65 protein-coding genes (1 of these 65 running past the window's edge) are annotated in these 54,605 nt (G+C 54.2%); 33 read left to right on the forward strand and 32 right to left on the reverse strand.

Features of this window, described 5'->3' with window-relative positions; all coding sequences use genetic code 11:
• The first annotated feature begins 383 nt into the window (after positions 1–383).
• The 16 genes from AKJ29_RS10705 to AKJ29_RS10775 all read left to right on the forward strand — a co-directional run bounded on the left by AKJ29_RS10705 (position 384) and on the right by AKJ29_RS10775 (position 7,804).
• Positions 384–626, forward strand: coding sequence for a hypothetical protein (locus tag AKJ29_RS10705; protein ID WP_055190759.1), 243 nt, complete (start codon positions 384–386; stop codon positions 624–626).
• Entirely contained in the window at positions 623–1,414 is a 792-nt protein-coding gene (locus tag AKJ29_RS10710) for a phosphoadenosine phosphosulfate reductase domain-containing protein (protein ID WP_200909152.1), read from the forward strand. The genes AKJ29_RS10705 and AKJ29_RS10710 overlap by 4 nt, the downstream gene beginning before the upstream one ends.
• Positions 1,415–1,425: 11 nt before the next feature.
• Entirely contained in the window at positions 1,426–1,899 is a 474-nt protein-coding gene (locus AKJ29_RS10715; protein ID WP_055190761.1) for a hypothetical protein, read from the forward strand.
• An 11-nt stretch (positions 1,900–1,910) separates the two neighbouring features.
• Positions 1,911–2,336, forward strand: a complete 426-nt coding sequence (locus tag AKJ29_RS10720) for a DUF4314 domain-containing protein (RefSeq protein ID WP_139231535.1) — start codon at positions 1,911–1,913, stop codon at positions 2,334–2,336.
• 11 nt (positions 2,337–2,347) lie between these two features.
• The gene (locus AKJ29_RS10725) at positions 2,348–2,740 is read left to right on the forward strand and encodes a hypothetical protein (protein WP_055190764.1); all 393 of its coding nucleotides are present in this window, start codon (positions 2,348–2,350) and stop codon (positions 2,738–2,740) included.
• Positions 2,741–2,768: 28 nt separating this feature from the next.
• A complete protein-coding gene (locus AKJ29_RS10730) occupies positions 2,769–3,086 on the forward strand; it encodes a hypothetical protein (protein ID WP_055190765.1) in 318 nt (105 codons plus the stop codon).
• A gap of 1 nt (position 3,087) precedes the next feature.
• Entirely contained in the window at positions 3,088–3,420 is a 333-nt protein-coding gene (locus tag AKJ29_RS10735) for a hypothetical protein (protein ID WP_055190766.1), read from the forward strand.
• A 68-nt stretch (positions 3,421–3,488) separates the two neighbouring features.
• Entirely contained in the window at positions 3,489–3,698 is a 210-nt protein-coding gene (locus tag AKJ29_RS10740) for a hypothetical protein (protein WP_055190767.1), read from the forward strand.
• Between the two features lie 39 nt (positions 3,699–3,737).
• A complete protein-coding gene (locus tag AKJ29_RS10745; protein WP_055190769.1) occupies positions 3,738–4,382 on the forward strand; it encodes a DUF6927 domain-containing protein in 645 nt (214 codons plus the stop codon).
• On the forward strand, positions 4,375–4,962 hold the full coding sequence (locus tag AKJ29_RS10750) for a DUF6878 family protein (protein ID WP_055190770.1): 588 nt from the start codon (positions 4,375–4,377) through the stop codon (positions 4,960–4,962). The genes AKJ29_RS10745 and AKJ29_RS10750 overlap by 8 nt, the downstream gene beginning before the upstream one ends.
• The gene (locus AKJ29_RS10755; protein ID WP_055190772.1) at positions 4,963–5,418 is read left to right on the forward strand and encodes a DUF6915 family protein; all 456 of its coding nucleotides are present in this window, start codon (positions 4,963–4,965) and stop codon (positions 5,416–5,418) included.
• Positions 5,415–5,735 carry a hypothetical protein gene (locus tag AKJ29_RS10760; RefSeq protein WP_055190774.1) on the forward strand — a complete coding sequence of 107 codons (321 nt, stop codon included), beginning with the start codon at positions 5,415–5,417 and terminating at the stop codon, positions 5,733–5,735. The genes AKJ29_RS10755 and AKJ29_RS10760 overlap by 4 nt, the downstream gene beginning before the upstream one ends.
• Entirely contained in the window at positions 5,728–6,033 is a 306-nt protein-coding gene (locus tag AKJ29_RS10765) for a DUF5983 family protein (RefSeq protein ID WP_055190775.1), read from the forward strand. Before AKJ29_RS10760 ends, AKJ29_RS10765 begins: the two co-directional genes overlap by 8 nt.
• Positions 6,023–6,277, forward strand: coding sequence for a zinc finger domain-containing protein (locus AKJ29_RS20670; RefSeq protein ID WP_074963836.1), 255 nt, complete (start codon positions 6,023–6,025; stop codon positions 6,275–6,277). The genes AKJ29_RS10765 and AKJ29_RS20670 overlap by 11 nt, the downstream gene beginning before the upstream one ends.
• 427 nt (positions 6,278–6,704) lie before the next feature.
• The gene (locus AKJ29_RS10770; protein WP_055190777.1) at positions 6,705–6,995 is read left to right on the forward strand and encodes a hypothetical protein; all 291 of its coding nucleotides are present in this window, start codon (positions 6,705–6,707) and stop codon (positions 6,993–6,995) included.
• Positions 6,996–7,240: 245 nt separating this feature from the next.
• Positions 7,241–7,804 carry a DUF3299 domain-containing protein gene (locus AKJ29_RS10775; protein ID WP_082392576.1) on the forward strand — a complete coding sequence of 188 codons (564 nt, stop codon included), beginning with the start codon at positions 7,241–7,243 and terminating at the stop codon, positions 7,802–7,804.
• Positions 7,805–7,808: 4 nt separating this feature from the next.
• Here the strand turns inward: AKJ29_RS10775 and AKJ29_RS10780 are convergent, their stop codons facing one another.
• The 5 genes from AKJ29_RS10780 to AKJ29_RS10800 all read right to left on the reverse strand — a co-directional run bounded on the left by AKJ29_RS10780 (position 7,809) and on the right by AKJ29_RS10800 (position 11,799).
• Positions 7,809–8,771 carry an alpha/beta hydrolase gene (locus AKJ29_RS10780; protein ID WP_055190781.1) on the reverse strand — a complete coding sequence of 321 codons (963 nt, stop codon included), beginning with the start codon at positions 8,769–8,771 and terminating at the stop codon, positions 7,809–7,811.
• Between the two features lie 3 nt (positions 8,772–8,774).
• Complete coding sequence (locus tag AKJ29_RS10785; RefSeq protein WP_152972444.1) at positions 8,775–10,409, reverse strand: RcgA family putative transporter; 1,635 nt, start codon at positions 10,407–10,409, stop codon at positions 8,775–8,777.
• Between the two features lie 93 nt (positions 10,410–10,502).
• The gene (locus AKJ29_RS10790) at positions 10,503–11,039 is read right to left on the reverse strand and encodes a hypothetical protein (RefSeq protein WP_055190785.1); all 537 of its coding nucleotides are present in this window, start codon (positions 11,037–11,039) and stop codon (positions 10,503–10,505) included.
• Positions 11,036–11,536: a DUF2726 domain-containing protein gene (locus AKJ29_RS10795; protein ID WP_055190787.1), complete on the reverse strand. Its 501-nt coding sequence runs from the start codon at positions 11,534–11,536 to the stop codon at positions 11,036–11,038. The genes AKJ29_RS10790 and AKJ29_RS10795 overlap by 4 nt, the downstream gene beginning before the upstream one ends.
• Positions 11,524–11,799 (reverse strand): hypothetical protein, encoded by a 276-nt coding sequence (locus AKJ29_RS10800; protein WP_052463939.1) that lies wholly within the window; start codon positions 11,797–11,799, stop codon positions 11,524–11,526. The genes AKJ29_RS10795 and AKJ29_RS10800 overlap by 13 nt, the downstream gene beginning before the upstream one ends.
• A 442-nt stretch (positions 11,800–12,241) precedes the next feature.
• Between AKJ29_RS10800 and AKJ29_RS10805 the strand changes: the two genes are divergently transcribed.
• Complete coding sequence (locus tag AKJ29_RS10805) at positions 12,242–12,487, forward strand: hypothetical protein (protein ID WP_161805403.1); 246 nt, start codon at positions 12,242–12,244, stop codon at positions 12,485–12,487.
• Between the two features lie 25 nt (positions 12,488–12,512).
• Here AKJ29_RS10805 and AKJ29_RS10810 read toward each other — a convergent pair whose 3' ends face one another.
• Both AKJ29_RS10810 and AKJ29_RS10820 read right to left on the reverse strand, forming a co-directional pair.
• Complete coding sequence (locus AKJ29_RS10810) at positions 12,513–13,073, reverse strand: class I SAM-dependent methyltransferase (protein WP_055190791.1); 561 nt, start codon at positions 13,071–13,073, stop codon at positions 12,513–12,515.
• A gap of 460 nt (positions 13,074–13,533) precedes the next feature.
• Positions 13,534–13,896, reverse strand: a complete 363-nt coding sequence (locus AKJ29_RS10820) for a hypothetical protein (RefSeq protein WP_139231531.1) — start codon at positions 13,894–13,896, stop codon at positions 13,534–13,536.
• Between the two features lie 167 nt (positions 13,897–14,063).
• On the opposite strand from AKJ29_RS10820, the gene AKJ29_RS18790 reads away from it, so the two are divergent.
• The 3 genes from AKJ29_RS18790 to AKJ29_RS10835 all read left to right on the forward strand — a co-directional run bounded on the left by AKJ29_RS18790 (position 14,064) and on the right by AKJ29_RS10835 (position 16,309).
• Complete coding sequence (locus AKJ29_RS18790) at positions 14,064–14,432, forward strand: helix-turn-helix domain-containing protein (protein WP_071196556.1); 369 nt, start codon at positions 14,064–14,066, stop codon at positions 14,430–14,432.
• On the forward strand, positions 14,429–15,715 hold the full coding sequence (locus AKJ29_RS10830) for a type II toxin-antitoxin system HipA family toxin (RefSeq protein WP_055190797.1): 1,287 nt from the start codon (positions 14,429–14,431) through the stop codon (positions 15,713–15,715). The genes AKJ29_RS18790 and AKJ29_RS10830 overlap by 4 nt, the downstream gene beginning before the upstream one ends.
• A 177-nt stretch (positions 15,716–15,892) precedes the next feature.
• Positions 15,893–16,309, forward strand: a complete 417-nt coding sequence (locus AKJ29_RS10835; RefSeq protein WP_055190799.1) for a PH domain-containing protein — start codon at positions 15,893–15,895, stop codon at positions 16,307–16,309.
• Here AKJ29_RS10835 and AKJ29_RS10840 read toward each other — a convergent pair.
• Both AKJ29_RS10840 and AKJ29_RS10845 read right to left on the reverse strand, forming a co-directional pair.
• Complete coding sequence (locus tag AKJ29_RS10840) at positions 16,306–16,824, reverse strand: lysophospholipid acyltransferase family protein (protein WP_055190801.1); 519 nt, start codon at positions 16,822–16,824, stop codon at positions 16,306–16,308. The genes AKJ29_RS10835 and AKJ29_RS10840 overlap by 4 nt on opposite strands.
• Positions 16,825–16,828: 4 nt before the next feature.
• Complete coding sequence (locus AKJ29_RS10845) at positions 16,829–17,398, reverse strand: LabA-like NYN domain-containing protein (RefSeq protein WP_055190803.1); 570 nt, start codon at positions 17,396–17,398, stop codon at positions 16,829–16,831.
• A gap of 235 nt (positions 17,399–17,633) precedes the next feature.
• On the opposite strand from AKJ29_RS10845, the gene AKJ29_RS10850 reads away from it, so the two are divergent.
• Positions 17,634–18,743 carry an OmpP1/FadL family transporter gene (locus tag AKJ29_RS10850; protein ID WP_152972445.1) on the forward strand — a complete coding sequence of 370 codons (1,110 nt, stop codon included), beginning with the start codon at positions 17,634–17,636 and terminating at the stop codon, positions 18,741–18,743.
• Positions 18,744–18,765: 22 nt separating this feature from the next.
• On the opposite strand, the gene AKJ29_RS10855 is transcribed toward AKJ29_RS10850, so the two are convergent.
• On the reverse strand, positions 18,766–19,752 hold the full coding sequence (locus AKJ29_RS10855; RefSeq protein WP_235477451.1) for an alpha/beta hydrolase family protein: 987 nt from the start codon (positions 19,750–19,752) through the stop codon (positions 18,766–18,768).
• Positions 19,753–19,756: 4 nt separating this feature from the next.
• Entirely contained in the window at positions 19,757–21,361 is a 1,605-nt protein-coding gene (locus tag AKJ29_RS10860; protein ID WP_055190807.1) for an RcgA family putative transporter, read from the reverse strand.
• A gap of 214 nt (positions 21,362–21,575) precedes the next feature.
• Between AKJ29_RS10860 and AKJ29_RS10865 the strand changes: the two genes are divergently transcribed.
• Positions 21,576–22,073, forward strand: coding sequence for a hypothetical protein (locus AKJ29_RS10865; RefSeq protein WP_152972446.1), 498 nt, complete (start codon positions 21,576–21,578; stop codon positions 22,071–22,073).
• A gap of 2 nt (positions 22,074–22,075) precedes the next feature.
• Here AKJ29_RS10865 and AKJ29_RS10870 read toward each other — a convergent pair whose 3' ends face one another.
• The 6 genes from AKJ29_RS10870 to AKJ29_RS10895 all read right to left on the reverse strand — a co-directional run bounded on the left by AKJ29_RS10870 (position 22,076) and on the right by AKJ29_RS10895 (position 27,278).
• Positions 22,076–24,343, reverse strand: a complete 2,268-nt coding sequence (locus tag AKJ29_RS10870; RefSeq protein WP_055190811.1) for a type IA DNA topoisomerase — start codon at positions 24,341–24,343, stop codon at positions 22,076–22,078.
• Between the two features lie 72 nt (positions 24,344–24,415).
• Positions 24,416–24,994, reverse strand: coding sequence for an ABC transporter substrate-binding protein (locus AKJ29_RS10875; RefSeq protein ID WP_055190813.1), 579 nt, complete (start codon positions 24,992–24,994; stop codon positions 24,416–24,418).
• A gap of 2 nt (positions 24,995–24,996) precedes the next feature.
• Positions 24,997–25,563 (reverse strand): hypothetical protein, encoded by a 567-nt coding sequence (locus tag AKJ29_RS10880; protein WP_040175332.1) that lies wholly within the window; start codon positions 25,561–25,563, stop codon positions 24,997–24,999.
• Entirely contained in the window at positions 25,563–25,892 is a 330-nt protein-coding gene (locus AKJ29_RS10885; protein WP_055190815.1) for a hypothetical protein, read from the reverse strand. The genes AKJ29_RS10880 and AKJ29_RS10885 overlap by 1 nt, the downstream gene beginning before the upstream one ends.
• Entirely contained in the window at positions 25,873–26,334 is a 462-nt protein-coding gene (locus AKJ29_RS10890) for a hypothetical protein (protein ID WP_040175329.1), read from the reverse strand. The genes AKJ29_RS10885 and AKJ29_RS10890 overlap by 20 nt, the downstream gene beginning before the upstream one ends.
• Positions 26,331–27,278, reverse strand: a complete 948-nt coding sequence (locus AKJ29_RS10895; RefSeq protein WP_082392577.1) for a M23 family metallopeptidase — start codon at positions 27,276–27,278, stop codon at positions 26,331–26,333. Before AKJ29_RS10895 ends, AKJ29_RS10890 begins: the two co-directional genes overlap by 4 nt.
• Positions 27,279–27,355: 77 nt before the next feature.
• On the opposite strand from AKJ29_RS10895, the gene AKJ29_RS10900 reads away from it, so the two are divergent.
• From AKJ29_RS10900 to AKJ29_RS10935, 8 genes are all read left to right on the forward strand, one after another.
• A complete protein-coding gene (locus AKJ29_RS10900; RefSeq protein WP_040175327.1) occupies positions 27,356–27,709 on the forward strand; it encodes a hypothetical protein in 354 nt (117 codons plus the stop codon).
• Positions 27,706–28,239 (forward strand): hypothetical protein, encoded by a 534-nt coding sequence (locus tag AKJ29_RS10905; RefSeq protein ID WP_055190819.1) that lies wholly within the window; start codon positions 27,706–27,708, stop codon positions 28,237–28,239. Before AKJ29_RS10900 ends, AKJ29_RS10905 begins: the two co-directional genes overlap by 4 nt.
• Positions 28,229–28,630 carry a hypothetical protein gene (locus tag AKJ29_RS10910; RefSeq protein WP_055190820.1) on the forward strand — a complete coding sequence of 134 codons (402 nt, stop codon included), beginning with the start codon at positions 28,229–28,231 and terminating at the stop codon, positions 28,628–28,630. Before AKJ29_RS10905 ends, AKJ29_RS10910 begins: the two co-directional genes overlap by 11 nt.
• Before the next feature lie 130 nt (positions 28,631–28,760).
• Complete coding sequence (locus tag AKJ29_RS10915; RefSeq protein WP_055190822.1) at positions 28,761–29,081, forward strand: hypothetical protein; 321 nt, start codon at positions 28,761–28,763, stop codon at positions 29,079–29,081.
• Between the two features lie 152 nt (positions 29,082–29,233).
• Positions 29,234–29,458 carry a hypothetical protein gene (locus AKJ29_RS10920; RefSeq protein ID WP_139231524.1) on the forward strand — a complete coding sequence of 75 codons (225 nt, stop codon included), beginning with the start codon at positions 29,234–29,236 and terminating at the stop codon, positions 29,456–29,458.
• 18 nt (positions 29,459–29,476) lie between these two features.
• Positions 29,477–29,836 (forward strand): hypothetical protein, encoded by a 360-nt coding sequence (locus tag AKJ29_RS10925; protein ID WP_055190826.1) that lies wholly within the window; start codon positions 29,477–29,479, stop codon positions 29,834–29,836.
• 28 nt (positions 29,837–29,864) lie between these two features.
• Positions 29,865–30,671: a hypothetical protein gene (locus tag AKJ29_RS10930; protein ID WP_074963843.1), complete on the forward strand. Its 807-nt coding sequence runs from the start codon at positions 29,865–29,867 to the stop codon at positions 30,669–30,671.
• A gap of 221 nt (positions 30,672–30,892) precedes the next feature.
• On the forward strand, positions 30,893–31,507 hold the full coding sequence (locus tag AKJ29_RS10935; RefSeq protein WP_235477455.1) for a hypothetical protein: 615 nt from the start codon (positions 30,893–30,895) through the stop codon (positions 31,505–31,507).
• A 27-nt stretch (positions 31,508–31,534) separates the two neighbouring features.
• Here AKJ29_RS10935 and AKJ29_RS10940 read toward each other — a convergent pair whose 3' ends face one another.
• Positions 31,535–32,545 carry a type VI secretion system-associated protein TagO gene (locus AKJ29_RS10940; RefSeq protein ID WP_082035114.1) on the reverse strand — a complete coding sequence of 337 codons (1,011 nt, stop codon included), beginning with the start codon at positions 32,543–32,545 and terminating at the stop codon, positions 31,535–31,537.
• A gap of 190 nt (positions 32,546–32,735) precedes the next feature.
• Here AKJ29_RS10940 and AKJ29_RS10945 point away from each other — a divergent pair, with 190 nt between their 5' ends.
• Positions 32,736–33,113 carry a hypothetical protein gene (locus AKJ29_RS10945; RefSeq protein WP_040175962.1) on the forward strand — a complete coding sequence of 126 codons (378 nt, stop codon included), beginning with the start codon at positions 32,736–32,738 and terminating at the stop codon, positions 33,111–33,113.
• Between the two features lie 58 nt (positions 33,114–33,171).
• On the opposite strand, the gene AKJ29_RS10950 is transcribed toward AKJ29_RS10945, so the two are convergent.
• The 14 genes from AKJ29_RS10950 to AKJ29_RS11015 all read right to left on the reverse strand — a co-directional run bounded on the left by AKJ29_RS10950 (position 33,172) and on the right by AKJ29_RS11015 (position 52,879).
• On the reverse strand, positions 33,172–33,567 hold the full coding sequence (locus AKJ29_RS10950; RefSeq protein WP_040175961.1) for a hypothetical protein: 396 nt from the start codon (positions 33,565–33,567) through the stop codon (positions 33,172–33,174).
• Positions 33,568–33,645: 78 nt separating this feature from the next.
• Entirely contained in the window at positions 33,646–36,039 is a 2,394-nt protein-coding gene (locus tag AKJ29_RS10955; RefSeq protein ID WP_040175960.1) for a TraM recognition domain-containing protein, read from the reverse strand.
• A gap of 3 nt (positions 36,040–36,042) precedes the next feature.
• Entirely contained in the window at positions 36,043–38,250 is a 2,208-nt protein-coding gene (locus AKJ29_RS10960; RefSeq protein ID WP_055190830.1) for a DotA/TraY family protein, read from the reverse strand.
• Positions 38,251–38,265: 15 nt separating this feature from the next.
• On the reverse strand, positions 38,266–39,798 hold the full coding sequence (locus AKJ29_RS10965) for a hypothetical protein (protein ID WP_040175958.1): 1,533 nt from the start codon (positions 39,796–39,798) through the stop codon (positions 38,266–38,268).
• Between the two features lies 1 nt (position 39,799).
• Positions 39,800–40,336 (reverse strand): hypothetical protein, encoded by a 537-nt coding sequence (locus AKJ29_RS10970; protein WP_055190832.1) that lies wholly within the window; start codon positions 40,334–40,336, stop codon positions 39,800–39,802.
• On the reverse strand, positions 40,336–40,557 hold the full coding sequence (locus tag AKJ29_RS10975; RefSeq protein WP_040175956.1) for a hypothetical protein: 222 nt from the start codon (positions 40,555–40,557) through the stop codon (positions 40,336–40,338). The genes AKJ29_RS10970 and AKJ29_RS10975 overlap by 1 nt, the downstream gene beginning before the upstream one ends.
• Positions 40,554–41,573 carry a hypothetical protein gene (locus AKJ29_RS10980; protein WP_040175955.1) on the reverse strand — a complete coding sequence of 340 codons (1,020 nt, stop codon included), beginning with the start codon at positions 41,571–41,573 and terminating at the stop codon, positions 40,554–40,556. Before AKJ29_RS10980 ends, AKJ29_RS10975 begins: the two co-directional genes overlap by 4 nt.
• Positions 41,570–42,547 (reverse strand): hypothetical protein, encoded by a 978-nt coding sequence (locus tag AKJ29_RS10985; RefSeq protein WP_055190835.1) that lies wholly within the window; start codon positions 42,545–42,547, stop codon positions 41,570–41,572. The genes AKJ29_RS10980 and AKJ29_RS10985 overlap by 4 nt, the downstream gene beginning before the upstream one ends.
• Positions 42,547–43,167, reverse strand: a complete 621-nt coding sequence (locus AKJ29_RS10990; protein ID WP_131551054.1) for a hypothetical protein — start codon at positions 43,165–43,167, stop codon at positions 42,547–42,549. The genes AKJ29_RS10985 and AKJ29_RS10990 overlap by 1 nt, the downstream gene beginning before the upstream one ends.
• A 152-nt stretch (positions 43,168–43,319) precedes the next feature.
• Positions 43,320–43,751 carry a hypothetical protein gene (locus tag AKJ29_RS10995; protein WP_040175949.1) on the reverse strand — a complete coding sequence of 144 codons (432 nt, stop codon included), beginning with the start codon at positions 43,749–43,751 and terminating at the stop codon, positions 43,320–43,322.
• Complete coding sequence (locus AKJ29_RS11000; protein ID WP_055190839.1) at positions 43,736–43,954, reverse strand: hypothetical protein; 219 nt, start codon at positions 43,952–43,954, stop codon at positions 43,736–43,738. Before AKJ29_RS11000 ends, AKJ29_RS10995 begins: the two co-directional genes overlap by 16 nt.
• 86 nt (positions 43,955–44,040) lie before the next feature.
• Entirely contained in the window at positions 44,041–45,063 is a 1,023-nt protein-coding gene (locus AKJ29_RS11005; RefSeq protein ID WP_055190841.1) for a hypothetical protein, read from the reverse strand.
• 292 nt (positions 45,064–45,355) lie between these two features.
• Complete coding sequence (locus tag AKJ29_RS11010) at positions 45,356–51,544, reverse strand: strawberry notch-like NTP hydrolase domain-containing protein (RefSeq protein ID WP_055190843.1); 6,189 nt, start codon at positions 51,542–51,544, stop codon at positions 45,356–45,358.
• 93 nt (positions 51,545–51,637) lie between these two features.
• A complete protein-coding gene (locus AKJ29_RS11015; RefSeq protein ID WP_055190845.1) occupies positions 51,638–52,879 on the reverse strand; it encodes a hypothetical protein in 1,242 nt (413 codons plus the stop codon).
• A 501-nt stretch (positions 52,880–53,380) separates the two neighbouring features.
• On the opposite strand from AKJ29_RS11015, the gene AKJ29_RS11020 reads away from it, so the two are divergent.
• Together AKJ29_RS11020 and AKJ29_RS11025 are read left to right on the forward strand one after the other, a co-directional pair.
• On the forward strand, positions 53,381–54,199 hold the full coding sequence (locus AKJ29_RS11020; protein WP_074963792.1) for a ParA family protein: 819 nt from the start codon (positions 53,381–53,383) through the stop codon (positions 54,197–54,199).
• A protein-coding gene (locus tag AKJ29_RS11025; protein WP_055190849.1) for a hypothetical protein crosses the window boundary here: on the forward strand, positions 54,199–54,605 show its 5' portion. 151 nt of this gene lie beyond the right edge of the window; 407 of the gene's 558 nt are visible here — the first part of the coding sequence; its start codon is at positions 54,199–54,201; its stop codon lies off the right edge, out of view. Before AKJ29_RS11020 ends, AKJ29_RS11025 begins: the two co-directional genes overlap by 1 nt.

The raw sequence follows: 54,605 nt of genomic DNA on the forward strand, positions 1-54,605 counted from the left end.
AAGCCCCATAGTGCTGATGGTCTGTGCGGACCCATTAGAGGCATAGGTGGTGGTGGAGGAGCTGCCACCGGCCCGGGGTTGAACCGCTTCAAAGGTTTGTTGGCCTTTCAACCCTCCCCCTTGGCATCACACCCCTGCACTTTTTGCCAGTTTTGGGACAAGTTATTGTTTTTATTACCATTTTTCGCCCTCCTTTCTGACTTTTTCGCGTTTTAGTGGCTAATTTCTGGTGTCTACATGTATATGTATACCTGATCCCGCACCCTGGGTCAACCCCCTATTTTCATTATTACATATACTTTATTTCTGGTGTATATGTTTATTCCCCTTGTGTTAGTCGTGGTGTATATGTATAACCGTATGTAGAGAGACGGAGCAAGCACATGACCGGATACAGAGCCACAATCGCCCAACTTGTCGAAATCGACGCCGCCGAAATTCAGGCGACAAAAGACGTGAGCGGTTCCCGCGTTAACATCATTCTCCGCAAAATCCGTCGCTATAACCAAGCGCAGGACGCGGCCCCAAAATTCGGCCTCCTCGGCGTTGGGATCATCAGCTTTGCGGACAGCCGTCTCGCCAAATTCTCACAGCGCATCGAGCCAATCGTGGGAACCAAACAATGACCCCTGAAACCGAAAACCTGATCGCCGAAGGCATGACAAACATGCCTGCCGAAATCCGCGAGATGGCCGACCTCGGCGCTCTGTTTGTAGTGAATCATAGTGCAGGCAAGGACAGCCAATCCATGATGATCTACCTGAAAGAAATCGGCATATCACCAGAGCAAATGCTCGTAATTCACGCCGATCTGGGCGAAGTCGAATGGGCCGGAAACTTGGACCACATTCGCAACACAGTAGGCAACGTCGAAATCATCACCGCCGAAGCGAAAACCAGCTTCTTCGAGATGGTTGAGCGCCGCCAGATGTTCCCAAGCCCATCGCAACGCCAATGCACCTCAGATTTGAAAAGGGGGCCGATAGAGCGCGAAATCCGTCGCTATCTGAAGGCACACCCTGAGTTTCGCGGCCTCGTGGTCAACTGCATGGGAATGCGGGCGCAGGAAAGCGCGTCTCGCGCGAAAAAAAGCGCGGTGCAGTTTTCCAATCGCAACAGCAAAGCCGGACGCCATTGGTTTGACTGGCTCCCGATCCACCACCTCACCACAGCGGAAGTGTTTCGCATGATCGAAGATGCTGGCCAGCAACCCCATTACGCCTACCAGATGGGCATGACGCGCCTGTCCTGCTGCTTCTGCATCATGGCCTCAGTGAACGACCTTACCGTTGCTGCAAAGGCCAATCCCGAACTCTACGCCCGTTACGTCGCCACTGAAAAGCGCCTTGGACACACCTTGAGCATGTCCAGAAAGCCGCTCGAAGAAATCACCGGCATCAAAGCCGCTGCATAAGGACCGTCACCATGAAAATCGAACTGAAATCCGTCAAACACGCCGCCTTCGCCAGCGAAGAAACGCAGTGCTACAGCGCAAGCCTCTGGGTTGACGGCAAGAAGATTGGCACCGTGTCCAATGAAGGGCGTGGGGGCTGCGATAGCTTCAACGGCGATAGGGGCGCATACAGCAAGGCCGATGAATGGTGCAAAGCCAACCTTCCTAAGTGGGAAGGATTTGACGGCAAGATGATCGAAACCGACCTCGAAATGCAATGCGGCAACCTCTTGGACGAATGGCTCACCACCCGCGACCTCAAACGGGCAATGGGCAAGAAAATCCTGTTCCGGAAGCCTGACGGCAACGTCTACGAAATCGCTCACAAGGGGCAGAAAGACGCTGCAATCGCGATGATCCAGCGGGATCACCCGAAGGCTGAAATCCTCAACACAATGCCTCTGGAAGACGCTCTTGCGATCTACCGCACCATTGGCGCGGCATAAGGAAAACCACCGTGAAAAATCAACCACCAGCACCATGCAAAGAGGGTGATCGGATCGAACTAATCCAGATGGCGTCTGACGATCCATGCCCAATCCCAGCGGGAACACGCGGCACCGTTATCTCGGTCTGCTTCTTTCAGAACAGCCACCAGATCACGGTTGATTGGGATGCACCCCGCTCTTTGTCCTTGGTCTGCCCACCGGATCAATTCCGCATTCTACCGCCTGAGCGCGAATACACGATGGATGTGAAGCTGTTCACCTCAATCCGCGTCAAAGCAACCAGCCAGGAAGAGGCCGAACGCATGATCCAAAGCGCCCTCGACGGCGCAGAGGCCAACTTCGGAGCATGGGAGACAAGCGGCGACCCAATCCTTTCAACCGTGTCCACTGATGGAACACCCGATCTGATTGAAATCGACGGCGAAGCCGTCTGAAGGAGCAACACATGGCAAACTATTCACCAGTGCTGCGCAGCAACCCTTTCCGCGTCAAAGACCGTGAGGCCTTCGCTGCGTGGCTCGAAGACGGCATCGAAGGCGAGTTGGATGTGGATTTCATCCGTGATGAACCAGATCAGCTTGTAATGTACGGCTATTCCGATGTTCCCAGCCACGACCAGAATGGCGAGGAAATCGACTTCTTTGCCGTGCTGGCCAGCCACCTGAAACCCGATGATGTGGCCCTTGTCTTCGGCATTGGCTCCGAAAAGCTGCGCTATCTTGTCGGCTTTGCCTACGCCGTCCACTCATCCGGCGACGTGATCGAGGTGAACCTCAACCAAATCTACCGAGAAGCGGCAGAGAACTTTCCCGGCTGCACCATCACTGAGGCGTGGTGAAACCACGCCGCAATAGAGGGTATCTATTATGACCAAGACGCTATCCACCTATGCCTACGGCGACATAGTAAATGCTCACCTGGGCAAGCTGATCGCATTCACACCTGTTGTATGCGAACACGGGATCGCGCTGGGCATCGCGACTGCCAACGAGCCTGGCTACCACCCCGTTTCTCCAACCCATTACTGCGTTCCTGATTGGGACGTGGCATCCGCCGAAGCAGAACGGCTCAACACCCTTTACGGCCACACCGTCGAAGCCGCTGAGCGCATCGTCGCCTCAAGTATGGCCGCGAGCAATCGCAGGAAATCCGAAGCCGCTGTTGGCGGCAAAGAGGACGCATAAGATGGCCTTTGAAAACCAAACCAATGCCGACCGCGTTCAAAAGATGATCGACCTCTTTGGACACATCCTGAAGTCAGCGCGGTCCAATGGGTCCGACAATCAGGCCATGCGGGCCATGATGCTGCCCTTGCTTGAAGTTTTGGCCGCGAACGGATTGCCCGATGCGCTGGGCGAAGGTTCAGCACCCCAAGGGGCTAATATGCCTCTACTCACAGCCGGAGAGCGGGCCGCTCTGCACTTGGCCGACAAATCATCACTCCGGGATCTGATAGCGGCCCTGCTGGGCCGTCTGGAAGCGCATGACGCACGTCTTGCGGCACAGGACACCACGTAGACCCCGCGAAGCCCCTTCAAAGCCCCCACGAGGCCCCTCCGAGGCCCCTACAACCGAAAGGAACCACCATGAGCCTGAACGACAACAAAACCACCGTCACCCTCGACACCCGGCAACTTGCCGCTGTGTTGGCCGGTTTGCGCCTGATCCAGGCCGAACTGCCCCGCAGCGAGTTTCTGCCGCATGGGGTTTCAGAAATCTACGACGATGGCGGAACCATTGACCCGCTGTCAGCCGAAGAACTCGACAACCTCTGCGAGACCATCAACTGCGCCTGAAAAAGGCTTTGAGAACAAAATAGCAACAGGAGCAAAGACATGGGCTGGACAAGCTATTGCACCCCACCTTCTGACCCAAAAGCGGAACTGATCCGCATTATCGAAGCCAGCACGCAAGACGGGCCAACCTTTGAGGTGGTCCAGACCTCAAAGCGCGGCGCGATCTTCTACTTCGCGGTGAAAATCACCCCTGTTGGCACAGACCCCAGCAGCTATGCGCCCTATACGCTCGATGCAGATGGCACCTACACCATTGGGGCGGTAGCCCAAACCAACCGATACCGTGGTGAATGGGGCTACAAGCTGACCGAAGAGACACAAGGGCCGGTTCTGTCGGATGCTCCCATTTCCCTGATCGAACGGCTGTCTGATCTCCCAATGTTCCCCGACCAGGACACGGGCGCAGATTGGGCGACCAAATGGCGAGCGCGTTGCATCAACAACACCAAACAGCGGTCCAGCGGAAAGCTGTCACATGGCGACGTGATCGAGTTTCACGAGGATCTGAACTTTCAACGCGAAGGCGTTGGAGAAAGTAGGAAATTCCTCATCGTCAAAGAACCCACATGGAACGGTCGCAAGCGCACTGTTTTCAAGTGCATATCCACCAATACCCGCTGCCGCATCTATGGCGCACTGAAACGCCCTCATACGCTCCACAAGGGAGGCGCTGGGCATGGATAAGCGCATCTACCACGGCTGGCGCATGTACCGCTGTAGGGTCATGTGCGACGGCGAAATTGGCGTCAACCATCTTCGACGCCCGAAGTGGTTTCCCGCCAACTCCCCCATCAACAGCACATGGATCACCCGCGAGGAAGCAGCCAGGACGCTGCGCCTAGAGCGTAACTTTGAACCCCAAGAGGCCAACATGAACGACGTAATGATCCCCGCACCGACCGACCTTGCCGGCCATATTGAAACACTCGAATCCGAAGATGAAACCCGCGCGAAGCTGCGCAAGGCGCTGGTTGCGCTGGGCGTCACCAAAGCCGAACTCTGCTACAATGGCAGTGGTGATGAAGGGAATATTGAGGAAGCGACCCTTTCCACCGAGCAGAAGGCCGAACTCTCAATTCCATACGATCTGCACATTCGCCTTACCGATTGGGCATGGGACTTCGTGTGCGGTTACCACTCAGGCTTCCAGGACAACGATGGTGGTTTTGGCACGCTGACATGGGACATGGCGACCGGCGCGATAACCCTCGATCACAACGACAATGTGATCGACTCGGTTCAAACGCTCCGCGAGGGCGTGTAAATGGCCCACCCGCTGCACCATGCACAATCTTCAGCTCGACGCTTTGGCGGCGAGCCTGAAGACTATCAGGCTATCCATGACTGGTTTGATGCAACCAAGGAACACATGGCGTTCTTTACCCATCGCGCGGTGCGCCACAACACGATGGGCATTTTTGAAGCCGAGCGGTTGTTTGGCACTGCGATCATAAACAGCGCTGGGCGCACCGTTCCGGTTCGCTTCATCGGAGAACAGCACGTCAAAGAGGATTGCCGTGGCCGCATACCATCGCTGGCCGATTGGCTTAGCCGCATTCAACCTGCGCCGTGGATGGCCAACGGTCATATCGACAACCACCCCAACCCGATCATCGGCGACCCAGCCGCCGCGTGGCGTGACGCCGTTGCGAAGCAAGAAACCAACATGGGTCTGGCCGACTGGCTGGCCATGAAATCAATGGAGCAAGAAGCAGCATGACGCCTTTACCGATTGAACTCGACTTGACGCTGGATGATTGGCAGGCCGAGGACGGCTCCGTCCCGCCAAACCCTATCCAGGCGAAGCTCAAGATCCAGAACAACCGGATCGACCTGGAGTTTCACGACGGTCGATCTGTCTGGATCGAACAACAGGACGGCAAGATCCGCATTCACGGATACCTGTCTGAAGAAACAGGCCACCATGAACCTATGAACCTCGACATTGAAGACACCCAATTCGTCGTCAGCACCGACGCTCCGGGCGATCTCCAGTTTGAGCGGGTCATCAAAATCGAAAGCGACAAAGATGGGTAACACTGATGCTAACACCACTGCTAACACTATTCCTTCTCAGCATGGCAACATCCGGCCATTTCTTGATCTCAGCACGGCGCACCTGCGCTACCCAACCACACAATGGCTTTCCAGCCAGCCAGGCACGTTCGAGAGCGAGACTGGCTATGTGGTTTGGGTGCCAACCGAATTTTCACAGGAAACCACCTATCCAGACGAGCTGATGACCATTTTCAAGGCGGCGCTGGGCGTTGCTGATTACATCATGTTCGATCGGGATGGCCCGATGGATGAAAGGTTCCCCGTATATGACTGGTAAACCTACTGATTTCACAATTCACAGACACCCGGTACTTGCTGTTTATTGTCCGGACTGCCGCAAAGGGCCTGGCGCTTGGTGCGCCCGCCCAAGCGGGCATAAGGCCAGCGATTTCCACAAGTCACGGAAGATCGAGGCCGATAGGCTGTTCGTTGAAATTCACGGTGAAGACGCAAGCATTGAACGCGAAGGGTCTGGCTGGCGGATAGACCCAACTGGACGGGCTGACCAAAAGCCAGAATAGTTGTCATGATTGCGCTAGGCTTGCAGCAGCACCACAGGTAGAATCCTCGAAGCTATTGAAAGGCCCACAATGCGAGCATGGGACTATCCATTTCCTGTAGTCGTAATCAGATGTGACGCCTGCGGTCGCGCCGGGCGATATTCAAAGGCTCGGTTCGTTGAACTTGTTGGACGCGACACACAACTTCCCACCGCGCTGGGCATCATTGCCAAATCCTGCCCCAAGGCCAACAAACCCGCTGACGTTTTGCACGATAGATGCCGCGCGCACTATCCGGAGCTTGGCGAGCGCAAATCGCGCTGACTATAAATTCAAGAGTGATCCTTTGTGACATCGGAAAAGTAGCGTAAACTTTTACTCTGGAGTTTTACCTTAGCGAAGCTGCAAAACTTGCCGTAGGCTGCCCCAGAACGCACGGAGGCCTACCATGAGCCAGCAAAACAACCCGCTGTACAGCGACAGGACCAAGATCCAACGCGGCCTAATGTCTGTTGCAACTAGGGTCGATAGCCCAGACGATCAGTCTTTACTCGTGGATGCCGCGAACTGGATGTCCAAGTATGGCCTGGGCCACGCGGCCATAGATGCCGTCATGGCCGAAGCAAAGCGACTTTGCGACGATGCTACGTTGACGGCGCTTGAAGATGCAAAAGAGAGGGCAGTGCGCAGCGCGATAGAAGGCCGATCTCAAAAATCACCCCACACAAACTCTGAATAGTCACCAATTTATCAAACATGCCGGCATAGCCGCACACCACCGGGAGTTTACCACAGGGCGATCTCTCCGATATTTGAGGTCTCCGATATCGCCATGCTTCGGTCGATCCATTTTCTCCCAAGGTCGAACAATGAACCGACTGGAAAACTCCCGGTGGTGGCCCGTGCCATGACACCCTCGACTAAACCGCGTATTAGAGTTATCTTTTGTTTTGATAGTTAACTTTATCATGCTGAGGATATGCCATGTCGCCCAAACACCCTTTCCTATCCCGTCGATCCACGCTGCTCATGGGTATGAGCGGTGCGCTGCTGCCCACTGTCGCGAGTGCAGACAAGCCCGCCGCATTGACCATCCCTAAAGATGAGGTGAAGCCCGACGGGCCTCCTGCCTTGTCCTGGGAAGATCTCATTCCTCCGGGCACCCCTTATTCGGAGATCATTGCAGAAGGCGAAATCGACCGCGTGAATGATCGCTGGAAGCCAGTATTCGACGAACATGGCACCAAGCTGAACCACAAGTTTGACGGGCAGACCGTGCAGATCTCGGGCTTCATCGTCCCCTTTGGGGTTACCAAGGGTGGCGTCCGCGAATTTCTCCTGGCACCGCGCCAGTCAGTCTGTTCTCATGTCGCCCCGCCCCCGCCTAACCAGATCGTCCTGGCATCGTCTGAAGAGCCGATTCCGAGCAACCTTCTCTGGGCAGCCGTTCGTATGACGGGAACGCTCAAGGCCGAACCCCTGTCCACCTCGATCGCAGAAGTCGGCTACCAGCTATCAGTTGACCAGGCCGAAATGTTCTTCGGGTAAAACGCTATCCCGCCGCTTGGTGGGTCTCCACGTCTGACATTGAAAACAACTCGCCTATTCTTGCCACCACTCCATTCCGGATCTCCGGAACTTCAGAAAATACATCGTGCCTGGCGTTTGGTATCATCTCCAACCTTCCGCCAGGCCACCGCGACATACGATCTCGAACTGCCGAGATCTCGACCACCTCATCTTGCTCACCGCAGAAAGTGATGCACGGTATCTCTGGAGATGCCACTTTCGACAGTGCCTTGGTCTCTTTGAGCGTTTGAAACAGCCATCCCAGACTAGGACCACCGATCTGATGATCGGTCAGTGTCGTCGCCTGCCTAATGTAGTATTCATACATCTCCGCGTCGTTTGTCAGGCGGTTTGCCTCGTAGGGCGTGCTGAGAACGTAGCTGGTGCCATCGGTGCCCGGAGCATAGATATGCCCCTTCCCAAGCGTCTGAGCTGCCCATGACAACGGCCATGCCGCCGCTCGCTTCACAGCAGGCAGCTTGATGTTCCACATCGGGCCGGTGAAAGCACAAGCCGACATTGGGAAGCCGTCAATCAATGCACGCAGACCGATACAAGCGCCAAGCGAATGCCCAATCAGATACCACGGCTTCGGCAGGCTCAGCTCCTCTGCGGCTTCGATCATCGCCGCGACATCCTTGTGATAGTCAGAAAACCGATCCACATGACCTGTCATAGCGTCCGTTGTGGATCTATCGGCGAGGCCCTGGCCGCGCCAATCAATCAAGAACGTGCCGAAGCCTAACTTGCTCAGCTCTGTGATAGTGCGGCCGTATTTTTCGATGTATTCCGAGCGACCCGGAAATACGAAAACTGTGCCCTTTTGCGGGCTGTCAGGTTTCCACAAACCCACCCGAAGACGAACCCGGTCTTTGGCGTAAACCCAATAGGCCGACCCGCCTTCAGGGGCCTCTGCAATTTCAGGGTAAAGTGGTGCTTGGTCCATTATTCAATTCCCGCCGGTTTCCAGCTCTCGAAGTGGTGCCTGTTCAAACATAGGGTCGTACAGGCTGTACACGGCAACCAAGACACAAATGCCTAGTAAAATGGAAAAGCCAGAAATCTGCCCTATTAGCAAGAAGTTCACGCCAAGCAACATTATGACGGCGAGCATTTTCCACCACGGAATGCCACCCCTTACAACTTCGCCAATATTGGGAGCATGTTGAGTTCCGGAACCGCGCTGAACAACAGCGTGGATCTGGACAAAGCAAAAAAGAAAAACGCAACAGGTTGTAAACAGGAGAAGGAAACTGGTGAAGTTTGCCAACGCTCTTTGATCGAGCCAACCGTTTTCGATATCTGTCAGCCCCAATACCGACAGGGTATCGTTCCGCAACCAGTTCAGAATATTATCGCCATCCGAAAGCAAGTAAGTCGCCTGAAGTTTGATGCTGGTGGCAATGAAAATTCCCAAAATAGAACACCGAAAAGCAGCGCTCATAACCCTGGCACCGACGGCTCCAATCCGGCTCAACTGGTCATCCGTCACATACGACTTTGACGCGCGGCAGATGGCATTAAAGTCATGCACAATCATATACAGCAGCACCAAGCCAACCAAAAAAACCCAGCAGATCGCCGCTGTGTAGAGAAATGCCAACATGGAAAGAACAATGGCCTCTGGCGCCGTTATGACATCAGGACGGACAATCGCCATGATGTTCCAATCCACCATGATGTTGCCGGTTTCGCCTTGCAACAGGGCGCGCAAATGAACGCCCGACCATTGGACAACAAAGACGATCACAAAGCAGACGAATGTGACCGTCCAAAACGAGACTGCAAACGCCTCTACCTTGTCCTCCCAACTCTCCTCATTGTCAGCACCACCACACGCCGCGACGAGCGCTGAACGTCCCTCGTCTTTCCAAAAGGTGAGCAGATTTATCAATATGACCAGGAAAAGGGGCAGTATCACCAGCTCCAAAACTGTCCAGTTCGGTGCCCAGAGGAATCCGACCTGCTTATGCAGCCCGACAGATGGGCTGTATGTGACGCTATGAACGCCCATGATGTACGAAAGAACGCCAAGAGTGACGCAACCAGCCCATACTGAAGCTGGTAGATTCAATGGGGACTTTCCGCTGAAGAGTGACTCCGAAGCCCTTGCTAAGCTGAAGCGCCGACGTTCGGCCTGGTCATTGTTTACCACGGCCTCGGCGGGTCGCTCAGCAGGCTGATCGTCTACTTCAGGTGTTGCCGAAGCACCCGCCGCCTTCTTCCGTTTCCATCTCTTTGCGGCAAGACGCGCTTGAGCTTCGCCCAATGCTACCTGCCAATCACTCGTGGCTTCAGGATCATCGCAGCCGAAGACCCTGGCCAGCCAGCGGATGTTGTCGGGGCGAACCCCCCTATCGTTATCCTGAAACCATGTCTGGACAGTTCGCAGATCCACCCCGGCATGATTGCTTTCTATTTCCGAGATTGCCTCGGCAAGACTATATGGGGTCCAAGGTCCGTCGGGAAAGCCGTGTTTATCTAATGGCCGACCTGCACCAACCGAAGTCAGGTGCTTGAGCAATTCCTTAATATCACTCTCACCTGTCGGTGGTGGGACGTAGTATTTGTTTGGATTAATCACATGACTATCCGCGTACTCGTATTGAAATAATTTCGAAACCTATAATGTATGTATCGGAAAACACTTTTGAAACCTCGCGCTGGGCGTAGTGCTTTATCGCTTCACAGAGTCGTTCTTTGGCCTTGATAAAACGCCCTCAGGTGTGATGGACGAAATCCGCTCCGGGGTCGAACTGGACAGTTCCTCACCATCAGCAGACATCATCGCACGCGAGTATGGCGTCTCCTTCAGGACAAACCCGTCCGCCTCGATGTAGGTAGTATCGATCTCCGTTTGCCGCTTCACTCCCCCATCGTGACCAACCCTGATCCAGGTGCCCCCGACCTGGACATGAACATCGAACTCACTGACCACGATGCCTTTCCAGTAATCATCAGCGTCCCGCCGCAGGACAATTTTGTCCGGATGCAGCTTTATCTGAACGTCTTGGCTCCGATCACCAGCAGCGCTGGACACAACGCAAAAGACCTCCGTGTCCTTCGGATCATCTTTGATCGTTGCGCTTGCGTTCTTGGGAGACCACATTTTCGGCTCAGCTCTCAAGATGCCCTCCGGATCTCGGTGAAAGCCAATAAACAGCCGCACACGCCCCCAGGTGCGCTGAATACGCTTCGCCACCGAATTGCTCATGCCTTCATCCTTTGCTTGGCGTCACTACGGGAAGCGATCACTGACGCAAGGAGCTCCCCCACAGTGTCATTGTTGAACTCAGGAGGAACCTCGATCATGGGAACATCAGCTTCCATCAGAGCACGCCGCTTTTGACGATCTCTGCGCTGGGCATCGGTGCGAGATCTACGGGAATTTCCGTAGTGGCCTCCCCCTTGGTATTCGATTACCGCGACCGGTACGAAGCTTGCATCACACAAAACGAAGTCCGCTCGTTTAGCGTTGATACTGAAAAACTTGCGGCTGCTCTTGCATCTCAAAAATTCGCCATAGGATACCTGGCTCATGACGTGCCAACCGCGAGGTGCGAGTTTCACCAAGATCCAGAACAATCGGCGCTCGCTGCGATTCAACAGAGCTCTCGACGAAAATCTGGGTTGGCTCAGCTTTCCCGCGACGACGACAAGAACCGCGACGACGGCCACAAACACGGCCGCTATGGGAGCTAGATTTTGCATTGGCTGATATCCTTTGGCCCTCGTAGTGATCCCCAAAAGAACAACGGTGCGTCTTTCTGTGTCAGTGGCCGGTTGTCATGCCGCGACAGGTATTCGCGCTGGGCGGTGAGCCACGCCTGATATCGCCACCCTTTTCGCTCCCCGAAAGGATAGCCGGCACGAAGTGCGGCGCGGCGCTCCTCATAGGAAGCATCTGGGCCGAGTTCCGCATCGAGCTGGGCAATGTGCTTAAAGGCACGATCTGTCCATGTTTCTTTCGCCATTACCCCTTTTTGTCGCATTGCTTAAGTTAATTTGCAATTTGATTTTTAACGCTGAGAAGGGTAGTAGTGGGTCATGCTGGATGAACCTCTAACGCCACCAAAGCCTAAGAGCTTTCGATGTCCTTGTGACTTCGCCGCGAAAACTGGCAAAGATCCACGGGCGATGCGCCTTGTGGGTTTGGCCGACACCGTTCTCTATAATACAGTTCTGGTGACCATTGATCCTACCGAAGCTCCAATAAACCGCTTCGGAGACCAACAGCATTATGAGTTTCAACCTTGCAAACAAAACTGCAATCCACCGCCTCCTGGTGAGCTGCCCAAACCACCCTCTGATTAACGGATAAATCCTATGCCTTCGCACACAGTCGAACTTGAGTACGGTGGAACGATCCACACCACCTTCACTGCAATGGATGTCGCCGCTGGTACGGCCCAACCCATGAAAACGATCGACGACGCTGAATATTGGTTTGGCGAGCAATTCACAGACGAAAAAGGAGCGCTGGGCACCGCAACAGATCTTCAGTCCGGCCAAAAGACCTACTTCGCATGTTGCGCAACGTCATGGGACCGCTCGGGCAGTGCCGATGAATGGGAAAGCTTCACGACACAAAATCGCGCCGAAGCTGACCGCTTCATTGCCCGATACGCAATTCTTAATGGCTTAACTGAGCAAAGCGCGTGACACGCCACGCGCGGCCAGATGAGGTTCAGTTCACCCGGCGACGATAGAACGTGTAAGATGTTGCCGGAGGCATATTGCCCCAGATCTTCTGAGATCGCGTCCAGCCGAGCTGTAGCTCTTCTCGGACCACCTTCCGGATCGGCGGAAGCGGCCCATAGGTGAACTGGATGTATAGTCCACCAGGGCGAAGATTCTCGAATGCTGCGCCAACAATCTTCATCTGTGTTTCTTGATCCATCGACAACAGCGGAAGGCCACTCACAACAGCCTTAATGTTCGAAATTCCATGACGGCCAAGATGTTCGGCGCGATCACGATAGACGCGCAGGCCGGGAATTTCCGCCTCAAGGTGATCGCAAAAGACCGGATTGATCTCAAAGCTATGAATGTCATCCAGCGACACACCTGCCCCCAAGAGCGCGGATGTGATCTTACCGGTCCCCGCCCCAAGCTCGATAACGCTTCCTTCTCCTTCGGGCACCGCCTCTGCCATGCGCTGGGCCAGTGCTCGTGACGATGGCGCGACCGCGACCACTTCACCTGGCTTGGTAACAACTTGCTTCAGAAAGAGTCCTAGATCCGACATTCACCAATCCTCAATTAGTTATATATCGTTTCTATAATTAACTTTGTAATCCGTCTAGTGGGCACAAAAAAGCCCGGCAGGACTAACCAGCCGGGTCACAATGCAAACCAAAGAGGATAACTTCGGTTAAATCATTATTCCGTACCTACGAAAATGCTGTCCTTGGCCCACGTTGCCCCACACAAGTCTTTCACGGCTACCATACCATCCAATGCGATATGCGCCCCGTGCGAAGCACGACCTCGCCGTGAAGATCCGCTTACTGCCGCTACCCTTTCCAGAACCGCTTGTCGGTCGGTCTGGTCCGCCTCGTTGTAAACTGCAGTCAATAGATCAATAGCGGCAACGAGTTTGGCACAATGATCAGCGTTGATTTCGTCCGCTACCTCCGCTGTCGCGGGCGATCCAAACGACAACGCCAGTGCGACGACGCATAGACGTGGGTTCATATCGGAAACTCCTATTCTTTGATTTCGTTGACCATCCAACCCAAGTCGCCTTGGTACACCCGCGCTTTGACATCCGGAATCTCGTCCAGCATCACGTTGGCCCCATTGATGGGCGTCATATTATAGAGGCATACGAACCCGGTATCGTCGTCCTCTTTCTCACAACCCGTGAGCTCGACCTTTGCTGTGGTCTCGATCATACCCACCAAAATTGGGGGCATGTTGTCGCGAGTTCCATAGTCCGCCAGTGCGCGCTCCATGTTGACTTTGACCAGGTTGCGATATCCTTCTTCGATATCCGCCGCTGTCGGTTCTTCGTCGTTGCAACCAGCCAATAAAGCCGCCGCCATTACCATCATCAATGCTGTTCTCATAATTCACCTGTCCAAGGCCTGCCTAATCATCACTGTAGCAAAGACCGCTGCAAATCGTAACGTAAATCTTCAAATCACCTACTAACTCGCCGTAAGATTGCCGACGATTCGTTTAATGGTCAAAATTTTACTTGCTATGTTTTATAACGGTCATTATTTAGACCATTATGAAACAACAAACCTACACACCTGCTGTTCGTTCCACCTTAAAGACCTTGGGACGCAACATCCACATCGCTCGGCGCAAGAGACGACAGTCTCAACAAGATTTCGCCGACCGCATGGGTGTTTCTTTAGGTACGCTGAAACGGTTGGAGAAAGGCGAACCGGGCATCAGCATTGGGACGTTATCAATGGCCTTCCTTGCGCTGGGCGAACTGGAACGCCTGTCAGATGTGCTCGATGTCGCAGCTGATGACGCAGGCCTTCTGATGGACCAGGACACACTGCCCAAACGGATTAGAAAACCGAAAAAGACGAGTAAGTCTGGGTCTGAAAAACCAAACACCATTGACCCCAAAGGTATGACCCTATGAGCACCGAGAAATCAAAGATACGAGTAGCCATCGGCGCAAGCCTCATGCCAGTAGGAGAGCTGATTTTCGAAACCGACGGCCGTCGCCAAACCAGCGTGTTTACCTATGCCGACGAATGGCTAGAAAACCCTAACAGTTTCGAACTGGCCCCATCTCTGCCACTCAACGAATACCCTCAGATCTCGACGGGAAATCGGGAGAACCGCCGCACCGCTTTGCCAGGCGCAATCTCGGATACGCTTCCTGATAGCTGGGGGCGCGGGATCATTGCTAAGGTTCTCGGAGGAACACCAACGGAACTCGACTTTCTGGTCAGCGTCAACGACGCCACCAGGATCGGAGCGCTGAGGTTTCTTGACGATGACGGTATTCCCATGGCGCAGTGGACTGATCCCGTACCAAGGTTGAACCAACTTCCGGATCTCCGCAGGCTGGGTGCAGCCTACGAGTCTCAGGCCAAAAACATCAAAGAGGTTGCTTGGGAAATACTCGGCTCATCTGGCGGTCTGGGCGGCGCACGCCCCAAATCCGACTTTGACGACGACGGCACGTTGTCGATCGCAAAATTCACTTCTGTCCGCGACAACCTCCCTGTTGAACGAGCGGAGGTAGCAACGCTGAACATGGCCCGTCTGTGCGGTATCAACGCGGCCGAAGCTCGTCTTGAATTGCTCGACACCGATCACCCCGTAGCGATCATCAAGCGCTTTGATCGGGAAGGTGAAGGACGTAGGCACTATATCTCCGCACAAACCTTCCTGCAGGCTGGCCACCGCGACCTTAAACACTACACTGATCTGGCCGACTTGATGCGCGAATATGCCGCCGAGCCTTTGGATCAACTGAAGGAGCTGCATTCGCGGATCATGTTTGATTGCCTAATCAAGAACCAGGACAATCATCTTCGCAACCATGGCTTCCTGTATGCAGGCGGGAAGAACCAATGGGTGCTCTCCCCTGCCTTCGATATCAACCCCGTCCCTTCAAAGGGTCACGAGCTGGAAACAGGTATCAGTGAACTCAGCGGCAACGAAGGATCTGTAGAAGCCGCGATCGAGGCCGCGCCGTTCTTCGAGATCGATCAGGACGCCGCCGCCGTCCGCGCAAAGGAGATGGCACAAACCATCTCGGAGAGCTGGAAGCGCCTTTTCCGTCAGCAAGGAATGACCTCTGCGGCAGTAGCAGCGTACAGCCCTGCGTTCGAGCATAAAGAAATGAAGTATGCGCTGGGCATCGGCAACTCCGCTACAGCAACCAAGTCATCAGAGATAGATGGGCCATAAGCGAAACCCGCCAACTACTGGAGGTACGTTGACGGGCTTCATCTGCCGTGAGTGGTGTTTCGGTTCACTAAGATAAGCATAGGTTGTGGCTCCCGGTCAATAAGTTAATATTCATTTTGACATTTAACACATTTTATTGGATTTTCCGTTACCGAACCCAAAGGTGATGGATCTGCAATGTCTGCTGAAAAGAATGCTTCCGAAGTTCTCTATGTGAGCCGTCCAGTGATGTTTCGGGACAAGCCGTTCCGCTTTGCTTTCTACCTGATTACGACACCAATTCTCATAGGGTTAATTGGCTTCGGAGTCTGGTATCTCGCCTGCCTGGCCAACCGGCTCACCGTTACCAAACACCAGATGACACGCGAAGTGGGTATCTTGAGCAAGGAACGAACCGAAGTGGCCTTGGAAAGCATCAGGTCGGTCAACGTAAAACAATCGCTGATGAACCGGATTTTTGACACCGGGCAAGTATCAATCTCGACCATTGGCGACAATCCGGAAATCGTTCTTTCCGGATTGCCCCGACCAAATGAAATCCGAACGATTGTGAATGACAGCCGCGATAACCACGCTGTTGCTGGAACCGCTTAAAACTCAAGCCGTATTTTCGGCCACAAGCGATCCCCTTCCGGAGCAAAGAGCTTGCTCTGGTCCGCCCCACTGATGGAAATAGACACAATACTCGCCTCTGAACGAGAGGCGAGCCATTGATATCCGGGCATCCACTCTTGCGTCTCTGATGGTCCCACTATCCTGCCCTGAGGAAAAATTGCCACCGAGTCGCCATCCTCCAACTTCTTGGCCAGCGCCCTGATACCGAACGGATGGTTGCCGTTCATTGCCACTTGTTCGCCGAGCCCAACAAGGCCCAGAACAATCAGACCATAGCGGGTGAAACGGATTTCTCTGCTTTGTCTGTTCGAGATCGGGAAACACAGTCGCTCTGGTGACGCAAGCGCGACGATGATCCCATCCAGAAAGGATTGGTGATTGCATACCAGCAACGCTCGACCCTCCCTAAGCTTTGCCAACGTCGCGGGTCGATAGACAACCTCAACACGAAGCACAGACAGCGCCCATCGCCGCCACAACGCAATCCGCGTCATCGATTTACGTCCTCTCGCGCTCGATCTGATCCCTCAAATCGTCCAACTCTACGAAGAAGTCAGCCTGGCGGCGCAAACCATCAGACACATTGTCGCCTTTCATAGTTCCCACGACGGTAACTCGGGCCCCAATCCGCTGCGCCTCTTCCACAGCTGGGGCCAGTGATCCATCGCCAGTGAACAGTAAGATGTGATCAATTCGCGGCGAGTCAGATACCAGCTTTAGTGCAATACTGACTGCCATGCTTCCGCGCAGCCTGGTGCGGCCGGAACCATCGTCATACGGTCGAACAAAGCGTGTATCGACCACAAACCCATTGTAAGCAAGAAAGTCCAAAAGTCCTTTCAGGGCGCGCTCTGCCCCATCTTCACCATCTTCGATTTTCGATGCTGCGAGTGAAAAGTATCGCGCTCGAACGAGATGCGTTTGCTCTTGCACCACCTTCCGCAGCTTTTTGAAGTCAAGGGTCCAACCGACTGCGCGGCTTGCGGCGGCTGTAGAAGCGCCATCGATCATCAGAACAGTCCGATCTGCTACTCGAAGTCCAAAGCCTTTTTGGGATGCCTTATTCATTGGGTCGCGCCTCCTTTTCCGTTGGTTAAACAGATAGGCGTTACCCCTTCTTAAGTCAATTATTGTTTTGACTATTAACTTTAGGATAGCCGCGAGACGCGCGGAAATATTGATCTTGGCAAAGATGCCGCCCACCCGGCTAGATTGATAGCCACATAGGGTTCAGGCCTTCTACTCACCCGAGAAATCGTGTTAACACCTGATTTACAAATTAACGTGGTGAAAGTGAACAAGTATGACCCAGACAAGAAAGAGGTGTATCCAGCAGACAACTACAGCAACCACGGCGCTGCTGCTCACCGCAACAATAACTTTTGCAGGCGGAATTGAACGCCAAGGCGACCCTTCACAGATCCTGTTTGAAGAAGGCAGGAACTACCTCGAATTTTCGGCGATCACCGTGAACCCCACCATTTCAGGGAACCCGCTTCCCGGCATTCCCGCTGGCCCTACGGGCAATATCGCCAATAGCTATCAGACCTATGCCCTCGGATATAAGCACCAGCTGAACGATCGGATCGCGCTGGCCCTCGTCATTGACGAGCCCGTTGGAGCGTCCTTGGCATACACCAGCCCGCTCGCGTTCTTCGGTGGATCAAGCGCAGAGGTATCGTCCATCGCCTATACCGGCATGGCCAAGTACCGAGTGAACGAACGGTTCAGCGTCTATGGTGGCTTGCGCCTCGTGGGCGTTGACGGGGATATTACTGTCAATTCACCCGTCACTATATCCAGCCCTTATAATCTGAGCGTAAGCAAAGACTACCAGGTCGGCTATCTTGCCGGTGTTGCCTATGAGATCCCGGATATTGCGCTGCGTATCGCTGCAACTTACGAATCCAAGACGACTCATGATTTTCGCGACAACACGGGCGCTCCGTTCGAAGTTGAGATCCCGCAGTCTTTCACGCTGCACGCACAAACCGGGATTGCCCCCAAGACCTTACTCTTCGGTTCGGCACGGTGGCGTGAATGGTCGAAATTTAATGTGCAACCGCCAGACTTCCTTACATTCGTTCCTGGTGTTGGCCCCAAGAACAGGCCTGTTGCCAGTGGCACCAGCAATATCTGGACCTATGAGCTGGGCGCCGGGCACAAATTCACCGACAATTGGAGCGGTGCCGCAGCCATTGGCTATGAAAAGGATCTCGGAGACACCGTAGGCAATTTCTCAGGCACTGACGGCTACATCAGCTATGGGTTGGCCGTATCCTATGAAACCGACGACTGGAAAGTGACAACAGGAGTCCGTTACATTGATCTTGGCAGCGCAGATTCTTCGGTCACGTCGTTCTCCGGAAACAGCGCCGTATCAGCCGGTGTGAAAGTCAGCTATACGTTCTAATCGAGCAGCCGGGGCGCGCGCCCTATCGACCGCGCCCTAGCAACTTCTTCAATCTCAAACCGGCGAAAAGGATATGCGGCGGCAGCGCGAGCGAGTAGTGCCCGCAGTTGAGCTCAAGCACATCCGGACTTCCTCCCACCTCCTTCAGCCTCTGAACGAAGCTGTGCGAGATCTGCGGCAGCACCACCCTGTCTCTCTTCGCAAGAATAAGCTGAAGGTCCAGATCTGGACGCACTAGCTGGCGCGCGTAGTTCTCTTGGTTAATCGTTCCCCAAGCTCTCCGCAGGTCAGGCAAGCCCACCTTCCCTTCTAGGCTCTGGCGGATCGCTTGTGTCGCACGTCCGGTCCAAACCATATCCGCCATGCTACCCGCTGTCAGGAACAACGATGCCTTTGACACGGTAGTATCGTGAGCCGCAACTAATCCAGCCACCCATGATCCCAGGCTCATCCCGAGAACAGCGATTTCGCTGTACCCTTCGGCCTTGAGCCAACGGATCAATTTTCGTCCGTCGCAAACAGCTTGTCGCATTGCCCCAACAGTTCGGCCGAGATTCGAACTCAGCATATAGTCCGCATATGAGGAGCCAGGTCGGCTGCGCTCGAAGTGATATGGCAACGCCATCTCAACAACGGTGACGCCACGCCGTGAGAAGAAACTGGCAATCTGGCTTTGCCGTGAACTAGCGTTCCAATGGTGAAACACGACCAATGCCTGATTGAGAGACCCACCTTCTGAAACCTTTGCCCAAACGGTGTTGTTCTCCTCGATCTCAGAGGAAATTGAAGATGGAAATTTTAGCCAATCACCCTCTCTTACGAAACCCTGATCGATGTCACGCTCTTCATAGAAAGTAGGATCAGCAACAGCCTGATCAGCCAAAGCGCAGAATTCTTCAATGCTCGCTGCCGTTGCATCTGGGAAGCCAAGCCCGGCATCATGCGAGAATTTCGTTACCTTCTTCTCTTCTTCGCCACGCTGCGCCCGACGCTCATCCCAGCGATCCAAGCAACTATGATACACTCTTATTGCCCCCCAAATGACTCGACCGTCTGGACCCAAAACCCGGATCAAACAAGCCGTATATCGAAACCAGCACACCTACGCTCAACAGGATCGCAAAACCCGGAAACGCACCGATCATCAGATAGCTGACAACGAGCAATACAATCACTGCCGCCATGATGCCCAACGGCACCTGAAACCGGCTCCCAACGCCCAGCCGTATCGAGCCATACAGAAAGGGCGCACAAGTCGCTAGCGCGACGAGAAGACTCGTGTAGTGCGTCGGCATACTGTAGTTGAATTCAGCGCTCAGCTCGTGGTGCCCATAAACGGCAAATGTCATGTCATTTAGTAACCAGCCGACAATACTTGTTCCGCTGGACGAAAGGTAGAAGCTCTGCAGCTTCATGCAGACCGCGACCAAAACCCCGCAAATAGTACACCGAAAGATCCCGCGCATCACGCGAAGGCCCATTTCGTTGAAGTCCTGGCTGAAATCCAAGTCAGGACGAAGCTTCGAGTCCTCGCCGACCTGCCAAAGATCAAAAGCAACCGTGTAGAGCAATATGAGCCCAACGAAGAACAGGTAAAAACACAGGCACATATACAGATATGCGAAACCAGTGAATCCAATCGCCTCCGGCACCGAAATCACTTCTGGGCGCACGATCGCGAGGGAACCCCAATCAATGGCGTAGTCACCACCTCCCCTTAATAACGGAATCAGCCGAACACCGATCCACTGAAAGAGGCCCGCGAAAGCCAGGCAGATTAAGAAGACCGCCCAATAGGTGTAGGACGACGTTTCGACCTGGCGCTCCCACTCCATTCTGCTTATCGCGCGATCTCGTTCGGGAAAGAACTTTGGGCGCCCCTCATTTTTCCAGAACACAACCAAATCTACCACGAAGGCAAAGAACAGCGGCAGGAAGGCCATGAAAAGGAAGGTCCAGTTCGGAGCCCATATGAAGCCGACCTGCTTTATCAGACCGTCCACACGCTCGTAGAGCACGTTGTGTATCCCCGCAAGATACGACAAGAAGCCTAGCGCCACGGCCCCGGCAAAAACGGTCGAAGGCAAATCCAAAGGTGAACCACGGCTAAAAATTGCTTCTGACCGCATCGCCAAACTGCGCCTGCGCTTTGTGATTGATGCTATAGGCTGCTCAACAGCTGGATCAGTTCTATCGTCGGCCGGAACTGGAGGTGCCGGATCTGCAGTCGCCGCCGATCCATTGCCTGACTGCCTGCGTTTCGCTCTCCGCTTTGCGATCAACTCTGACTGTGCTGCGCTCAGTACAGATTGCCAACCACTCGTCGCCACCTGGTCATCACACCCAAACACCCTCGCCAACCAGCGAATGTTGTCTGGGTTCGGCCCCTTCTCATTGTCCTGGAACCAAAGCTGAACAGTCCGGAGATCAACCCCTTTCTCATTGCCATCCAGCCTTGAAATCGCATCTGCGAGTAGGTCAGGGGTCCAAGGCCCTTCCGCGAACCCATCCTTGTCTACCGGCCGCCCTGCTCCGGCCGTCGCCAATCGTTTGAACACAGCCTTAAAATCGCCACCGTCATGCTGCGGTGCGACGAAAATTTTACCATTCTTGATCAACCGGTTACGCGCCTACTCTTCGCATCTCTTCGCTAGTCTTCGTATCCTATCGTGCAATTGCGACAAATGTAAGTTCAACTGGAGCGTGCTAGCCGTTAGAGTGCCAGCATGACTTTGAATTCGGCAATTTTGACATGAAAATGGCCAGCCAACAGAGAGGGACTCCGAGTTGAATACTGCCATCAGAACTCTGCCAGACCCTGAGACCCTTGTTTTGAGCGACAAAATCAAGGTTCCGGAGGCGGTGACCAAAGACCCGATTATCGGGCAAGAATTAACTGTAAGCGAAGAGGTTAGCGCGGAATCGTGGCTGACCTCGATCCTTCGCAGCCAAGACGTGATTGAAATCGGTTGTGACGTTGGACGCCGCGCCGCATACCTCTCCCAGGTTGCTAGACGCATCGTATGTACCGATACCGAGGCGAAGCGGCGAACTTTCGCCGAACAGACCATCGCGATGAACCGGGTGTGCAACACGGTCGTTGTTGATGACTTGAAGCCGGAAGATCTCGCGCTCGGCGATGTCCTGCTCCTCAATTCGCGCCGGCCGATCTCGCAGAAGCATCTTGATGCAATCAGCGACAGGCCAACACGCATGATCGTCGTGCTGGGACCGTTGAGCAAAGAACTCGCTCGGGACATTTTGAGTGCCGGGTACGAATACTGCAGCGAGTTTTCTCGTGGTGCGGTATTCTGTGCCGAAGCGGCTTGACGCTACTTGTTAGCGTCAATCCACTTCGAGATCTTGCCCATTTCGGCCAGGCATTCAGCTGGTACGGTCAGCCCTTTTTTCTTCGCGATTTTCTGAGCAAACGAAATCTGTTTAGGAGAGGGCTTACCCGTTCCGCCTCCGCCTTTTTTCGGCAGCGCATTCTTGTTAGCATCGATCCAGGACTTCATGACATCTCTGTTCTGCAGGGCCTGCTCTGGAACTTCGGTGTCAGCGGCAGCCGCTATCTTGTTTGCGAAAGCTACCTGACCTTCGGATGGCGGGTATGACCCGTCAGCGTTGGCTTTGGGCATCGGCCCCAAATACTCCGAACAAGCCTGGAAACTGGCTGATACGCCCTTGGGCAACTTCTTACCTTGCCGTTTGGCTTTGGCGCGCGCTGCCTTCAGCATATTGGCCGTGGGTCGCCGCGCTGCCTGCATATTCAATTGCGGGCCATTCGCGGCCGCGCGCTTTATGCCTTCAATCGCTGTCTCCGCTTGGCCGATAATCTGCTCAACGGTGTCTGTTGCTCTGACCTCACCCTTCTGCACTTGGTCCAACAACATCTCCATCCTTGCAGTTTGAGCCACGTCCAAAAGGTTTGGAGCGTTCTGCTGCAGGACGCGATAAAGCTTCAGGCCGGTGTCGGTCGCGAACAGCTTCCCGCCCTCAGTTTTGATGAATCCGCGGTTAAGCAAATTCTGCACGATCCCGTTCCTGGTGGCTTCGGTGCCAATGCCCTTGGCTTCCTTTAGCCGCTGAGCCTCAACCTCATCATCCACCAATTTCCAGGACTGGATCATAAGCTCGATCAGAGTACCTTCGGCCAGTCGCTTCGGTGGTGTGGTTTTCTTGTCCTCAACAACCGTCTCAACAACCCGCACAGGATCGCCATCCTTGAAAGGCGGCAGTGCGCCCTCCTCTTCCCCATCGTCGTCAGACGCAGAGCTCGCCGCTGCGCCCCATGCCTCTTTCCAACCAGGTTTAGTTTCTACCGAGCCTGACGCCCTGAAAGTCGCTTCATTTATAGTAATTGAAAGGGTCGTGCTGTCATATTCCCGATCCGGGCCCATCGCCGCAAGATAACGACGGGCGATCAGCTCAAATAGCTTCTTCTCATCTCCGGACATGCGTTCATAGCAAGACTTCCACTTGTCCACTGTGTTGATGTTTGGAACCACAGCGAAGTGGCTTGCCCCCTTCAAGTCTTTGTCGCTGAAGTATCCCTTCACCTTCCGGATCACTGGATCATAGCCAACCGTGCCGAAGATCCCCTGAATGCCCTCCATCATCTGCGGCACGTTCTCAATTTCCGCCTCTGGCAGGCTGACTTCTGAGGATCTGGGATATGTCGTTACCTGATAATTTGAGTAGAGCGCCTGCAGAACATCCGCGACCTTGTTGGCACCCCACTTCCATCTGCGAGATGCTTCAACCTGCAGCGTGGACATCGAGAACAACCGGGGTGGCTTCTGGCTCTTGCCCTTTGTCGTGACACTGATAGGGCCTGAATACCCCGATGCTGCTGCTGCAAGCGCTTCCGCATTCGATCTATCCAAGATCCTATCGTCTTCACCAGAGGGCATACGGAGGGCAGTTCGCCCAGCCTCCCCCTCAACGGTCACCGCAGGGACAAAGTAGTCTACTGGCTTGAACTCTGTGATCGCGACCTCTCGCGAACACACGATCCCCAAAGTCGGCGTGACAACACGGCCGATGCTGACGACACCCCCGCTCGAAAGCAAAGTCGTCGCAGCGCGGGTCAATGATAGATTGAAAATATGATCGCTCTGCGCTCGTGCCTTATAGGCGTTGTATAGCTGCTTGAACTCCTCGATCGGCCGCGCGTTTTCAAAAGCTGACCGAACAGACTTAGCGTCTTCCCCCAACGGCAAGACACGAACGACCTCCCCTGAGAAGTTGATGTCGTTCTTAAGCTGGTTGAGGATGTCCTGTGCAATCCCCTCACCTTCTCTGTCAGGGTCGGTTGCAAGGTAGATCCTGGTGGCTCGTTTCGCGCCCTCTTTGATATCCTTGTACCGCTTCCGTATGTCGGCCTCATCCTTGAGCTCTGACGGATACCAGCCTTTTGCAGGACGAAGCAGCGCGGCGGACCACTGCGCCCATTCTGGATTGAGCTTTTCCGGGTCCAGCAACTCAAACAAGTGACCTCGTGCCGCGAAGACCTGGCCAAATGATGTCCCGATATGCTTGGAGTACATTCTCGCCTGAGACGGTTTCTCGGCGATGACAATAGAAGATGGGGCCATGTCTATTCCTCTCGATGCTTCTCGAAAGAATAGCCCGCATGGCCCGCTAAGGTAAATAGTTAAATCTATTAGTTACTTTTCAAACTCACCCATTCCAGCCAAGACCGCCTGTAGATTACCCTGGCTGATCTCGAACAACTGATTGACGTGATACGCTTGAACCTCGATCGCGCTTCGCCCTGCGACGTTCACATCAGAGATCTTCGAAATCCCAAGGTCTCGAACGACCGTCCAGGTAACGTCGATACCGTCTCGCAGTCCGTCCACGGGCGCTTTCAAGACGGAAGAGACCGAAACCTCCCCGTCTCCAATGCTTTCAGAACCTGTAACCTCGATGGTCTCGGTTCCTTCCAATGCTGCCCCCAATACGACGGCCGTCGAGCTGATCAAGCTTTCCTCGGCCGCGTTAACCTGCTGAGAGCTCATCGCCTCATAGTGAGCGCCGAAAACCGCTTCAGTCACTGCGTCAATATCCATGCGTTCGCGGAGAAGGTCAGCAAGAGCAGACGTTTCCGATGAGCTGGTCCCAGATTGAGCAATCCTAATCATGTTGTTCGCGAGATCTCGAACCAATCGTTCCTCGCCCGTACCGGCTAGCGCCGGTTGTGCGATGCTAGCCGCAACAGCAAAAACCCAAAGTGAACACTTCATCTCTAAGCCCCCAATGCAGTGCAGATGGCGTCAAAACCAACATCGAATCCAAATTCGTTGCCGACCACATCAATCAGATCGTCGATGAAGAAACACCCGATACCACCGATCAAAAACATCGTCCCCGTGCGATATCCTTCTCGGTGAAACCCGGTTGCTCCGTCATTCCAGAGCAAGAATCCGCGATAGATAGCGATCGCGCCGAATGCCATGAAACCCAATTGAATCGCTCGCGCAAAGTTGTCACATCCGGTCAGCGCTCCACCTCCCGACACGTATGTCAGCAAGTCCCCGGCCGTCGAGTCCCCACCATCGAGAAATAGATTGGCCGCGTGCCAAAGCGTGACAGACGGAACGACCATCAGCCCGCCAATAAGCAATTGGACCATGCTGCCGGTTTGAGTTGGTCCGCCTGGCTGCGGCCCGCCTTCGCTGGCTATCTCGTACATATTCTTGAGACCGAACCCGATCACAACCACACCCGCCAAGGCCAACAACACCCAGACAAACTGGATGATGTTCGGGAAGATCCCTTCGCCGAGGCCCGTTATTACGTCTTGGATATCCATTATCTGATCACTCCCGCGTCCTTGAGGAGATCCTCAAGTCGCTGTCGTCGCTCCTTCTCGGTCTGCAGCCGTTCAACTGCGATACCCAGAGCTTCTTCAAGCCGCTGCACACGCAGTTCTAAAGATTCAAACCTTGCATCCGCGAATGGTGATGATTCCGGCGCGACATACTCGCGTGTGCCTTCCAGCTCAGCTTGTCCATCAGTGATCGAGAGCTGTTCTTGCAAAACAGTCCCGCCACTATCGGTCGGCTGCGCTTCCTGAGCCCAACCAGGTGATACAGACAGAGCAACGACAAAGGCAGCTAGTTTATATACGACACGTTCCACTCAGGGCCTCCGTTTGTTTCGCGAGCTCTTCCGAGATCGGTGGGCGAACAATTTCCCAATCACCGTTGGGCTCCAAGGTCATCGCCATGGCGCGGTCAGCGGAGAAGTCTTCGCGATATGAAATGTGGTCAATAACAACGATGCTCTTCGGACCAGCGGGTTCGATCAGCTCGCAAATTGTCGGGGCTTCCCCCGCATCCAAACGAAAGTTGGCCTGCAGCTGCGCAACGATTTCTTCAGAGGCCGGGACATCGGGTGAGACCAGGATTGAAACAACCAGGTCGCGCTCCGCCAACGCGACAAGAGCATCAAGAAGATCCGGCTTCGGCTCCTCTGCCAGATAGACCTCGACTTGCTGTTCTGCCGCAAGAACAAACTCTTCAGCCTGGGCCTCATGAACCATATCTTCTAGGCAGGCAGCTATGAACAGACATTGGATCATTCTGTCATACCCGCCACAAGACCAGCCCAGCCAAGGGCTCGGTGTGAAGCACCCACCCCATCGTTCGACCGGCTAACCAGGTCACCAACCGCCGCCTGTGCGACATTGATAATCGCCTCCTTCCGTTCTTGAACGGCCGCAGCAACAGCCTCGTCGGCACCCTGGCGCGCGAATTCGGACTGAATGCCATCGGCGGACGAAACGCCACCGTTCGAGCTGCGGGCAGCGGCCATATCAAAGAACTCGGTGCTGGGCGTGCAGGTAGGCTCCAAAGTCAAGTTGTCTGGCCGGATGACGCCCTGCGCCTGATAGGCAGCCGGCACGTTGAACTGAATGCGATGGTGCAGGTAGGTTTCCGGATTCACGAAATAGTAGTCGTTGGGGAGCGCTCCCTCGATTTGCGATGCCGACAGGGGCGAAGTGCCCTTCGTGCCGACCCAACCATGAGAAGTCCGCCAGACACGCCCGGTATTTCCGTGCGCTCGAAGCACATCACCGCGCAGCAGCGAAGAGAGGTGAAGGTGAACGGCGCTGTAACTGACGCCAGTAGATCCTTGAATTCCTATTTGGGTGTCAGGTGTTACGGTGTCACCAACACGAACGCTGTAGGAATCCAAATGGAAGAAGACAAAACGCTGCGTACCGTCGGTACTGGTGATACCAACTTTCTTACCGCCACTGCCATCCTTCGCGACGAATACTGTGCCGTGTATCCCGGCAAAAATCGGGTCTCCCCGACCGGCCGAGTTCACGATGTCCAAGCCCTGATGATATCCCGAAGATGCACCAGGCCGCGAGCTACGATCGACCCCATAGGGCGACATGATCCGCTCGCCAGCTTCGGACATCACCGGAACCGCCAAGCAGCTCTCCGTTGCGCCCTTCGTAGCTACCATGATCGGCAGAAGAGCAATAAGGCCAATGCGCGCCATCTTAGGAAACATCTTCACACCTCTAGAGTTAATGTCTAAAACAATTTATAACATAAGGAATTGATAACTCAACCACGAGGAAGAAGCCCATGAGCTATGATGCTGAACAGCTTCGACGGGGCCTGGAATTGGCAGACGCACCAAGCTTCTTGGTAGCTTTGACGCACCTTGAGGATGGTCAAACCTCGATCGAAACTGAAACCGGTGCTGAAGCACGAATTTCAATCGACACGTTCGACGGAGTTCGCTCCGCGACCTGCGAAGTGACCGAAGGGCGAATCCTTCACAGGATCACTGCGAAGCCTGACCACTTTCTGTACGAACAGATCTCGCTTGCAGACGGAGCCGAAACCCTACTGCAAGAGCGGTTGGACTTCGAGCGGATCTGCGAGCCAGACCCACGCGATGCAATTCATGAATGGTTGGAGTTTATCGAGCTATGACAAAAAGGAAGTTCTCGCTGTTCAAACCTCGCCTGCCCCGTGTTTCTGGCCTGGGCGACACAACAAAAAGCTCAGCCACATGGGCAAGGGAAGCTTTCTCGCGATCGGGATCTCGGTGCCCCATAGAGGGCTGCGGAGGAACGCTCACCATCCTTGACGTGATCGACGGTGAAGAGGGCGACGCACAGGCCGTGAGGAGCCTTGTCTGCCAAAAGTGCAATACCAGCCAACCTATCGACCACTTGATTGACCGTGCGGCCGCACAGATTGACGGCCTAAGATCCGGTGAACGCATTTTCTTCATATCTGGGATGGCGTTGTTCATAGTCTTCACCGTCATGGCGTTCCTCAACGGCAGTTTCCTTACATTGTTCGGCGGTGCTGTTTTTGCCCTACTGCTGATCATGCGTGGTTTCGTGTTTCGGTACAAAGCATGGCAAGCTACCAATCGTAAGATGTTCGAGGATCGTCCCCCCGTCTTAGAATGGTTGCGTGAGGAGTTTGGAAAAAATGTGATAAATGACACCTGATCGTTCCTTTGCGACAGGTTTTTTCCTTATTGAAAGTGCGGTCATGAAAGACTCAGAGAGTTGGTTAGAAAAAGCATCGCGAGAATTTTTCGAAAGCCCTGAGTGGGAACGCAGTGAAGCGTTGCTCGCTGACATAGGCTCACGAACAGATTTTGAGAATATACTCATCATCACTGATTCCGGCCCGGCGCGGCTTGCAGATCAATCATCGCAAGCGTCAGATCATCCAGACGGTGATCTTATAGAGATTACCGGCACGTTGGGCACAACGGTAGAACAGGTTTTGAACACTTATGCCCATATTGCTCATGCGATCATTCCTGACGATCACACAGTAGTTCCTTGGTCAGCGATTGTAGACAACAAGGGGAACGGGGTTTGGCTAGAATGATGGCTGAAAAAGAAAAAAGGCTTGGGTGCTACCAACACTCCAAGCCCATTTCGATGTCATTTCTGGCCACCTAGTCTGATCCGAGTATTAGATATTTAGACGAAACTGTCAATGGATGGAGAAGTAAACAATGACAATCGAAGACGTATTATCCAAGATGAAGGCTGAAGACACTGGCGATATGTGGCAGGGTCGCGCGATCAACTTGCTCGAAGCGCTGGTCGAGACTGACATCGACTTAGCCCAAACGAACGATGACCTATTGAACAGCATGGAAGCTGGGCGTGAAAACCACCCACAAATCGACCTGTTTCTTTCAAACCTACCTGGATACCCAAACAATCGGGAGCACGCTCTGGAAATGCTTGGATACCTAACCATGCAGCTTCATGCAGCTGCCGGTCAGAGGGCAAATTCCAGCGTCGATAAAGGAAAATCAGGTGTCGTCTGATTTCGCTCTACCCCAAGCAAACGAGGCGTTCGCGCCGTAACCAACGGAACGGTTTCTTCCTTTTTTCAAAAGCCAAAAGAAGATAACAGCTTTGGTAAAGCCACAAACCAGACTTCCAGCGAAGAGTCTGGCTCCAACAAAGGTGCAGACAAATGCAGAAATTTATGCCGTTCAAAGCCGACCCGCCAAATGGCCCGCATGAAGCCGCTTTTCGGCGTGGCTACCATCACGGCGCGGTAGCTATGATAGAAGCGATGAAAGAGGGTGTTTCGGTCGAAGAACTTGAGGGCTTTGTTAACGCCGAGTTGCGTGCATGGCGCGAAGATCACGCCGTTCCAGCCTTTCCACCGGAGCCGGGCAAAAGCAATCGAGTTTGAACTCAAGAAGGGTGTCGAATGATGACTGTTGGTGCCGCTAGACTTGCAACCCTATCAGAGGCCGCAGACTTGGTTTTGAAGGGTGGTGGCATTTTGGCAATCGCGAGCGTTGTCGGATCAACTGCCTTCAAGTTTGCGGCTTGGAATCTAACATCCTTGATAATTTTTGTTCCTATGTTGTCCTCGGCCTTCTTATTATGGGCTTTCGCGGGTTTTTTGTTGATGTTGGCGTCTTTGAAACTGGAAGACGCCTTTCAGTTTGGTCAATCTTTACCTGCAGCAGCGCCTACTATTTTGGGATATACTCTCGCCACCTTAATTGTATTCTCAATGGGCGGGCTCCTTATTGATCTGGCGGCGGGAGTAATGCGGCAATGAATGGCACAAGTATAGACCAACAATGATCATGAATTACCGCAGCACCGCCCGCACCCATTGCCAGACCGCCAAAGCACTCCTATCGAGCGGCACAGACGACGACGTGTTACTTGCCGCGCTGAAGCTGCGCATGGCCTTGGAAAGCATCACCTACGATAGATCCAAAGGCTTTGCTGAAGATCTGGGGCCCGAGGCCATGAAGACGTGGCAACCCAAGAAGCTCATGGAACGTATGCTGGAAGTCGATCCACAAGCCGATGCTGACGCAACGCTGTCCTTTGGCGAAGAACCGTCGCTCGGCGAAACGCCAGAAACCATGCAGCTCCTCGGCACAGATCACGTCTTGAACCTGCGGACGCTGAAGAAGCACTATGACGCCCTCGGCTCATACCTTCATACGCCGACACTCGCCCAGATCGAGCAAGGCAAAGTCCACGATTTTGCGAGGCTTAGCCAGCGGTGTTCCAAGATCATCGACGCCCTTGACGCCGCTCTGGGCTCCAAGGTCTGGAATTCCACCTTCGCAACACGAGGCGTTATGGATTGCAGCGAGTGCGGGTCAACCATTCGACGCCGCTTGCCAAAGAGCATGGCCGAGCGCGTGGTCCAATGCTGGTCATGCCCAGCCAGTTACACAATGACCGAGATCGAAGACCAAAAGGTGCGCTTTGAGCCACGACAGGTCCGGGCCACATGCCCTAAACCGGATTGCGGCGATGAATCCTATATCTGGGAGCGTAATGTCGAACGGGGAAACTCGTGGCCCTGCGACGGTTGTGGCTCAAAGCTGATGTTCGCACTCGGAGTTGCCGTCGCGCCTAGCGACAAACCGTAAAGACCAGCCACTGATTTGTCCGCCGTAGAATATCCAGCGAATTTGCTATAGCTATGCCCAAAAAAGCGAAAACCCGCGAGGACCGATGAAGGCTGTCGCGGGCATCTAAGAGGTTGAAGACCTAAAGCTGTCTTCGATTGATGTGAATATAGGGTGATTTCCACCCGAATGTCAAGAAAAACGGTCTAGACCCATTAAGGACCGAGCGGAGCAGTAAGGCATTGGTTGTAAATATAATTTCTCAGGAGCGCCTGACAAAGTACCTTAGAGAGGCTGGTCACGATCAGCAGCGGGCACTGGCGCTTTATGGATGGAACATCCAACTGAGCGAAGCATTTTTCCCGGTTCTGAGCGCTTCTGAGGTCTGCCTTCGCAATACCATCTGCACACAATTAATCGCCCTGTATGGCCAAACGTGGTGGGATGACCCAGCTTTTCTCCTTCAGATCAAGAAGAATGGCACGCGGATTGTAAAGACAGCCCGTGACAAACTCAGAACCCGTGGTCCTGTCACCTCGGGCGGAATGACAGCTGAACTCAACTTCGGGTTTTGGGTCAACATGCTCCTACCAAGACACGAACCTGTGTTTTGGCAGAACCTGAATGCTGCCTTCCCAGATCTGCCACCGGCAGTCACCTACGCCGCCCTCTACAAGAGATGCGATGATGTCCGTGAGTTTCGGAACCGGATTTTCCACCATGAGCCGATCATGCACCGCAACATCACCAAAGAATACAGTCAGATCATGGAACTCATCGGTTGGCTGAGCCCAGATAAGGCTAAGTGGATCAAGCCATATTCTCGGGTGATGACAGTGGCACGACAAAAGCCTTAGAACGCCAGCGCGACGAATCAAGCATCCTCAGAAGCTCCAGTTACACGTTTCGGCCAACTCCCCTAGCACCCCGCGCAGCCCAGATATATCAAAGATCGCGGTGTTTGGGTTCTCACCATAGGGAATGATCTGAAGAACAAGCCTGTCTTCGTCTAGGAGTTCCTTCAGGAGGTTTCCGGCCCAGCTGGGGGCAAAGGTGGCGTTGCGGTCTGTGGACACACCCCACCGCTCTTCTCTCGCCTGCCCCGCGCCGATCCGGACGGTGACGCGCTTCCACTCCGAATACACATCGTTGGAATCGTCACCGAGAAAGTCGCCCCAGACGACATAGGCCTCCGTCGTATTGGATTTGCACCGGGCGATGAACGTGACGGGATCTCCGGAACGCGAAGTGCCGGTCTCGGCCGCAAGCGACAGTGTGATCGTCTGGGTATCGTCGATCGGGTTAGTGGCCGTCCGCACACGCCATGCGCCCGTTCCAGCGCTTTCGTTCATCGATGTGACCGGCTCAGCTGGCACGGCCGTCTCGTCGATCACCGCGCCGATCTCATAGGTGAACGTCCCACACAGACCTGGACTGTTGATGTCAAACGGCGGCTCCACCGACTGGAAGACCGCCATTGTCAGCGTCGGATCGCCGCCAAAACGGCTTTGCTGATAGAAGACGACATAGAGCGGTTCTGGATTTCCACCACCGCAGAGCATGTTCCCATTCTGCAAAGAACCAGGATTCTCAGAAAGCCGAAACACCTCGGCAGTCTGCTTGCCCTGCCCGCCAACATCCCACGTCCGCCAGGATGCACCCTCGGAAGTCAGATCCACGGCAGCGCCGCTCTCAAAGGTCAGGCCCATCGAACTGCCTTCAGTTGCAAACTCTGGATTACCCGACAGCGCAATCTCACCCGTGATAGCACTGGCCGTCCGGCTAATCGGCGCAAACGACCCCGCCTCCTGCCAGACATGCCGCTCGATCGCTGATTGAGAGTAAGCTGGCGTAGACAGAATTACGATCGAAAGGAGTAGAGGGCTTAGATTCATAGGACGTTCCACAGGTGTCGATAAGACAGGTTGCGAGATCACAGGTATCAAAGGAAAATATCACTGTCGAAAGAGGAAAAGTCCATGTCGCAAGCAGTGTCGCATATGCCAGTAATTTATGGTCGCACATATGAGGTCAAAGGAACGGTCTCGTGACGTTTCACAAAATTCTCGTGAGGCAAGCTAACTGGTGACCTGGCTCGCGCTTCTCCTAACATCCGCCATTGCCGGTATGCTCTACTACAAAATCAAAGTTCGCCCTCGGCGGGTGCGAATCTCGTTTTATGTGGGCGTTATCCAGCTTGGACTTGGATCTCTTTCCGCCCTGGCGACTACAATAGCGCCCATCTCTCCGATCAGCTGCGTAATTGGTGGGGTTGGCGTGTACATCAACCCGATCATCACCCTGATCGATGTCGTCATGCTCTTGTCGGTCATACCTACCAAACTCAGAGCGAACGATCGGCTTCAGATCCTGATCTACGTTGCCTTCATCGTCGCGCGGATCGCGCTGCACATCATGGCGGGTGCTGTACACTATTGGGCGTTCAGCTACTGCACTATCTGATCCATTTAGAAACGAAAAAGGGCCCCAGCGGGGCCCAATTCCGTGTTTGTATAAATCTTCAGCTAGCGCCGTATTTGAAGCGGTTGTGCTTCGAAACCGGGCGACCAGTCATCGGGTCGATGATGTAGCCAGTTTCGGTCGCGGCGCTGCGAACCATTTCTTCCATCTCTTCGACGCTCAGAAATGCAGGGCGAGCCTTGCCTTCTTTCTTGGTGGGCAGTTCACCACGCACGGGAACTTCGAAAAGATCGCCTTTGCGGTCGATGGCCCAACCATAGAACGACAGACGGGCATTCAGCTTCGAGAGCGCCATATGCGCGCCCGCTTTCGCCAGAAGACCCTTCACGCCGCCCTCAGGATAGATCTCCGCGAGTTTGGCCTGGGCATACGCCTGAAGGACGTTGAACTCTGCCGAACCGCGAGCTACTTTGCCTTGCTTCAGTTTGTCGATCATAGCGTCCTCCTTTCATGTCATTGCGCTTTGTCTCAATACTCATATAAGCATTCTTAGGTTAATTTTCAACCCTACCCTTTACAAAACCCCCACCGCCTTACGGGCGTTCTCTGCCACGGCATCAACTTCTGCGGGTTTGGCCGGCAACTCTTGGCTAAGGTCATCCAAAATGTCGCGAGCTGCATCTCGCACATCATTAGATCCGAGGTTTGCAAGAAGCGGATCAGCAACTTTGCCCACGATTTCTGTTCTGGACGCGAACTCACTGGCACGGCGATTCTTTTCCCGCTGCTCAACCGTGTCCTGGACGAATTGCGCGATGTCCTCACGCTGCAATTTGCCCTTGGCAATCTTCCGAAGCATCAGGCCGATCATATCGTTCTCAACCTTTTCGAAGAGCTCGTATGCTTCAGAACCCTCTGTCCCGACCTCAGCCAGCGTGCGTGTGACCCCTGCCCTAGCTTCAGTACGAACAATTTCACGTTGACGGATATTAGGTCCATCAGCAGGTGTCAGCGGCTTTACCCCGACAAAGGGATTTCTCCGCCACTCCTCGACGCTGGGAATCGAGCCCGTGTAGAATGCGAGCATTCGAACAATGCGCGCGCCACCTGTCTCTCGGCCGTGTCGATCGAGCGTCTTTGAGCCCGTCACCATGTGGAACTGACCATTCTCTTGCTCAACAAGGTCATCGTATTCAATTTGGGCCACCTCCTGCAGGGATGAGCCCTTTTGGACCCTCAGACCTGAAGCAAAGGCATCCTTCTGGTATTCCATCTCGTTAGCGACTTGGACATGTGCCTTGCCCCCGATCTGGATCGCGGCGCGGGCAGTATCCGAGTCCTCGGACGACACCAAGCGCCCGAACCACTTTACAGCCGTGTTATCGAGAATGGCCTTTCCTTCGGCCTCCGAGCCTTTCATCAACGACGAAATATCCTGAGTTCCGAAATACACAGCAACTCCCAATGAACGCGCCTGCGCCGGGATCACCGAGAGGCCCTTCACGATGTAATAACCAACCTCATCAAGCACAGCGCCGAACGGTATCTTCGAGTTCGACGGGCTCGCGTCAATGATCTCACGCTTGGACCCTTCGGACTCGGTATTGAGCAAGGAACCCAAGGCTGACTTCAGTGACAGAATTGTCAGCTTGCCAAGCTGCTCAAGGTTTTCAGGCGATTTTTCCAGTGATGGGAGCAGAACAACAAGACTACGGCGGTTGAGTACAACATCTTCAAACGAAATCTCGGAAAGCTCATTGTTGTAGATATAGCCGTAGTTGAAGGATAAGTTTACCACCGCACGAACGAGCTGCATTGTGATGTATCCGTGTTGCTCTTCGACCTTCTGACGGCTCTGATCGTTCGGATCTTCCTTATCAGGAATATCGCTGTATTTCGCCTCAAGGTTTGCATAGACATCTGCGCCCATGCGGATGTGCTTCACGACTTTCTCAGGCTTCGACAACGCATAGGACGGGATGTTTTCCAGATACCGCCTCAGAGCTACCAACCTCTTTGTCAGAGCCGTCCAGTCCTCCGGGTGGTCTTTCTGCAGATCGACAAATCGGCCGTGCATGTCTTCAATCACGCCGAACCAGGCTAAGTTTTCCAGATTGGTCAGCAGGAAATAGTCCGCAAGCAAAGACGGGTTCAACAGGATGTGGCCACGCTCTGCCAGGAACGCCAATGGTGGCATAATTGCTTCCATGAACGAGATGGCCCGGCCAGCCCACATATCGGCACCGTCTCCGGTGTCCATCAGGGAAACCATTGTTTCACTCATCTGGGCCGATCCGCCAAACCCAAGCGGATTGTACCCGTGGCTTCGGCGGTGCTTTTGTGGGCCCTGAATATCTCGACCACCGGTAAGATAGTCAGTGACGAACAGATCCTCGTCTCTCCCTAGCAGGCGGGAGATCTTATAAAGAGAGTCGAACGTGTTTACCGATGCCTTCCCGTCAACCAGCAGCACACCGGAACCCAATGCAAGCAAGCAAAAGGCTTGCCCCATAATGTTCTCGGTTTTGCCCGAACCTGTGGTCCCGATCATCAGCGCGTGCTTGTTCACGTCGTTGCTGCTCATCCAAACTTGCTGCCCGGTTTCTTGATCCATGCCTGCAAAAATGTTTGCCGCAGCCGGTTTCGATGTCGAAGCATCAATGACCTTGTGACCCATCAGGCCATTAATCCTTTGAGGCAGCCTGAAGGCTCCCTCCCACTTCTTCGACTTCAACCGATAGCACCGGAAAAATACCACCAGCGCCGCCACAAAGATGATCTCGGGAATGAAGGGCGCCCATGAGAACAACAGACAGGCTATTCCGAGCGTCCCGAAAACCTTGAAGGTTCCCTCGGCTGTAGAACAGCTGTCTTCCATGCGCTGCCAGAAGGTCCGCACGTCATCACGACGCGCCTGGATGTTTACCTTCTGACCTCGCTTGACGCCTTTGACGACCTTCTGCGACATGGCTTATCCCTTCGACAGACGTTTGACGGCCGCGCCGGACAACTTTTTCCCGCCAGCGGCACCAGCATTTTTGGTAACTCTTCCGATATTGCTGACCTCATTCAGAACACGACCAGTTGGCCGCGCTGTCTGAGAAACATTGTCGCCGATGTTCAGTTTGCCGATGTTGGACAGCATAATGCCTGCGCCAGCCATCGCGCCGTCACCAAGCTCAATGATCAATGATGAAGCCTGCATAATCAGGATCAGCGTCGTCACGATGTACATGAAGATCAGCCCGATCATGATGATGATCGTGAACCAAGAGCCACCCGCAGTCATGAAACCCAAGAAACCTGAGAACAGCAGGAACAAGAAATCCATGCCGATCCGCATAAGGATGAGGCTCGCGATAAATCCGATGATCGTGAAAATCGGCCGCAAAGCGATACCAAACAACGTCAGAATGATCTTGTTTGCTGGGCCGATCAAAGTCCCATCACGCGCAGGGGCAAAGTACGCCAGCACAGACAATGGAACGGCAAACATTGCCTCGATGCAGAGCAGAAGCCAAGACAGCACGGCCGCAAAGAAATACACCAGAGGAATAGCTGGAATGATCGAAATGAGAACAAATCCCGCTATCAGCAGGAACCATCCCACCGGATATAGCAGATAATCGGCGACATATCCCGTCACCGCCCCACCAACGACACCACCGAAGACCGCGCCACCAACCTCAGTCACTGCCCCAGCTGCCATGATAGTACCGCCCACGGTCGTGATCTGCTTTCCAACAGCGATCACATCAGCCATAGGATCGAGATAGGCGGCGGTTGCACCACCGTCTGTTACGGTGAAGACCTCAAGCACAACTTGATAAAGAGAGTACAGCAGGCCACCGCCATCGGCATCACCGCCATTCGTTACTGCAGCCGTTGCGCTAGGCCTATGCGTTCCGAGTTCCTGGGCATAGCCATGAAACTGGTTGAGATACCCAAAATCGTCCACGACTTTGACGAACATCCCGCGATCGACGCCCGAAGAGCGCCCACTCAGGTAAGCACCGAGACCGCTGAAATAGTCATCAATCGAGTTTTCCGGGTTGGCGTAAATCTGTAGCTCTGTGGCAGCGGAGTTTGCGGAATAAGAGGCCATCGTAATCCCGCGATGCCAGCTCATAGCAAACGGCCAACCGAGCGTGTCTACTTCATCGAGCAATGCTTCGTGGAGATCTTCATATTCTCCGCTTGTGATCCCGCCACCGCTCACCCCGCTCATGTAGTTTGTGAACGCAGCAGCCACCGCATCGCGCATAATCGTCTCGATCTGGCTGCGATTTCGTTCACCCGCGAAAACGCGGTTCGCGATCTGCTCCGCTGCCGGAACCAGGTTCGTGGTTATTGCCGTGTCCGCAGCATTGAAGCGGTTAAGAACGACAGCCGAGCCAACACGCTCGGCGAAATCACCTGCCCCGGTCGTTGCAGCGGTCAACACTTCTGCTCTGTGTGAGATGCTTCCACAGAGATTGTCGGCCTCACCATACGAACCGCCAACATCGGAATAATAGATCTTCCGATGGTAGTTCGTGTATGAGGTGCCGGCACCCCAGAGACCCATTCTGGTAGAGGTGTCCGTCTCCAAGGTGGCTTGTCGATTCACATCAGCCGCTGGATTGCTCGCCAATGTCGCCAGACGCTCCATTTCACGCTGACAAAGCTCACCATGCGCAAGCGCATATAGGGCATTCGAAAACTGCTGCCTGACAAGAAAGTCTGTCTCAGAAAGCGGGTCGGTCGCGGCCAAGACAGGCTCGTCCCTCAACGCGCCATCTGCGACCGCACGCCACGCGACATCTCCTAAAGCCGACCCTTGTACCGTGAGCCAAACCAAAACCAGCTGCGCCACAGTAAGACCGCCCTGGATCGGAACAAAGGCGATCGCGCCCACCAAGATGCGAACGATGGTGTACTTCGTGTCCGATTGGTTGCCGAAGGTTTTGCCGTCTGCGGCGGTATCAAAAACCAAAACGTAGGTCGTGTAGCTTCCGACGACCAACGCAGCCAGCAGACATGCAGTGTTGAAAATCGAGATCAGATTGGTCAGCAGCGTTCCATCTGTCAGTGACCCCCCTTCCCCAGAAACGAACTCGACAACACCGCCGAAAACGCGCGACAACAGTCCGACCGCATAGTCGTCTGTTGAAAGGTCAAAGAGGTCTGAAAAATCCACGGCAATGCTCCCCTATTAAGGCTCAACAGAGGCCGCTACGACCTGTCGTTTTTCGTGTTTCAATGCTTGCTTCTGATCCAGCAGCTCATTCAGTCCTGTCAGGAACTTCTCTGTCAGTTCTGGATCTCCGACCGGCGAAAATTCATCGCCGGGAAAGCCAGCCGCGAACCCGCCGACATCCTTAAGAGACCGGTCATCTTTCTGCAGGGCCCGATTTAGGATCGCCGCTTCGAAGGTTCGCGCGAAGATCTCAGTATCTGATCGCAGGTACTCTGCCATCTTGTCGTCGATCAGCTCTTTATCAAGAGCATCGCGGACAGCACGGAAAGCGCGGCCACGTACGCCGCTGCTTTCGAGAATGTCTTTCCGCTCTTCAACCGTGATGTTGTACGCGGATTCGACCAGGTGCCCGGTCTCGTGGACAAAAGCACCGCCATAAGTGGCTGATACGGCAACAGCGGATACGCTGTCCAAATCGTCGTCATCACCGCTGGCATCCACGCTCACAGATGCCCTCACACCCAATTTCCGTTCGTCGGCCATCGCCGATTTCCGCGAAACCCGGAGAACCACACCTCCTTGACCAGGCACAACGGAGCGCGGGTCTCTATTGAGAGCATCCGCAATCGCTTCAAGGCTCACGCGCATCGATATAAGAGAGTGCCTGTACTGAGCTGTCGGCAATGATTTGTCGCGTCTTACCGACATTCCCAAATCTGCTTCCAGCTCAGCTGTTTGCTTTGGTGAAGTCCGAAGCTGCTCCAACGCCAGAACGGGCGTGCTGTGTCGCAACATACCAAGAGCCGCCTCATAACGAGAGCCTTTGCCATTGGTCATGATCTGATCTGACTCCATGTACTGATCAACATGGCGCTCGACAACATCGACAATATGCTCCGATACGAGCGAACCCAGCTTTTCCACTAAGTCAGGAAGTTGATCACTGTCAGCGTCCGCGATTTCGACCATCACCTCTTCAAGTGCTGGCGTCTTATGAGGTCGGATCGCATCGATCACACTCGCAACAGCTAAACCTGGACCGGCAATTGAATGCACCTTGTCCGCGATTTCCAGGCCGCGCCCTCCCAGAGGTTGCGCAACAACTTGCTTCTCCATCTCTCGGACTTTGCTCTGCGCCCGCAGAATGGATGCCTTGATACGCGCAACATCTTCGCCGTCCACACCTGCCATGTCTTGCTCAAAGTCATCCATCGTCGCCATATCGCGGGTCTTCAGACCTTCGATACGTTCACCTTGGATGAGCTCATTGACCGGCCGGTGGGCTTCTCGGATAACCTGCTCCGGCCAAAACACCAGAAGACTTTGCGCAACATCAGCGGCCTTCAAAATCGCTCGATGGTTCTCAAAGCTGATCCGGCCCTCGACCACATCCCGAGTGATCCACCCGTACATCTCAAGCTCGTCGGGTGTGGTCTCCTCAAGGATCGGGTTTTCTGCGCTCATTTCCAGCAAGAGGACATGATGCCCTGGCCCGGTGCGAACCCGCTCCAACTTTGCGGCACTGTCAGCAAAATCAAACCACTTCATGTCAGCTCTCCAAATCGCCTGAATACAGGGTCGCCCCGTTTACAAAACTGTTGCGAAAACCGGACAGAAACGATTGCAGCGCGCGCTCAGAAAGATCGTCCATCTTCCTAAACTCGCCATCCTCGATCGCCACCTTGCCCGCTGTTACGAATGTCACTGGCGCCGTGGACTTGACCACGGCCAACCCGGCACACGTCACATCAACTTCGTTGTCTTTCGTGATGGTTCCGGACGCGATGATGAACCGGTCACCATCTTTGAACTTTTCATTGGACCACTCACAATAAAGCCAGTTTGCGATGTCATTTCCGGTCGCGCCTTCATCACCCTCAGACGATGCAAGTTTGCGATCAAAAACAATCTGAAAGGTTCCCTGCCCCACCAAACCGCCATCCGCCTTGCGCGGAGGAAAGCTGAGATCCTTCAGAAGCCGATCAAGGTAACCGGGCTTTGTCTCTTGGAGCGCGGCGGCAGCACTAGGCGCTACTTTGCGAACTTCTTCGCCGTGGGATTTGGTGATCAACCCTTCCTGTCCCATCACATTCCCCCACCACTAGGAGCAAAGTCGCCCAATGCCTGGTCTGTTTCGGGGACTGGATCACCAACCTCGACAAGTTTCTCGACCGGCTCACCTGGTGTCACATCACCAGACAAACTGGACAACAGAGCCAGTAAGGGCTCAGAATCGTATTTGTGATCTGCGCTCGCGCCCAGCTCATCAACAAGATCCTTTACCCAACTTGTCTCGACAAACGTCATTCACCGACCTCTGTTGCTAGGAGCGTCGCAAGAACAGCTTGTTGTCGGTCAGAGCTTTGATTGCGCTCAGTGGTTAGAGCCAGATTGATCGCGCGCAGGCGGGCCAGTTCCTTCAGCAGGCCGGTCTCGCTTTTTGTGACCAGCTCGGCCATCCATTGTTCGTATTCGTCACCGCCGCCATACCGATCAACTAGCCAGTCGATGGTCTCATCAAGTGAACGGTTGACCGCACCCGACACGCCGCCGCCACCAAAATGCCCCGGAGCTTCATAATAGGCGCGAACAGATGCAAGAGACGCAATAGCCGGAGAACGCAACGCCTCGGCCTGGCGAGCCCTCATGAATTGAATGCTATCTTCGACACCATCCAGATCCGTGGGCTTCTCGACCGGCATCCCGATCACATTGTTCATGAAGGTGTCTTTTACGGCCGCCGAAGTACCTGGATCTACGAACGCAACAGCGCTTACCACATTGTCGAAATCTGTCGATGCAACGTAGGAACGACGCGAAAGAGCGGTGTCCAGATCGATTGTTGACCCCGGCCTGGTATCCAATCCACCCGACATCACGATCTCTGAAGCCCGCTCCTCAACCGCGTCCAAAGCAGTATTCATCACCTCGATGTCGCGAACAAAGTCACAGCTGCCAACCGCCTGCCCCGGAGGGCCGTACGTGTTGTGCGCCTCTAGAAGTTCTTCCGCCGTACGCTGTTCGACATAGGTTTCCGCTGCAGCCTTCATAGCTTGCTGTGATCCGACCGCTTCGGTGTTTGCTCCTGCAGAAGTTTGCTGGGCCAACACTTTGATCGCAGACACGATCTGTTGAGTGGTAAGCGTCGAGTTGGCCGCAAAAGTTGCAACCATAGCGTCGATGCCTGTGGTGATAGTTGTCTGAGAGGACGTGTGACCGGCCCGCCATATCGGATCTGCAACAAGGCAAACAGCGCCGCCAGCAGTGGCAACCTGAGGGACGCTTAACAGCGCCCCAGCCATAATCATGGATCTGAGTTTCATGGCCGACCTCCCAGCCCTTGCCAATCACCAAGTCGGCGATCGGTGTACGAAAGAGCAAATGTTGAAAGAGCAAATTCCTCACGGAACTTTTTCCGGAGTTCCATCGCCGACGCCGTTATGTTCGCGGCCTCGATCCGCGTCAGATCCAGCAACGCCGCTCGGCCTGGACCGGCGGCTAGTGTCGCGGACCATTCTTCTCCGCCATCATCACCTAGCCAGGTATCGCTTATGGATTCCATTTGATCGGTGATGAGCCGATCCGCCGCGATGTCCGCGATGACCTTGGTCACAACGCTCCGGCGCGACGTGTCCTGCATACGGACGATGGTTTCGAGACCAGAGGCCGTTCCACCACCCCCGATCGGCGGTGAAGGTGGTCCAAGCACCAATCGCGCAAACTGTTCAGCTGCGGCTTGGTCGCCTTCCAAAACATCGGTAGCCGTAACCGTTGTCGCCGTCTGTGCAAGATTTGACCAATCCTCGACAGCAGCGTCATGCTCAGCCTGAGTTTGGATGCCGTAGTTCGCGATGACCGTGTTGTGGATGTCCGCTGAGGCGGTGCGCGCGGTGTCACGAGCCGTCCGGAGCGCCACCCCTTCAACAATCAGATCGCAAGCGCCATAACCCGTATGGCCGAACTCCTCGGCCGCATCAGCAATTTGCGAAGTGACACTTTCCTCAACGATCGTCTGACCAAGGGCTTTTGCGGCCGCTTGTTGGGCCGACACCTCTTGATCAAGGCTCACGTCCTTTTGCTCCGCCAAAACCCGAAGGCTACTCATAATGAGCTGGCGTTCCACGATCTGCTGAGCGGTATAAGTTGTGGTTGCTGTCGCAATCGCGGATGTCACCGCAGCCGTCAGCTGAGACGTGCGGGCATTCACCCTTCCCTCTACTCCGGCGCAGGATTGCGCAATGACAGCTCCTGGAAACAGGCCAACCATAATGGCAACGCCCAAACGTAGTTTGATCATTACTCTCCTCCTTCCAGGCCGCGAGCCAGAACATCTGCCAACGCACCTCTTGCAATTGACAAGCTCGCCATCTCTTGCAGGGCATTCAGGTTGCGAATGGCCTTATCAACATCGGCGGCTGCTTCGTCCGGTGGAAACATGGTTGGGAACGCGGTTACTGTGTCGATGTAATTCACACCGTTCACCGCCTCGGCACTGCCGTAACTGCGGTTCAACAACCAATCGGACGCATTTGTATCCCCGGCTGGCGGAGAAGCCGCCTCGTTGGACGCTCCGGAGTTTGTTCCGCACAATCCGGCCTCAAATTCTGCGTTTGAACAGTAGACTTGCTGCCGCATTTCCAAGGCAAAAGAAAATTGCTCAGCTGCGTCTCCGCCGTTCTCACGCCACGCCACCCCAGCGGTTTCCACACCTTCACGAACAATGTCCGCTACATCCTTCGCGCGCTGGTGGCTCACGCCAACATCAGCAGCACCACATAACGAAGCCCCGCTGGTCAAAGGCGACGAATACTCGTTAGTGGCGCGTGCAACCGCTAGGTTCGTTTCGAATTCAACAATAGTACGAGCGGCCGCTTTGAACGATGAGGTTTCTGTGGCTGAGATCTGTTCAGCCGACACAGAACGCTGCTTGGTTGAAACCGCGAGTCCCGAGATTGCTCGCTCTGTGTTTGTGAACCACGCGGCAATCGCTGGGCCCAATGCTTGAGCCGAAGACGCTGAAGGCGCTCCGATCGTCAGAGCCACCACCAACCAACCTGTAGTTCGGCCGATCACAGCGACAAGCCTTCCCACCCGTTCTGCAGGATACCGTCCAAATCGGAGGTCAGTGTTGAACTGTGGTCGGAGATGGCAGTGTTAACTGATCCAACGGTGTCGTCGATCGTGCCCTGGATAGCCTGACAAATCTGCGTCTTTGCATCGTTGATTGCGTTGTTGATTGCATCCGTCACGGCTCCGGTCACCAACGACAGAGGGTCGATAATCAGATTTGACAGGTCGAAGCTGTTCAGCAGGTTCGGATTGATGCAGCTGCTGGGGCCGGTGAAAATGTCTTCGACATCCACTGCCGACGACTTGATGATTTCGACCTGACGATCCAAGGCCGCTTGTGCGGCATCATCGACGATGCACTGCGCCTGAGCCGAGTGCGCGGCCACAATAAAGAGGGTCGCCCAAAAAGCGCGTTTCACTGTTGAGAACATTGTTTTCTTCCTTCCGCGAGAATTGAAGCCACTTCCAAAGCATCCGGATCGAGAACCGTTTTTGCTGCTACGGCGGCACGAACAAGTTCAGGATTGAGGAAACGCTCAGACAGCACAGTCGGTAGACCATGCGCGGCCCCGAGGTGACCTAGCGCAAGCGCCGCTTCTGCGGCGTCCTCTTCTCGTTCCTGATCGTCAGCCATATCTCTTCCAAATGTGAATAGTAGTTTCAATATTTAACTTAAGCAGCGCAAAACGCAATGCCGAAATCCGCCAGTTTAACGGACACTCAAGTCGCGTAACGGGGGATTAGGCCTTCAGAAGCTGCTAAATGGCGGAGGAACTGGTCGTAGGTTCTTTGCACATACTGGTTCATGAATGACGTTTTTCCCGTGTAGATCAGCGCATCACCGTCAACGGACAAATCTGCCTCGTGGAACCATGAGCGGTAACTGGCCGGGCTGTGTTCGAAAATGCCGCGACGGATTCGATCAAGCAGACCATCGCCTTTCGGTTCAATTGCCGAATAATCTGGCTTAGGTTCCGCTTTCCTCGTTGTCTTGCTCGCCGTATTCGACGGGTCGAAGCCGTTCACGTATGGGATTTTGCACCATTTCGCGAACTGGAACAGAAGGCCGATGTATGTTTTTCCCGATTTGAGGACAAATCCATCCTTGCTGATCCATTCTCGGAAAAAGCGAAAGATCACATCGGGGTCGATGCCGGGGCGCATCTTTCTGATAATGCCCAACAGCTGTGGTACACAGCGCACCGAACCCGTCACACTCAAAAAATCTTCTTTCGAAGAAAATCGCATATACGTATTTTTCTTAGAATAAGAACCCTGTTTAATAGGGGTTTCAGATGTGACACCCTCCCCAGCCTCTGCTGTGTCATGTTCATCGTCGCAATCGCTACCAGCCGTCAGAGCATCAACAATTTCAGAGACCTTCAGCTCATTCAGCCAAGCGGTGAGCTTCGGAAAAATGTACTCGCTGGATTGCTGACGACCTTGTGGTGAAAACTGTTCGATAGCTACGACCTCGCCAGCTTCGCGCAAACCGGTCAGCCTGCGCCTGATGGTGGACTTACTGACACCCTGGCACTCAGCCATCTTGCCGATACTCAGCGCTATCGATTTCAGTGTTCCGCGCTTGGCGCTATCCCAATGAACCCATGTCTTTAGCAGCTGAAGGAGTGACCTCTCCCCAGCTGACAGCGACGACGTTTCATTCGCGATGTACCTGTCCGCGTTGCCCGAAGTGATAGCCCGAGCCCGCGTTTTGCTCATGGCTTTGCATGAATCATCCATTTCTCTCTCCTCATGGAGAGCGATCAAGCAGACACAAAAACACCGTTCGGTGGCCAAGAAAGCATTGACCTCCGGTCTGCCGGTGACTATGTTCGGAGTTGACAAATAACTGCAGCCGAACACGGTATGTGAAAAAGCCCATGGTAGCGCCAACTACCGGGGCTTTTGCTTTTCTCGCTCTAGGTCATTGTTGAACCTTCTTCTTGTTTTCCATTCAGGCACTGCGAAAGTGCCCACTCTAGCGATAGAGCAGACTGCACAGTAAAGTCAATTTTAGAAACAACCCTTAACATTACATGCCCGGAGAACTAACGAGAGTTCTCTCCTGTGCTGTTATGTCTGGTCTGCCTGCATTGATCTCCGCCGACTGCTCTGTGACGGGGTTATCTTGGAGTTTTTGCAACCCTTTATAGATTCGCTTACCGCCACCGTTCAAAAGTAGCTCATTTTGGTGATACTTGGCAATTGATGACAAGATGTCGGCTAGACCTACCACATCCTGTTGTTCATCAAGGTAGTATGTCCGGCTCAAAACGCCTCTGGGAAGCTTCATATCTCCCAGGTGGTCGGTGCTCTCGCCCACCAGCCCACTGAAGTCCGGATCATCCTTAACAGCGGGGTTCGTCTTTTTGAAGAAAACCGTCATGGTTCCCCTCTCAACAGACGCTGCCACCATGCCTGTTTGTGAAAGGCCTTCAAGCCCTAGTTTGAGCGATCCTTTATCCACGTTGTACGAGAGGACATATCTCTTGTTGTTCCAGTCGTCGCCATAAGCGCCGCGCTCTATGACTTCTGTCGTTGCAGGGTACAGCTCACGTTGTTCGTTGGCCTGGCTCCGCCCTCCGCGCGTGCCGACATCATAGAACCAGCGCCACGGATCACCCCCAGCTGCAATGCTGAGGGGCAGATCCTCGGCCACATTGCCAAGTGACTGCGCAACTTCAAAGACAACCGCATCAGGGCTTTCATCGAACCTGGCGGAGACGGATGCCCATCCCTCCCGGTCCAGCTCGTACATTGCATCAGCGAAGGTTTTTAGGAGATCTTCGCGTTGATCCGCTGACACGCTGTAGTCACTACCGAACGCATGAACGACGCCGATAATCTCAAGATACGCTTGCATCTTGCGGACATCGGACAGCTCTGGCGCGATCACCGCGTTGTTTTGGCTCTTCGACGCCAGCTTATCCAAAATCTCTTCGGTGTTGTTCTCGGACAAGACAACCGCGTGACGGTTGACGCCAGCAGAGTCCGTGAACACCGCTTTTTCGCCTTCCGCCTTCTTACCCGACTGAACGAGCTGAAGAGCGGCAAAGAGGTTACCTTCCAGCACGAACCGTTCACGCAGCCGCGTTCCAGAGGGTACGTGGTCATTCACGGTAGAGAACAGGCGATATCCCAATGGGTTCGTAACGTCCGGCTTCACGCCCTCCGTTCTTAGCTCCTGGGCAGCCTCTGCGATCTCACGCACGACCCCGTTCCACCGCTCGCCATAAACTTTGGCAAGGACATCAGATGATTTCGAAGAACGGCCCATCCAGTTTACAAAAGCTTCGATAGGAACAATTGGCCTATCGCTCTCTTTGTGTGTTCCACTGAAATCAAGACCACTCATCATCGAAGAAAGCGAAGATCCGAAATAGCCCTGTGACCCAGCCGCGACGAAGGAAACATGCCAATTCGAAGGGGTGCCAACTTCATCCTTCGGGAACCGAACAGCGGTAATAACCGCAGGAATAACGCCGTCATCATCACCAACAGCCTTTAGCGCCTTCCCAAACTCACCTTGCATGAAATCAGAAATCGCATCCGGCCTGATACCAACCACTCGTCCCGGCTTTAGGAGATCACGCATACTGGAAAACAGCTCCGCACGCTCCACCGCCCGCGAAATGGGAACCATATACCTTGCCGGATTGAACGCCCTGCCAGACTTGGCCTCAATGTCCCGTATATTGTTCCACGCCTTTCCGGTCTCGCCGTCCGGCGTTCGATCAAGCTCAAACTTCATCTTGTCGAGGAACAGATCTGAAGCGACTTCGCGACGGGTTCGATCCTCGTCGTTTTTGGCTAGGTTCTCAGCTCGTCTCCAAGCGTCGTGCAGCTGCCGCAACAGAAGAGGATCAAGGTTTCGGAACTCTTCACCAGCGGCGGAGCCACCGTGCCGGGCTTCCTTGAATACATCGTGGGCGAAGTTGAAGCCGTATCCGACCCCATCCTTTTGGTAGATGCGATCGAGCCCAAGATAAGCCTCTGGGTCAGATCGATCCCCTGCCCTCTCTGCGTTCGATGCTACGCGCTCAGAAACCTCTTTCGTGGTTTCCCATCGCACATGCTCAACGTACGCCGCCCTGTTCAGGTAGACGGGCTGTTCCGCCAATGCGGTCGCATCCTCGCGACCATCGACCAGGACACTCACGGTCTCTACTTCCGCGTTCCAATCGAACTGAGCCAGGCGAAGCGGATTCCGGCCTTCTCGCGTAAGTTTCTCCATATAGAGGCTGAAAATCGTATCCACCTCGGCAAGCACCGCTTCTTGTCGATCGAGGGGCAAGCACACGATGCGGCCCAGCAACTTCCGGCCGAGGTCGCTACCTTTCGGGTCCAAATCCATGCGATCTGCGATCTCTGGGTTATTCTTGGCAAATGCTGCGACAGCCATATCCCCAACAGGATTGAGCAGGTCGATACCTTCGATGTTCGTTGCATTCTCACGGCTCGCGCTCGTGGAAGATGTGAGGTTTCGGTTTGCACGGTTGAAGAGGTTCGCAAGACGCTCATCGGCCGCAAATCCGGTGCTTGGCGTGTAGTAGATTGGAGCAGATTTCTGCGCAAACCGGTTGATCCGGCCTTCAACTTGACGCTGATCGGTAATGTCCTTCTGGAATTGAAGGGGTATCATTGAGCGCCTGCGTAGGTCCGGCCCAACGGCAGGACTTGCATGAGCTGACAAGCCAGTCGCAGCGCCCTTGTTCAAGCCCAGCACGTCTGTACGCCCGGCACCAAATTCCCTGATGGCTTCAGCCTTCGTCACGGGATCGCGGCGCTCAACATAGAAACGACCATCGCGCTCGACGACAGAAAGGCTCCGTTTCGTGATGTCCCGGAATGTGAGACCGTTCTCATCACAAACCTCGGCAATCAGATCCAATACGTTGATCCGCATACCGGACCAGTCAAACTCATCAACCCGCTCGCAGAACTCGGAATACCAACCTTCGAATTCTGACAGGCGGATGGTTTCGCTGTCGCCCATCGCGGTCTCAATACGCGCATCCAGCAAACGGCTGGCATTTCGCTTCAAGACGTGACCAATGTTCGGGTGACCATCTACTTGATCGTCAAGACTATTGGATTGTGAGCGCACCCATTCAGTCAGTGTGTCTGCTGTTGAATCGACAACCAATGTAGGCTTCTCGCCTTTGCTGATCGATTTCATCATCAGCTCTTCGGCAAACAAGCCTTTCACCGCCAGCATGAGGTATCGTGAGTAGTTGTCGAACTGAGAAACCGGGCTCGTGGTAGTGACATCGACGGTTTTGTCCTGGCCGTTCAGGATGGCACCGCCAAACTTTGCTTTCGCGATCGTTTGAGCGAGGTCTTTCAGCGTTGGCGCAATATCGACCAGTTCAGCAAGGAAGTCCGCCGCCAGGTCGGTCGCCTCGCGAGCATAAAGCATCTTGCGCTCGTTGAGATCGGCCAGCTGCACCATCTCACGCTCGATCCCGGCCGAGCTCATCTCGCGTTCAATAAGGCGTCCACCAGAAGCCATCTCAGCCGAAAGCACTTCCTGCATTGACAGCGGGTTGGCTTCCATCAGCTTCATCAAATCCGATGTCGCAATCCCTGTGTTCGGCAATGCTGCAGAGTAAACAACGATGTTTTTTCCGGACTTCATGGAAGTGGCCGAGGAATAGACAACATCTCCGCCAACTGCCTCTGCTTTATCAATAATTGCCTGTACCCAAACGCCAGTTCGGCTATCGACACCCGCAGCCTTGTGTACCTCATCCAACTGTACAAGGGGCTTCTTGCCAGCGTTGTCATCGAGCCAATTCAGGATCGATTGCAACCGCCAGTGACCCGACTGCGTTTGAAGCTGACTGTAGGTGAGCATGACCAAATTGTGGTCTGGATCAATACGAGAAACCTTCTTAGCAACGCCGCGTTCGGACGCGGACGTATGGAAGATAGTTTCACCGGTTTCAGGGTTCCTGAGACCAGCATCGGGATTCGGATTGAAGATAAATGGCCGGATTTCACCATCTGAGATCCACTTATCAATCGACCGCCCCGAAACATCGCGCAGATCCCGAGATGCAAAATCTGTGAACAGTGTTGGGTCAAGCGTTGAGAACAGAACTGGTTGATCGTTCCGTATTGCGCTGAGAGCCAAGGCCGCTAGCTGGCGTCCCTTACCGACACCCATCTTGTCGCCGATGATCATCGCTTCGCCCTTGGTGCGGCGATATAGTCCCAATGCGATCGAGTCGACTTGCTCAGGACTGAGGATTTCACCCGACATAAGCGCTTGGCGATCAACGCCCAGCTGATCGCTTACAAAATCGTCTAGATCACCCACCTCATCCTGGACCGACTTCAGGGCGCGATAAACAGGCCCTTGAAGCGTCTTCTGAATGACGACTGACCCCTGCCCTACAGCCGAGAACGGCACATAGGGTCTCGTAAAGGCATCATCTTCGATATCGTCATCGTACCAATCGGCAACTTCGATGCCGGTATCCTCGACCTCTTCTGCGCCATCAGCGGCTTCCTGTGGTGTCTCAGCAGGCGCTTCGGGCCGCACTGGCGCCGGAACGGGCTCTGAAGGCTCTACAGGCGCGTCAGGGCGTCTCTCAGGCTCTGAGGGTGCGCTAGCCGTATCGCGTGGCCCCTGAGGGTCTGCAGGAGCTTCTACGGGCTCTGTGGTGTCTACCGGGGCAGGAGGGGCAATGTCAGGCCCTGTGTCCAGTTTAACGGGCATCAGGGACAGGTTATCGTCTGCCCATTCATAGAGCTCATCATAGGAGCCAACAACTTGAACCTCGTCAGCAGCGGCTTCGACCGCTTTATCGAGATCCAGCAGAGTATCCATCTTGCCCGAAAGAAAGTGAACCAAGACTGGCGTGTTCGCGCCCATGGACTTGTAGAGGTTTGCATTGAGCGCAACAGAGCGGACTTCAGAGAACATCCTGTTGAACAAAATTTGTTGCTTTAGCCGGCCGCCATCTAATTTGGCGGGATCAAACATATCGGCTGGCATCACCAAAACGGCGTCTCCGCCACGCTTTACTCTGGCAAGCGATTTAACGGTGACCTCGGCATCCAGAGTGTTTACCGAAAATTCAGCGGTTCCATAGCCCAGAGGAACCTTGATCCCAGAGGCAAGCTTTCCAAATGGCGGATTTATTAGAGCCCCATCAAACTCCTTTGGATGTGTGGCCTTCAATCCTTCATCAAAGTCAGCCGCTTTTACCGATGAATTGGAACCGAGCGCAGCTGCAGCTCGCGCAGCTCGTGGCTTGAAGAGCTCAAACCCCGTTACATGTCCGCCTGCGGATGCAACAGCCGCTGCCAGAACACCGTTGCCAACAGTGGGTTCCAGAATGGTTTTTCCACCAGGCTGCAAAAACTCCGCCGCGAGTTGCCCAACCGCAGGTGGCGTAGAGAACTGCGCAAGAGTCAGCTTCACTCCGTCGCGTTCGGCGAAAGGAGGTAGGCCGGTTGAAAGCTGAGAGGCAGCCTCGCGCCCTGAAACAAAGCCCTTCGAGATGACCGTCGCCATTTCACCTTCGATCAGTTCTCGAAATTCACCAGCGGTTGGTGATTCACCGTCACCGGCTGCGCCTACAGCAAGCAACTCGTCGATTTCTGCTTGACTGACGCGGCCATACTTGGACGCCGTTGCAACAGCGGTACGGGCAATCAAACGCCAATCATTCGCGTTATCGCCATACAGGAAGAGCGAGCCACGCCCCCCTGCCCTTTTGGTTTCACCGTCCTGATGGTTCTGCCACTCCGCATGAACTGTCTTGGCATCTGCGAACGTCCGGCCCAACAACCTTTGGAACACATCCTTGCCTGAAAGGTTCTGCCCGATGAGACGAGGTGTGATTGCATCGCCCTCAAAGCCGTAGCGCGGAGCATCACGATCGAACAACTTTGTCACCGTTGCTTTGTCAGCAAGGTTGATCAGGTTCTCAGGGCGTCGAATAACTCGACCAGGGATACCCAAGGCTTCAAAGAAGCCCTCTGTGTCTGAAGGCAGGGCCACCACAACCATTGTGTGGCTATTAGAGGATAGAGAGCCAGCAACAACAGTGCCGTTGTGGCGGGCTACTTGGCGAATACGAGCGGATTGCGAGCGCTTCTCAGAGTTCGGAACGACGATCGCAAGAGCTTCATGCGAGCCATCGTATCGATCTGATGGGACGATAAGGCCAACTGGCCCCTCACCGCTGCGTGGGACGAACAATCTCATGAATAAGTTCCTGACAGGACAGACCTACCGGGCAACACAACGGTCACCCGACAGATCGAATTGAAAAGGGGATCGCGAAACGACCCCCTCATTTCACATTGCTGGCTGGCCGAATTCTTGGCCTGCGGTCCGTGATCGTTCCTGCTCATTCTGCATCTTCTTGGCTGCTTCGAGTTCAGCTTCTTGTTTCGTCAGCGCAACGTCAGAAATACGCGCGGCAACTTCACTGACATAGACTGCCATGAACCGATCATCCGTTGTCTTTGTTAGGAACCGTTCGGTCGGCAAGATCTGGCGAATACCAGCAGTGTATGTCTTGTTGGTGTCGGGAATTTGCCCGCCCTTTTCAACGCCGATATGGGCGGGAAAATAACCGCGATCGGACAGGCGCGAGCCCTTCCCTATCTTTTCCCGCTGTTCGCTGTCCATGACATCCTCACGAACATACTGCATCAAATTCCCTTGCAGCGTCGGCCCAACCGAAACGTCGGCATTCGAGTCCAGAATTGCGTCATACAACGAGGCTAGATACTCAGGATTGTACCCATCATCGGCCTTCTCTGGCGCTTGCAAGTTCTCGAATGGAATCCCGACCTTAGCGGCCAGGAGAGTTTGCGCATTCGCCTCTCGGAAGTCGTATGGCTGCCGGAGAATGTTTTCTCGAAGCCCATTGATCGGCTCCCTCGCCTCGTCATCCCAACCTGTCATGAGGCGGAAACCCTTGGCCTCTTCCTCTGTAGAGACCGCGACAGTGACACCCGATTTGGCGTCAAACGCGAATGGGAGTGATCCGTCACGGTTGTTCGATAGCAGGCTTTCGAGCTTGTCGAGGTTCGCCTCCCCCGGCACGAAGGAATCTTCGACGAATACAATGTTCGCCGATCGCCGAGGGTTTGTTTCGTTGTCGTTGTACGGTTTCCGAACCTCGACAAGCGCTGTAAATCCTGCCTGGTTTTCGGGGCTTGTCGTAACGGCCTTGCCCCAACGGGCCACCAGCTCATCGTTACGGTTCTTAACGACGTTCTGCATTTGAACGATCGAGCCGGGTTTGCTTTTTTCTGCCATTGACTCTGCAGATGGCTGCTTCCGCATCTGACGACGGGCTTCGTTCTCCCGCTTTTCATCCGTATCGAACTTATCCTTGTCGTACACGAAGAGTGCCGCGAATTCTTTCGGGGAAGACGGAAAACGTACGGTGACTGATTCGCCGGTGTTGATATCATGTCCATGGACTGCGTTTTTCTCAACGTCGAATTCATCGACCTGCATAGCAACATGCCCTACTTGGTTGTTTTGGCGCGGTTTTCCGTTCCCAGCCTGCAGTTTGAAAGCCATCTCTAAATCTCCTTTTAGGTGCGTGCGCTCGGCACCGAGTGCGCCAGCGATAAGTTAAAAGTAGAAACAAAAACTAACTGTGTCAATTCGCTTTGGTTTGTAACCCTTTGGGATCACACAACTTCTAACAGCCGACCTAACAGGGGCGCTCACAGAAGCGTTAACAGAAAAATGTTAGCGGCCTTGGACTTGTGTTGCTAACACCAGTGCTAACATGAAAGTGTGACGGTGGATGAATCGTGGTGGTGGCAATGCTAACACATAGGTGTGAGCAGATACTAACAGTGCGGTGTGACAAAATGCTAACAGGACCATGTGAGTAAGTGCTAACATGGTGGTGTGACAAGTGCTAACACGACTATGTGGCGAAATGCTAACAGGCAGGTGTGAGAGTAGCTAACATAAAGGTGTGGCGAAATGCTAACAGGCGTATGTTAGAGATTGCTAACAGGACGGTGATAGCGTATGCTCACACAAAAGTGTGACAAGAGGTGTGAGCAAATGGCAGTAATTGCATTCGTGAATCCGAAAGGCGGTTCCGGAAAAACCACCCTGAGCATGGTGCTTGCGGAGCAATATGCGAAACAAGGGTTGTCCGTGGCCTTGATCGATACCGATCCGAACGGGTTTCATAAGATCTGGTTGGAAGACCGGCCCGAAGAGTTGGGCGATCCGGGTTTCACGATCATGTTTGAACCTGAAGAACTAAATGTTATCAGGACGTTGGAAGATGCTGCGGAGAAGTTCGACCTTGTGCTTGTGGACACCGAGGGGACATCCAGTAAGACCGTAACTCGTGTCATTTCGAGGACGCACCTGGTCGTTGTCCCGATCAACCCAAGCACTATGGACGCCAAGCAAGCGAGCAGAGCCGTCAGGCTGATCAAGGATGATGCCCATATGCTCGGCCGGGATATTGAGTTCCGCCTGATCTTTTCCCGCACGAAAAACATCAGAAGCCGAACGCATCGAAACCTAGTTAGGGACTTGGAAAACGCTGGTTTGCCAGTCCTGGAGACGCAAATGACCGAAAGGGCGGCTTTCTTAGAGATATTCGAGTACAGCGCCACCATCCAAGAGCTGATTGAGGACGCGCAATCCGACCTTTCTGAAGCGCAAACGGCGCTCGACGCACTCTTAGAGGACAGCCAAGAAGAAGAGGCCGTCCAAAAAGAAAATAAGAAGCAAGCAACTAAGCAAAAAGCAGCGGTCACAGCGGCGACGAAAAAGATTGAATCCCACGGGAAAGCGGCGGTGAACGCTCAAGCTGTAGCTGCAGAGATAACCACCGTTCTAACCAGCATGGCGGAGGTCGCGTGATGGCACTTAAAAGATCCTCAGCATTCGCGGATAAACTTGAACCGATTAAGCCTGATCCAGCGAAAGAAGAGGCTTTTCTCGATAAGGCTGCGGAAGGGGCTTGGCACGATCGCAACGTGAAGCCAGAAGGGCAGGGGGGCGATGAACCGAAGGCAAACGCGAAGCCGGAACCCACCCCTAAACCGGCCAGTAAACCCAAGGCGGCCAAACCCAAAACTAAGGCTAAACCTGAGCCTGTAGTAGAGCCGAAAGTCGAGGCCGAAAAACTGGCTGCAACGGCTCCGAAAAAGCCTGCTCGCCCAGCGCCGGTATCAGCCTCATTTCCCGAGCTTGTGGAGCAGTACACCGAGGCCATGAGGGCAGGGGAGAACTTACCGCTTCCACCCAACCCTTTCTTCCAGAAGGT

Source organism: Aliiroseovarius crassostreae (assembly GCF_001307765.1).
Lineage (GTDB): Bacteria > Pseudomonadota > Alphaproteobacteria > Rhodobacterales > Rhodobacteraceae > Aliiroseovarius > Aliiroseovarius crassostreae.

Excerpts from the sequence above, each read along its gene's own strand:
- AKJ29_RS10920 (WP_139231524.1), top strand. The coding sequence starts at position 29,234 with ATGCAGAAATTTATGCCGTTCAAAGCCGACCCGCCAAATGGCCCGCAT.
- AKJ29_RS10790 (WP_055190785.1), bottom strand. The coding sequence starts at position 11,039 with ATGAGCAATTCGGTGGCGAAGCGTATTCAGCGCACCTGGGGGCGTGTG.
- AKJ29_RS10835 (WP_055190799.1), top strand. The coding sequence starts at position 15,893 with ATGTCTGCTGAAAAGAATGCTTCCGAAGTTCTCTATGTGAGCCGTCCA.
- AKJ29_RS10740 (WP_055190767.1), top strand. The coding sequence starts at position 3,489 with ATGAGCCTGAACGACAACAAAACCACCGTCACCCTCGACACCCGGCAA.
- AKJ29_RS10735 (WP_055190766.1), top strand. The coding sequence starts at position 3,088 with ATGGCCTTTGAAAACCAAACCAATGCCGACCGCGTTCAAAAGATGATC.
- AKJ29_RS10905 (WP_055190819.1), top strand. The coding sequence starts at position 27,706 with ATGACAAAAAGGAAGTTCTCGCTGTTCAAACCTCGCCTGCCCCGTGTT.
- AKJ29_RS10730 (WP_055190765.1), top strand. The coding sequence starts at position 2,769 with ATGACCAAGACGCTATCCACCTATGCCTACGGCGACATAGTAAATGCT.
- AKJ29_RS20670 (WP_074963836.1), top strand. The coding sequence starts at position 6,023 with ATGACTGGTAAACCTACTGATTTCACAATTCACAGACACCCGGTACTT.
- AKJ29_RS10940 (WP_082035114.1), bottom strand. The coding sequence starts at position 32,545 with ATGAATCTAAGCCCTCTACTCCTTTCGATCGTAATTCTGTCTACGCCA.
- AKJ29_RS10845 (WP_055190803.1), bottom strand. The coding sequence starts at position 17,398 with ATGAATAAGGCATCCCAAAAAGGCTTTGGACTTCGAGTAGCAGATCGG.
- AKJ29_RS11020 (WP_074963792.1), top strand. The coding sequence starts at position 53,381 with ATGGCAGTAATTGCATTCGTGAATCCGAAAGGCGGTTCCGGAAAAACC.
- AKJ29_RS10895 (WP_082392577.1), bottom strand. The coding sequence starts at position 27,278 with ATGTTTCCTAAGATGGCGCGCATTGGCCTTATTGCTCTTCTGCCGATC.
- AKJ29_RS10915 (WP_055190822.1), top strand. The coding sequence starts at position 28,761 with ATGACAATCGAAGACGTATTATCCAAGATGAAGGCTGAAGACACTGGC.
- AKJ29_RS10880 (WP_040175332.1), bottom strand. The coding sequence starts at position 25,563 with ATGGATATCCAAGACGTAATAACGGGCCTCGGCGAAGGGATCTTCCCG.
- AKJ29_RS18790 (WP_071196556.1), top strand. The coding sequence starts at position 14,064 with ATGAAACAACAAACCTACACACCTGCTGTTCGTTCCACCTTAAAGACC.
- AKJ29_RS10985 (WP_055190835.1), bottom strand. The coding sequence starts at position 42,547 with ATGATCAAACTACGTTTGGGCGTTGCCATTATGGTTGGCCTGTTTCCA.
- AKJ29_RS10750 (WP_055190770.1), top strand. The coding sequence starts at position 4,375 with ATGGATAAGCGCATCTACCACGGCTGGCGCATGTACCGCTGTAGGGTC.
- AKJ29_RS10830 (WP_055190797.1), top strand. The coding sequence starts at position 14,429 with ATGAGCACCGAGAAATCAAAGATACGAGTAGCCATCGGCGCAAGCCTC.
- AKJ29_RS10870 (WP_055190811.1), bottom strand. The coding sequence starts at position 24,343 with ATGGCCCCATCTTCTATTGTCATCGCCGAGAAACCGTCTCAGGCGAGA.
- AKJ29_RS10755 (WP_055190772.1), top strand. The coding sequence starts at position 4,963 with ATGGCCCACCCGCTGCACCATGCACAATCTTCAGCTCGACGCTTTGGC.
- AKJ29_RS10975 (WP_040175956.1), bottom strand. The coding sequence starts at position 40,557 with ATGACGTTTGTCGAGACAAGTTGGGTAAAGGATCTTGTTGATGAGCTG.
- AKJ29_RS10900 (WP_040175327.1), top strand. The coding sequence starts at position 27,356 with ATGAGCTATGATGCTGAACAGCTTCGACGGGGCCTGGAATTGGCAGAC.
- AKJ29_RS10810 (WP_055190791.1), bottom strand. The coding sequence starts at position 13,073 with ATGTCGGATCTAGGACTCTTTCTGAAGCAAGTTGTTACCAAGCCAGGT.
- AKJ29_RS10950 (WP_040175961.1), bottom strand. The coding sequence starts at position 33,567 with ATGATCGACAAACTGAAGCAAGGCAAAGTAGCTCGCGGTTCGGCAGAG.
- AKJ29_RS10745 (WP_055190769.1), top strand. The coding sequence starts at position 3,738 with ATGGGCTGGACAAGCTATTGCACCCCACCTTCTGACCCAAAAGCGGAA.
- AKJ29_RS11015 (WP_055190845.1), bottom strand. The coding sequence starts at position 52,879 with ATGGCTTTCAAACTGCAGGCTGGGAACGGAAAACCGCGCCAAAACAAC.
- AKJ29_RS10715 (WP_055190761.1), top strand. The coding sequence starts at position 1,426 with ATGAAAATCGAACTGAAATCCGTCAAACACGCCGCCTTCGCCAGCGAA.
- AKJ29_RS10705 (WP_055190759.1), top strand. The coding sequence starts at position 384 with ATGACCGGATACAGAGCCACAATCGCCCAACTTGTCGAAATCGACGCC.
- AKJ29_RS10820 (WP_139231531.1), bottom strand. The coding sequence starts at position 13,896 with ATGAGAACAGCATTGATGATGGTAATGGCGGCGGCTTTATTGGCTGGT.
- AKJ29_RS10955 (WP_040175960.1), bottom strand. The coding sequence starts at position 36,039 with ATGTCGCAGAAGGTCGTCAAAGGCGTCAAGCGAGGTCAGAAGGTAAAC.
- AKJ29_RS10795 (WP_055190787.1), bottom strand. The coding sequence starts at position 11,536 with ATGCAAAATCTAGCTCCCATAGCGGCCGTGTTTGTGGCCGTCGTCGCG.
- AKJ29_RS10980 (WP_040175955.1), bottom strand. The coding sequence starts at position 41,573 with ATGAAACTCAGATCCATGATTATGGCTGGGGCGCTGTTAAGCGTCCCT.
- AKJ29_RS10710 (WP_200909152.1), top strand. The coding sequence starts at position 623 with ATGACCCCTGAAACCGAAAACCTGATCGCCGAAGGCATGACAAACATG.
- AKJ29_RS10925 (WP_055190826.1), top strand. The coding sequence starts at position 29,477 with ATGATGACTGTTGGTGCCGCTAGACTTGCAACCCTATCAGAGGCCGCA.
- AKJ29_RS10840 (WP_055190801.1), bottom strand. The coding sequence starts at position 16,824 with ATGACGCGGATTGCGTTGTGGCGGCGATGGGCGCTGTCTGTGCTTCGT.
- AKJ29_RS10970 (WP_055190832.1), bottom strand. The coding sequence starts at position 40,336 with ATGGGACAGGAAGGGTTGATCACCAAATCCCACGGCGAAGAAGTTCGC.
- AKJ29_RS10760 (WP_055190774.1), top strand. The coding sequence starts at position 5,415 with ATGACGCCTTTACCGATTGAACTCGACTTGACGCTGGATGATTGGCAG.
- AKJ29_RS11010 (WP_055190843.1), bottom strand. The coding sequence starts at position 51,544 with ATGAGATTGTTCGTCCCACGCAGCGGTGAGGGGCCAGTTGGCCTTATC.
- AKJ29_RS10765 (WP_055190775.1), top strand. The coding sequence starts at position 5,728 with ATGGGTAACACTGATGCTAACACCACTGCTAACACTATTCCTTCTCAG.
- AKJ29_RS10770 (WP_055190777.1), top strand. The coding sequence starts at position 6,705 with ATGAGCCAGCAAAACAACCCGCTGTACAGCGACAGGACCAAGATCCAA.
- AKJ29_RS11000 (WP_055190839.1), bottom strand. The coding sequence starts at position 43,954 with ATGGCTGACGATCAGGAACGAGAAGAGGACGCCGCAGAAGCGGCGCTT.
- AKJ29_RS10850 (WP_152972445.1), top strand. The coding sequence starts at position 17,634 with ATGACCCAGACAAGAAAGAGGTGTATCCAGCAGACAACTACAGCAACC.
- AKJ29_RS10995 (WP_040175949.1), bottom strand. The coding sequence starts at position 43,751 with ATGTTCTCAACAGTGAAACGCGCTTTTTGGGCGACCCTCTTTATTGTG.
- AKJ29_RS10910 (WP_055190820.1), top strand. The coding sequence starts at position 28,229 with ATGACACCTGATCGTTCCTTTGCGACAGGTTTTTTCCTTATTGAAAGT.
- AKJ29_RS11005 (WP_055190841.1), bottom strand. The coding sequence starts at position 45,063 with ATGGATGATTCATGCAAAGCCATGAGCAAAACGCGGGCTCGGGCTATC.
- AKJ29_RS10930 (WP_074963843.1), top strand. The coding sequence starts at position 29,865 with ATGAATTACCGCAGCACCGCCCGCACCCATTGCCAGACCGCCAAAGCA.
- AKJ29_RS10780 (WP_055190781.1), bottom strand. The coding sequence starts at position 8,771 with ATGGACCAAGCACCACTTTACCCTGAAATTGCAGAGGCCCCTGAAGGC.
- AKJ29_RS10800 (WP_052463939.1), bottom strand. The coding sequence starts at position 11,799 with ATGGCGAAAGAAACATGGACAGATCGTGCCTTTAAGCACATTGCCCAG.
- AKJ29_RS10875 (WP_055190813.1), bottom strand. The coding sequence starts at position 24,994 with ATGAAGTGTTCACTTTGGGTTTTTGCTGTTGCGGCTAGCATCGCACAA.
- AKJ29_RS10775 (WP_082392576.1), top strand. The coding sequence starts at position 7,241 with ATGTCGCCCAAACACCCTTTCCTATCCCGTCGATCCACGCTGCTCATG.
- AKJ29_RS10805 (WP_161805403.1), top strand. The coding sequence starts at position 12,242 with ATGAAAACGATCGACGACGCTGAATATTGGTTTGGCGAGCAATTCACA.
- AKJ29_RS10890 (WP_040175329.1), bottom strand. The coding sequence starts at position 26,334 with ATGATCCAATGTCTGTTCATAGCTGCCTGCCTAGAAGATATGGTTCAT.
- AKJ29_RS10725 (WP_055190764.1), top strand. The coding sequence starts at position 2,348 with ATGGCAAACTATTCACCAGTGCTGCGCAGCAACCCTTTCCGCGTCAAA.
- AKJ29_RS10965 (WP_040175958.1), bottom strand. The coding sequence starts at position 39,798 with ATGAAGTGGTTTGATTTTGCTGACAGTGCCGCAAAGTTGGAGCGGGTT.